Below are 57,671 nucleotides of genomic sequence, written 5' to 3'. Positions count from 1 at the left end.
GCCCGTCCGCCCGCGCGGACGGGCCGCTCGGCGTGCCCGCCCCGGGCCCGGCGGTCTTCCCCACCGCCGCACAACGAACCGATGTCGGACCGTTGACATCTGCGCCTCGCGATTGGAAACTTTCCTAACAGTTGGCCGCAACGGTGTGAGCAGAGGAGGATCGGGCCGTGACCACCCGAAAGACGCCCCGTTCCCCGCTGGCCGGTACGCCGAGCCTGCTGCGGGCCATAAACGACCGCGCCGCGCTGGAGCTGCTGCTCGCGAACGGCCCGCTGTCCCGTACCCAGATCGGCAGCCTGACCGGGCTCTCCAAGCCGACCGCCTCGCAGCTGCTGGCCCGGCTGGAGGCGGTCGGGCTGGTGGTGCCGGTCGGGACGACCGCCGGCGGCCCCGGGCCCAACGCCCAGCTGTACCAGGTGAACCCGGCGGCGGCCCATGTCGCGGGCGTGGACGTGACGAGCACCTCGGTGCGGGTCGCGGTCGCGGACATCACCGGCACGACGCTGGCCGAGCACCGGGTGTCGACCAAGGGCTGGTCGGCCGCGGAGACCGTGGAGCGGGTCGCCGAGGCGGTCGCGGAGACGGTGCGCCGGGCGCAGCTCGCCCCGGGGGCGCTGCGCGAGGTGGTGATCGGGATCGGCGGCGCGCCGGACCCGGTGACCGGGAAGCTGCGCTACGCCTCGCACCTGCCGGGCTGGCACTCGCCGCGGCTGGTGGAGGAGCTCGAACTCGCCCTGGGCGCACCGGTGTCGATCGAGAACGACGTGAACCTGGCCGCGGTGGCCGAGCAGGCCGGCGGCGCGGCGGCGGGGTGCGAGGACTTCGTGCTGCTGTGGGCCGAGGAGGGCATCGGCGCGGCGATCGTCCTCGCGGGTCGGCTGCACCGGGGTTTCACCGGGGGCGCGGGCGAGGTCGGCTACATGCCGGTGCCGGACGCCCCGGTGTCGTTGAACTCCCGCCGGAAGGTGACCGGCGGGTTCCAGGACTTGGCCGGCGAGCCGGCCGTGCTGGCGCTGGCCCGCCGGCACGGGCTGCGCGGCGCCGACGCCGCGCAGGCGGTGGCCGGGGCCCTGGGCACCGCCGAGGGCGAGGCCTTCCTGACCGAGCTGGCCGAACGGCTGGCGGTCGGGCTGGCCGTGATCGCCTCGGTGGTGGACCCGGAGCTGGTGGTGCTCTCCGGGGGGACGCCGACCGCGGGCGGGGAGCGCCTGCGGGAGCTGGTCCAGGAGGCCCTGGGCCGGATGTCCATCCCGCGGCCGGAGGTGCGGCTGTCGGCCGTGCCCGGGCCGCCCGTCCTGACCGGCGCGCTGCAGCGCGCGCTGGCGAGCACCCGGGACGTCCTGTTCAGCACCCACTGACCCCGCCGGCTCCGCCGACGCACTGACGCACGTTCGCTTCCACCCCCGCCCCATGGGCCGCGGGGCCATGCCGCCCTGCCGCCGTACCCCTCAGGAGTGCAATCCCCGTGGACACGACCCGCAGATCCCCGCTCGTCCGCCGCCCGCTGGCCGCGCTCACCGCCGCGTTCTGCACGGCGCTGCTGGCCTCCGCCTGCACCGGCACCAACTCCGGTGGCGGGCAGGACGGTTCGGCTTCCGGCCAGGACGTGACGATCACCTTCTGGCACGGCTGGAGCCAGGACAACGAGGTGAAGGCGATCAACGACAACGTCGCCGCCTTCGAGAAGCTGCACCCCAACATCCACGTCAAGGTGATCGGCAACATCGCCGACGACAAGGCCGAGCAGGCGCTGCGCGCGGGCGGCCCGGACGCCCCGGACGTGGTGTCCTCGTTCTCCACCGACAACGTGGGCAAGTTCTGCTCCTCGCACGTGTGGGCCGACCTCGGGCCGATGCTGCGCAAGGACGGCATCGACCCGGCGAAGACCTTCCCCGCGGCGATGCTCCAGTACAGCCGGTACCAGGACAACCAGTGCGCGCTGCCGCTGCTGGGCGACGCGTACGGGCTGTACTACAACAAGACCGCGTTCGCGGCGGCGGGCATCACCGCGCCGCCGAAGACCTTCGGCGAGTTCGCCGAGGACGCCGCCAAGCTGACGGTCGCCGACGGCGACTCGTTCAAGCAGTTGGGCTTCATGCCGAACTACCACGGCTACGAGACGGCGATCGCGCACTACCTCGGCCAGTACGGCAGCACGTACTTCGGCCCGGACGGCACGTCGAACGTGGCCACCGACCCGACCGTGGCCGCGGCGCTGACCTGGCAGAAGCAACTGGTCGACCGGCTCGGCGGGTTCGAGAAGCTGGAGAAGTACCGGACCACCTTCGGCGACGAGTTCAGCGCCAAGAACCCGTTCCAGACCGGGCAGGTGGCGATGAGCCTGGACGGCGAGTGGCGGACCGCCTCGCTGGCCGAGGAGAAGCCGGACTTCGAGTGGGCGACCGCGCCGTTCCCGGTGCCGGACGACCAGGCCGCGACGTACGGGCGCGGCTACCAGACCGGCACCATCGTCGGCGTCGCCAACGGCTCGAAGAAGCAGACCGCGGCCTGGACCTTCGTCAAGTACCTGACCACCGACACCGACGCGGTGGTGTCCTTCGCCAACGCGATCCACAACGTGCCGAGCACCCTGGCCGCGCTGGACTCGCCGAAGCTGGACGCGGACCCGAACTTCCGCACCTTCGTCGACGTCGCGAAGAACCCGCACTCCTCGACCACCCCGGCGAGCGTCAACGGCGGCGCCTACCAGGTGTCGCTGCAGAACCTCAGCTACGCGGTGGAGTCCGGCCAGCAGACCGACCTCCGGGCGGGCCTGACGGCCACCGCCAAGGAGATCGACGACGCCGTGGCCCAGGCGAAGTGACATGGCGTCCGTGACCTCCACCGTCCCGCCGGCGCTGCGGGCCAAGCGCCGGCGGGAGCGGGCCAGGACCCTGGCCTTCCTCTCCCCGTGGCTGATCGGGTTCGGCGTCTTCTTCCTGTACCCGCTCGTCTCGACGGTCTACTTCTCGTTCATGCACTACGACGGGTTCGCCCCGCCGACCTTCGCCGGCCTGCAGAACTGGGACTACGTCTTCACCAAGTACCCGTTCTTCTGGCAGGGCCTGGGCAACACGCTGTGGCTGGTCGTGGTGATGGTCTCGCTGCGGGTGGTGTTCGGCCTGGGCATCGGGATGCTGGTCACCAAGGTGAAGTCCGGCTCCGGGTTCTTCCGCACCGCCTTCTACCTGCCGTACCTGGCGCCGCCGGTGGCCGCGACGATGGCGTTCGCGTTCCTGCTGAACCCGGGCACCGGGCCGGTCAACCACCTGCTGGGCGAGCTGGGCCTGCCGCAGCCGGGCTGGTTCACCGACCCGTCCTGGTCGAAGCCCGCGCTGACGCTGCTGGCGATGTGGGGCATCGGCGACCTGATGGTGATCTTCATGGCGGCGCTGCTGGACGTGCCCACCGAGCAGTACGAGGCCGCCGAACTCGACGGCGCCGGGGGCTTCCAGCGCTTCCGGTACGTCACCCTGCCGAACATCTCGCCGATCGTGGTGTTCGCGCTGGTCACCGGCGTGATCCAGGCCATGCAGTACTACACCCAGGCGATCGTGGCCGGGAAGGTCGCCTCCGGCGTGATCGGCGGCTCCGGGCAGCAGTTCGAGCCCGGCTACCCGCACGGCTCCACCTGGACGCTGCCGCAGATGGTCTACAGCCTCGGCTTCCAGCGCTTCGACACCGGCTCGGCCTGCGTCGTCGCCCTCATCCTGTTCACCCTTTCGATGGCGTTCACCGGCGTCCTGCTGCGCCGCAAGTCCGGTTTCCTGGCGGAGGACTGACCCATGGCACTCGCTTCCACCCTCCCCCGCCGCCGCCCGCTGCCCACCCCGGCCGCCGCGGCCCGGGCCGCCCGCCGCCGCGCCGCCCTGCACTGGGTCGCGGTGCACTCCACCGCGGTCGCCGCCGCGCTGTTCTTCCTGCTGCCGTTCGTCTTCGTCTTCCTCACCTCGGTGATGACGGACCACCAGGCCCTCACCACCGACCTGTGGCCGCAGCACTGGCAGTGGTCGAACTACGCGAAGGTGTGGCACACCCCCGGCTTCCTCACCTGGTGGCGCAACACCCTGCTGTACGCGGGCCTGGGCACCGTGCTGACGGTGGTCTCCAGCCTGCCGGTGGCGTACGCGCTGGCCCGGTTCCGCTTCCGCGGCCGCAACCTGGCGCTGATGGCGGTGGTGGCGATGATGATGCTGCCGCCGCAGGTCACCGTCATCCCGATGTACCTGTTCTGGGCCAAGCAGCTGCACCTGACCGGCTCGCTGTGGCCGCTGATCATCCCGATGGCGTTCGGCGACGCGTTCACCATCTTCCTGCTGCGCCAGTTCCTGCTGACCATCCCCAAGGAGTACGTGGAGGCCGCCCGGATCGACGGCTGCGGCGAACTGCGCACCCTGCTGCGGGTGGTGCTGCCGATGGCGAAGCCCGCGATCGCCGCCGTCGCGCTGTTCCAGTTCTTCTGCTGCTGGAACGACTACTTCGGACCGCAGATCTACGCCTCCGAGAACCCGGGCGCCTGGACCCTCAGCTACGGGCTGGAGTCCTTCAAGGGCGCCCACCACACCAACTGGAACCTCACCATGGCGGCCACGCTGCTGGTGCTGGCGCCGGTGCTCGTACTGTTCTTCTTCGCACAACGCGCCTTCGTCGAAGGCGTCACACTGACAGGGGTCAAGGGCTGATGTCCGCACTGAAGTTGGCAATCGTCGGCGGCGGTTCCACCTACACGCCGGAACTGATCGACGGGTTCGCGCGGCTGCGCGACACCCTGCCGATCGGCGAACTGGTGCTGATCGACCCGGCGGCCGACCGGCTGGAGCTGATCGCCGGCCTGGCCCGCCGGATCTTCGCCAAGCAGGGCCACGGCGCCACCGTCACCACCGCCACCGACGTCGCCGCGGGCGTGCAGGGCGCCGACGCGGTGCTGCTCCAGCTGCGGGTCGGCGGACAGGCCGCCCGCGACAAGGACGAGACCTGGCCGCTGGAGTGCGGCTGCGTCGGCCAGGAGACCACCGGCGCGGGCGGCCTCGCCAAGGCGCTGCGCACCGTCCCGGTGGTGCTGGACATCGCCGAGCAGGTCCGCCGCACCAACCCGGACGCCTGGATCGTCGACTTCACCAACCCGGTCGGCATCGTCACCCGCGCCCTGCAGACCGCCGGGCACAAGGCCGTCGGGCTGTGCAACGTCGCGATCGGCTTCCAGCGCAAGTTCGCCGCCCACCTGGGCGTCGACCCGGAGCTGGTGCGCCTGGACCACGTCGGCCTGAACCACCTGACCTGGGAGCGCGGCGTCACCCTGCTCGACTCCGCCGGCGCGGCCGGCGGCCGCGAGGTGCTGCCGCAGCTGCTCGCCGAGCACGGCGAGGCGATCGCCGCCGACCTGCACCTGCCGCTGCCGGTGATCAGCCGGCTCGGCGTCGTCCCCTCGTACTACCTGCGGTACTTCTACCAGCACGACCTGGTGGTGGAGGAGCTGAAGGTCAAGGGCTCCCGGGCCGCCGAGGTCGCCGCGATCGAGCAGCAGCTGCTGGAGATGTACGCCGACCCGGCCCTGGACACCAAGCCCGAGCTGCTCGGCAAGCGCGGCGGCGCGTTCTACTCCGAGGCCGCGGTGCAGCTGATCGCCTCGCTGCTGGGCACCGACGGCCGCACCACCGTCCAGGTGGTCAACACCCGCAACGACGGCGTGCTGCCGTTCCTGCCCGACGACGCGGTGATCGAGGTGCCGGCCGAGGTCGACGCCGCCGGCGTCCGCCCGCTGCCGCAGCGCCCGGTCGAGCCGCTCTACGCGGGCCTGATCGCGGGCGTCACCGCGTACGAGCACCTGGCGCTGGACGCCGCGCTCAAGGGCGGCCGGGACCGGGTGTTCGACGCGCTGCTCGCCCACCCGCTGGTCGGGCAGATCGAGACGGCCGACCAGCTCACCGACCGGCTGCTGGCGCACAACCGCGCGCACCTGAGCTGGGCGTGACCGGCACAATGACCGTGCACCACCCCACCAGCTCCGAGCACCACCACGGGGGGACCGGCCGATGAGCCACTCCGCACTCCTGCCCGGCGTCCTCGCCATCGACGCCGGCAACAGCAAGACCGACCTGGCCCTGGTCGGCGCCGACGGCACCGTCCTGGCCGGGGCCCGCGGCGGCGGCTTCCAGCCGCAGCACACCGGCGCGGCGGCGGCCGTCGCCGCGCTCGCCCCGCTGGTCGAGGACCTGGCCCGGCAGGCCGGCGCCGACTGGCGGCCCGGCGGGCGGCCGCTGACCGACCACGTCAGCGCCTGCCTGGCCAACGCCGACCTGCCGGTCGAGGAGGAACGGCTGCACGAGGCGATATCCGGCTACGGCTGGGCGCCGTCGGTGCACGTCGCCAACGACACCTTCGGCCTGCTGCGGGCCGGCACCGACGGGCCGCTGGGCGTCGCGGTGGTCTGCGGCGCGGGCATCAACTGCGTCGGCCTGCGGCCGGACGGGCGCACCGCCCGCTGGCCCGCGCTCGGCCGGGTCACCGGCGACTGGGGCGGCGGCGGCGGGCTCGCCGAGGAGGCGATGTGGCACGCGGCCCGCGCCGAGGACGGCCGCGGCGGCCCCACCCTGCTCTCCCCGATGATCGGCGCCCACTTCGGGCTGGAGGGCGCCAACGCGGTCGCCGAGGCGATGCACCTGGGCCTCATCGACCGGGCCCGGCTGCACGAGGTCTGCCGGGTGCTGTTCGCGGCCGGCACCGCGGGCGACCCGGTGGCGCTCGGCCTGATCGACCGGCAGGCCGACGAGGTGGCCCGGCTCGCCGTGGTCGCGCTGACCCGGCTGGACCTGCTGGGGCAGCCGGTGCCGGTGGTGCTCGGCGGCGGCGTGCTGGCCTCCCGGCAGCCGCTGCTGCTGGACAACCTGACCGCCCGGCTGGCGGCCGACGCGCCGCTCGCCGAACCGCGGGTGGTCGTCGCCCCGCCGGTGCTGGGCGCGGCCCTGCTGGGCCTGGACCACCTGGGCGCCGCCCCCGAGGTGCACCGCCGGCTGCGCGAGGCGTACCCGACGGCCCGGCCGATCGCGGCCTGACCGGCCCGCACCCCTGCACCCCCGCACGACCGCACCCCCGCACGACCGCCGCCGGCGGGAGCGGGCGAGGCACCGCACATGCCTCGCCCGCTCCCGCCGGCGGTTTCCGTCGCCCCGCGGGTCACTGCCCGCGGGTCACTGCCCGGGCGTCAGCTCCGTCGGCCGCGGGCGCGCCGGGCCGCGACCAGCACGCCGCCGCCGATCAGCAGCAGCACCGCGACGGCGCCCGCGCCCGCGTAGGCGGCCGGCACGCCGGTGCCGGGCAGCTCCGGGCCGTGGTGGTGCGGGTGCCCGGTGGGCTCGGGCCTCGGCGACGGGCTCGGGCTCGGGCTGGGCGACGGCGACGGCGACGGCGACGGGCTGGGCGAGGGGCTGGGAGCGTCGACGGTCACGGTGGCGCTCGCGCTGTTGTTGGACGGGTCGGTGTCCCGCTGGTCGAGGGCGGTCAGGTCGGCGGTGTTGGTGCGGGCGCCGGGCTCGGCGGCGCGGACGGTCAGCAGCAGCCGGGCCCGGCCGCCGACGGCGAGGTCGCCGATCGTCCACACGCCGGTGGCGGCCGCGTAGCTCCCGGTGTCCGGCTCGGCCCGGACCAGCTCCAGGCCGGCCGGGACCGGGTCGGTGACGGCCAGTCCGGTGGCGGGCGCCGGGCCGTTGTTGGTGGCGGTGACGGTGAACACCGTCTGCCCGCCGACGGTCTGCCGCGCCGGGTCGGCGCTCTTGCCGATCGCGATGTCGGTCTCGTTGAGCGGCCGGACGGTGGCGTTCGCCGTGTTGTTCCCCTTCACCGGGTCGTACTGGTCGGCGGAGGTGATCGTGGCGGTGTCGGTGGCGGGCGCGGCGGCGTCCAGCCGGACCAGCAGAGTGAGCTGCACGGTCCCGTCCGGGGCCAGCGCGGGCACCGTCCAGGTGCCGGTCGCCGGGTCGTACGCGGTGCCCGCGGCGGGCGTCGCGGTGAGCAGGGTCGTCCCGGCGGGCACCGGGTTGGCGACGACCGCGTTGGTGGCCCCGTGCGGCCCGTAGTTGTGCAGGGTGACGGTGAAGGTGGTGGTGGAGCCGACCGGCAGCACCGTCGGGTCGGCGGTGACGGTCACGCCGAGGTCGGCGAAGTCGTCGGCGGAGACCACCGGGATGGTCGCGGTGGACGGGTCGGCCGTGACGCTCTGCCCGATCGGGGAGACGGCTTCGGCGGTGGCGGTGTTGGTGAACGAGCCGGCCGCCAGGTCGTCCGCGGTGACGGTGTGGCTGCCGGTGCACACCAGCGAGCCGCCGGGCTCCACCACCGAGGCGGGGCAGGCCAGGTCGGTGATCAGCGGGTCGCGGACGACGACGGTGGAGAGCGTCGAGCCGCCGGTGTTGGTGACGGTGAAGGTGTAGTCGACCACCTGGCCGACGGTGTGCGGGGCGGGGGTGACCGCCTCCTTGTCGAGCGTCATCGAGGAGACCAGCGGCACCGTGACGGTGGACGGTCCGGCGTGCAGCTGGTCGCCGATGTCCGGGGTCGCGGTGGCGTTCGCGGTGTTGACGACCTTCCCGGCGGCGACGTCGGCGTCGGTGACGGTGTAGCTGCCGGTGCACACCACGGTCGAGCCGGGCGCGGGCGCGGGCGGCAGGGTGGTGGACGGGCAGCTCACCGGCGCCAGTCTGTCGTCGGTGACGGCCAGCGAACTGACCGGCACCACACCGGCGTTGGTGACCACGTACTGGTACGGGACGACCGTCCCGGCGGTGATCACGGCGGGCAGCGGGGGGCCGGTCCGGTCGACCTGCTTGACCAGGTCGAGCGCGCCCAGCGGCAGGATCGAGGAGGCGTTGACGTTCCGGATCAGGTGGACGTCGGTGGAGCCGCCGGTGGAGGCGCTGAACCCGAACTTGTAGGTGGACGGCAGCCCGGCCGGGGCCGGCTCGTCCAGCACCTGGTGCCAGCCGGTGCCGTCCTGGAAGTCCACCTGGACGATCACCCGGGGCGAGGGCGCCGGGGTGATCTGCACGTTGACGGTGCGCTTGGCCTCGGCCGGGTCGGTGGTGCCGAACGGCGTGCCGAGGCTGCCGGGCAGCGTGGTCGCGGCCCGCGGCGGGTCACCGGCCGGCGGCCGGGTGGTGGAGGCCAGGTAGCAGTAGCCGGAGATGCCGGCGCCCGGGCCGCGCAGGGTGATCACGTTGGGCGCGACCGGGCCGTCCACCTTGACCGGCGACTGCTGGCCGGTGGGGCAGTCCGCGCCGCGGTTCTCGCCGTCGTTGTAGAAGTTGCCGTACATGTCGAGGCCGACGCCGAGGTAGCCGCCGACCACGCCGGGGCTGAGGTTGCGCTGCGCGTAGCCGAGGCTGCCGCCGTCCGCGCCCTTCGAGTCCAACGGGGTCGAGCCGTCCACCAGGTAGAACCCGATGCCGTCGCCGGGCTGCTGGTTGCCGCCGTACTGGTACTGCTCGAAGGTCACCGACAGGCCCGCCGAGGCGGGCACCGGGCGGCGGTACAGCACCGAGCCGCCGACGAACCCGGCCGAGTCGTTCAGCTGCAGGTAGCCGGGCACCACGCCGGGCACCGGCGCGGCCGGGGTGCCGCCGGTCGGGCAGGACGGGATCGGCGCGTCACCGGGCGCGGGCGTGCTGCCCGCCGGGGCTCCGGTCAGGCAGGTGTCGCCCAGCGGCTCCCAGGACGGGTCCGGCACCGAGGAGCCCTGGAAGGTCTCGTCCACGATCACCGTCCCGCCGGTCGCCGGGTCCGCCACCGCCTGCGGCACGGCCACCACCGGGCCCGCCGCCAGCAGCAGTGCCACCAGCCCGCGCACCGCCGTGCGCATCCGTCCAGTCATCCGCTCTCCCGTTGCACGCGTCACCGCCCCGGTCCGGGCCGGGCGAGCGTAAGCACGGCGGACGCGCCCGGCCGGGCAGTGCGCCGTCGGTGGGCGCGGCGGGCGGGGTGGATGCCCTGGCGGGTGGTCAGGTGACGGTGGCTTCCCACCGGCCGCGGGACAGCTGGACGGTACCGTCCGGGCGCACGGTGGCGTCGCACCCGTACAGGGGCAGACCGCCCTCGACCAGGAGACGGGTGCGGATGCTCTCCGGTTCGGACCAGAGCCGCCGGGGGCCGCCCTGGTGGACGGTCGGGGGTTCGAACCGGGCGGCTTCGGCGCGGGCCCACGAGCCGTCGGCTTCCCGGGCTGTCTCGAACGCCTCGACCGGTCCGGGCGGGTAGTCGGCGTCGTGACGGGTGCCCATGAACCCGGCCCAGTCCCGCTCGATGACCCCCCGGGCCCCGCCGTCGGACGTCTTCCACGCCGTCAGGACCAGCGCGGTGTCCCGGATCGTGGTGACCAGCCGCCCGCCCGGGCGCAGCGCGGCGAGCCAGGAGGCCGGTACGGGGCGGACGCCGACGGTCGACACGATGCGGTCGTACGTACCCGGGAGCGGCCCGGTCGCATCCACCGCCCGAGGACGCAGGGCGAGATCGAGCCGTCCGGCATGACCGCGAGCCGACCCCTTCCGCAGTTCCCGCACAGTTCACCGACGGTCGGCGTCGACTTCGCAGCCCGTCCGACACCGCGCGCGGTCGAGCGTCACCTGTCGCACGTCGAGCGCACGCAACTCCTCGACCGCGAGCCGTTCGAGCTGCCCGTCGTGGACGCCCACGATCCCCGCCCGGCCCTTTGCCGTGACGTGGAACAGGTTGGTGAACACCTCCGTCATCGCGCCGTACTCCGACGCCCCCGTACCGTTCGAGACGCTCCGAGCCAGTACGCCGTGCGGCACCGTGCGCGTATCACGGACGGGTGGTTCCAGGGTTGCGGTCATGCGTGTCCTCCCTCGTGAGACCGGTTGAGCAAGGAGTCGGCCAGGGCGGTCACCGCTCGTTTCCCCGCTTCGCGAATGTCACGTTCCGTGCTCCAATAGTCGCCGACCGGAGCTACCCTGAACAGGAGAGACGCGTTCCATCCGGTGGCTGGAACGCCTAGGTTCCTGGGGCCCGTTGCACGCAAGGCACGCAACGTGGCGGGGAGGAGAAGGCAGCGATGGCCTTTCAGAAGCGACGACCCGATCCGACGCTGAGTGCACGTCACTTCTACGGCTCCGAGGTCCTGCGGCTCCGCGAAGAACGCGGCTGGCCACTGTCCCGCCTGGCTACCGAGGCGCTCTCCTCCATCGCCACGCTGTCCCGGGTGGAGAGCGGGGACTACCGCGTGCCCGAGGGCCTGTCCGAGCAGTTGGACCGGGTCTTCGAGACGGGCGGCCACTTCATGCGGCTGCTGCCGCTGGCCCGACGGGAGAACCATCCCGCGAAGTACCAGGGGATCTTGTCCCTTGCCGACCGGGCCTTGATCGACGAGTCCTACAGCCCCAACGTGCACGGCCTGCTTCAGACCGAGTCGTTCGCCCGGTGCGCCCTGCAAGCCGGGCTGCCCTTCACCTCGGGAGAGGAAGTGGAGGAGCGGGTCCGCGCCAGGCTGGGCAGGCAGGTCCGCATGCGCAACAGCCAGGAATGCCAGTACTGGTTCATCCTGGACGAAGGCGCGTTCGCCAGGGCCTACGGCGGCCCCGAAGTGATGGCCGGGCAGTTGCGGGCCATCCTCGACGTGGCGGAATTGCCGAACGTCACGGTCCAGTTGCTGCCCTACGCCGCAGGCGGGCACTCGGAGACGGCATCACTCGGGCTGCTGACACTGGCGGACGGCAAGCGAGTGGCCTACGAGGAGAGCAGCCGCACGGGGACGGTCTTCGAAGGAGCCCGAGACGTCAAAGAGCGCGAAGCCCTCTACAATCTGCTGCGGGCTCAAGCATTGGCTCCCCGGGACACTGGGCTCGTGGTCAGATCCATGCTGGAAGGAATCACCGCAGATGCGCCCTGCCCCTCAGTCTCCCGTAGCGCCTCGCCAGTGGCGTAAGAGCAGCTACAGCAACAACGACGGCGGCGTGTGCATCGAGGTGGACGACGCGAACCCGGGCCACGTCCGCGACTCCAAGGACCCCGGCGGCCCGCACCTGGAGTTCGCCCCGGGCGCCTGGGCGGCCTTCGTCTCCGCCACCGTGTCCGGCGAGTTCGGCACGGTCTGACCTCGGCCTTGTCCGTCGGCGACGACGGCGGCCCGACGCTCACCCCGCACAGCACCGCGACGACGGGCGGGGTCAACCCACTTGGGCGAAGAGTTCCTTGAGTCGGGCGGCCCAGGCCCGGGGGTGGCTGGTGTTGCCGTTGTGGCCGCCGGGCAGCACCTCGACCGGTGCGTCCAGCAGGGTGCCGAGGGCCTGGGCGCAGCGGCGGTCGAACACGGCGGGCGGGGTGGTGCGGCCGACGGCGGGCACGATCCGGGTGGTGGAGGCGCGGACGGCGGCGAGGTCGAGGACGTCCTCGACCACGGCGGTGAAGTCGTGCCGGACGAAGCGGTCGAAGCCGGCCGCCCGCCGGGCGTCGAGCGGCTGCGGGGTGAGGCCGGGTTCGGCGTCGGCCGCGGCCGGGTCGATGCCGAGCACTCGGGCGATCTCGGGGAGGACGGCGGCCAGGCCCGCGCGCCCGTACAGCTCCTGGAGCTCGACGAGTTCGCGCCGGTGCCGGGCGGCCTCGGCGGGGGCCAGCAGGCCGGGGGCGACGGGCTCGTGGGCGACCAGGGTGCGCAGCAGCCCGGGCTGCCGGGCGGCGACGTGCAGGCCGATCACCGCGCCGAAGCTGCAGCCGAGCATCAGCGCGGGCCCGTCGGCGACCGCCTCCAGCAGCCGCCGGACGTCGTCGGCGTGCTCGGCCAGGCTGGTGCCCCGCTCGGGGTGGTCGAGGCGGCTGCGGGACAGGCCGCGCCGGTCGTAGGTGAGCACGGTGTGGGTGTCGGCCAGGTGCGCGACGAGGTCGACGGTGCGGTCGGCGTCGCCCTCGCCGCTCTGCGAGATCAGCAGCAGCGGGCCGGTGCCCTCGGTGCGGTGGTGCAGGACGGCGCCGGGTACGGCGAGCGTGCCGGTGACGGACATCGGGATCCCCCTCCGCGGCGGTCGGTCCGCCGCTCCGCCCACCACGCTAATCCATCGAACTCGATGCATCAAGTTAGATGTATTTACTTCGATGCATCTGGTTCGATGTACCATCGGCCCGTGGACGGAGTCGAACTGTTCCTGCTGGGCCGCGCCCTGATGAAGATCGGCGAGGACGCCCTGCCCGAGCCCCCCGGCGGCAGCGGCCGCCACCCCGGCGGCACCCGCAACACCCTGGTCGCGGCCAGCGACATCAGCGCCCACCCCGGCACCACCGTCGGCGAGACCGCCGCCCGCACCGGGCTCCCGCAGAGCCAGATCTCCGCGGCGGTGGCCCGGCTCAAGGAGGCGGGCGCGGTGCGCACCGAACCGGACCCGGCCGACCGGCGGCGCACCCTGGTCCACCCCGCCGAACGCCCCTCCGCCCGGGTCGCTGCCGTCCGCGCCGCCGGCGTCGACGAGGCGCTCGCCGCCGCGCTCGGCCCGGACCCGGACCCGGCGCGGCTCGCCGAGGTCACCGCCGCGCTGGACGTCCTGGCCCGGCACCTGTCGCCGCGGCACACCCGCCCCTGAGGTGACGGTGCGTCACATCGCCGCCGAGTTCCCGGGCCCGGTATCGGTTGGGTGAAAATCCGGTCATGGCGTCCGGGATGCCTGATCTGTCCGTTGAAGACGTCCGACCCGGTTGTTAGAGTCGCGCGCTCACAGCGCGTCCGACGGGGGCGTGCGCCTGGAAGCGCCGGGAGCAACGCCAGATGGCGATCGTCAAGTCCACGATTCAGCAACAGGTCACCGAGTCAATCGCCGCGATCGAACCCAACGACCGCCCGATCGCCATCATCCAGACCATCACGGGCCCGAGCCCCTGGCTGACCAACGGCATCCTCGGCCTCATCGGCCAGCTGATGGTCAAGTACTACTTCGTCACGCTGACCCACCGGGTGGTCGTCATCCACCGCACCTCCCGGATCAGCAACCGCCCGCAGGAAGTCCTGTACGTGATCCCGCTGGACCAGGCCCGCGCCTCGATCAGCGACGTGCGGCGCAACACCCTGTGGAGCTCGCTGCGCTTCCAGCTCCCGAACGAGCCGAAGCCGACCCGGCTGAACGTCCACCGCATGTGGCGGGCCGAGATGGACACCTTCGTCGGTACCCTGCTCGGCGGCGGCCCGGCCGCCCCCGGCCAGTACCCGGCAGCACCCGCCCCCGGCCAGTACCCGGCCGCGCCCGTCCCCGGCCAGTACCCGCAGGCCCCGGCCGCCGCCCCGTACCCGCCCCAGCAGCCGGCCGGGCAGTACCCGCCGGCCCCCGGCCAGTACCCGGCGCCGGGCACCAACCCGTACCAGGGCTGACCTTCCGCGCACCGGGCGCCCGTCCGACCGCCGAGCGGTCCGGACGGGCGCTCCGTCGTTCCCGGGGGGCGCGTCCCGGGCCCGCCGGGGCTCAGCCGAGGCGGGTGCGGGCCCAGTCGGCCAGCAGCCGGGCGCAGTCGTCGACGGACTCCTGCCAGCTGCGGACCGCGCCGTCGCCGGCCTCGTCGCTGACGTGCTTGACCAGCCGGACCGGGAGCCCGGCGCGGCGGGCGACGGTGGCCACCGCGTAGCCCTCCATGTCGACCAGGTCCGCGCTGCGGGCCAGCAGGTCGCGCTCGGCGTCGGCGGAGACGAAGCGGTCGCCGGTGGCCAGCACCGGACCGGCCGGAGCGAGGTCGATCGGGCCGTCCATCGGGTGGCCGGTGAGCCGCTCCAGCATCGGGGCGTCCAGGTCGTGCTGGAGCACCCGGCCGATCTCGTGGGTGCCGCCGAGACCCGGCCTGAGCGCGCCCGCCGTCCCCAGGTTGACGACCGCGGCGGGCCGCTCGCCCCCGGCCAGCAGGGCGGCCAGCGCAGCCGCCGCGTTGAGCTTGCCCATCCCGGTGAGCAGCACCGGCAGCCCCCCGTCGAGGTACGCGGCCTCCTCGGGCAGGGCGACGACGAGCAGCGGGCGGTCGGGGGTGACTGTTCCGGTCAGACGCATGGCGCCCAGCTTACGAGGGGGCCGGACGGCGACGGGCGGCCGCAGGCCGGGCGCGGAACCGGCGGGACGGGTCCGCCACGGGAGCGGCGGCGGCGGGGGCTCCGGCAGGGGCTGCGGCGGGGACGATGGCGGGGGCGCGGAGCGGTGTCCGGCGCGGGAATCCGGGGACCGCCGTCCGCGCGGTACCGGGCGTCGGGGAGACTGGCGGCCGACGGGCCGTCGCACCGACCGCCCCAGGACCGACGCCCCGTCACCACGACCGTGGCCGAGAGGAGGAACCGCGTTGGCCGGAACGACCCGCCCGGTGATGAACCGTGAGGAGGTCGACCGCGCGCTGGCCCGGCTGGGGGCCGAGCGCGACGCGGTCGAGGCGGCGCTGCTGGCGCTCCAGGACCACCCGGGGCTGCGGCTGCTGACCGGCGCCGAGCTGTCCGGACGGACCGAGGAGCGCTGGACGGTCGCCGAGGGCGGCGTCGCCCTGCTGTGGGCGCTGTTCGACCGGTACGCGGAGGCGCTGGCCTCGGCCCGCGCGGTCCGCTCCCGGCGCAACCGGCCCACCGCGGCCGAACTCGCCGAGCTCGGCGAGCTGTTGGCCGGCCGCTCGGTGACCGTCTCCGGCGGCCGGCTCCCCCACCCGTCGGGCCGGTTCGCCTCCCCGGACCGGCTGGTGGAGCAGGTCACGCTGGGCGAGCTGCTGGAGCGGATGAACGGCTGGTACGCGGTGGTGATCGAGGTGGTGAGCGCCGTCGACGCGGTCTGGTCGGCGCTGCCCGCCCGGATCGACCTGCTGCTCGCCGAGCTCGGCCGGGTGCAGATGCTGGCCGTCTCGGTCGGGGTGCGCCCCGGCGGGCACCCACTGGCCGACGACCTGGCCGAACTGGCCGAGGAGTTGACCGCGCTGCGGGCCCTGGCGGTGGCCGACCCGCTGGCGCTGTGGCGGCCCGGCCGGGTGCCCGCGCAGCGCGGCCGGGCCGCCGAAACTGCTGACTGTCAACGAGCCACCTGGGCCTCCCCCACCGGCGCCGTGGACACCACCGGGTTCGACCGGATGGGACGCCGACTGGACGACGTGCGGGTCGAGTTGGAGGGCCTGCTGCGGCTGCGCGACGAGTCCCACGAGCGGCTCCAGCAGGTCGCCGACCTGCTCCAGCGCGCCGACCTGACGCTCGCCGAGGCCCGCCGGGCGCGCGGCGAGGTGCTGGCGAAGATCGCCGCGACCGAGGTGCCCGCCGTGCCCGGCCCGCACTCCGCGCTGCGCGAGGCGATCGGCCAGGCCGTCGGCTTCCAGCAGACCGGCCAGTGGCACCGGCTCGGCCCGCTGCTGGACGCGCTGGAGGACGCCGCCGCCAAGGAGTTGGGCCGGGCCCGGCAGGCGCTCACCGAGGTCGCCCAGCCGCTCGCCGTCCGGGCCGAACTGCGCGGCCGGCTGGAGGCGTACAAGGCGATGGCCGCCCGGTTCGGCCTGGCCGAGGACCCGGAGGTGGTCGAGCGCTTCGAGAAGGCCCGCTGGCTGCTCTGGAGCGCCCCGTGCGACCTGCGGGCCGCCGCCGAGGCCGTCGGCCGCTTCCAGCAGGCCCTGCGCCCGCCCGAACGGCAGCCGCAGCAGCCGCCGTCGCCGCCGCCGGCCGAGGACACCGGGCGGGGAGAGGACGGCGATGGCTGAGGCCCGCGGACGGGCGGGCTGCGCCGGGGAGACGGCCGGGCGGCCGACCGGCGTGCTGCGCGAGGTGCCGAGCCGGCCGGACGCCCGGGCCGGGCGGCGCGCGGAACCGGCCGTCGAGGTGCCCGGCCCGGCGCCGGACCGGTTGCCGGTGGGAGCGACCGGAGGACCCGCCACGCGGACCGTGCTGGGACATCCCGCCGCGGAACGGGAACTGCGGCTCGCCCTGGAACACTCCTACCGGATGTTGGCCCGGTTGTCCGACCGGGCCGAGACGAGGATCGAGTGGGTGGAACGGGCCGACCGGGCCCGCCCCAGGACATGGGTGTGAACATGCCGCAGCAGACCGAGTGCCCGAACTGTGCCGAACCGCTGGGCTCGCAGGACGCGTTCTGCGGGGCCTGCGGCACCTCCCTGACCGGACCGCCGACCCTGCGCGACCTGCCCGTCGTGCCCAGTTGTCCGCACTGCGGCGCCACCGAGCTCACCGACGGCCGGTGCCGGCGCTGCGGGCAGGCCCAGCCGCGCGAACGCGACCACCAGGAACGGGAGCTGACCGGCGTCGCCGCCGTCTCCGACCGCGGCCTGCGGCACCACCGCAACGAGGACGCGTTCACCGTCGCCACCGCCGAGGGCCCGGCCGGCACGCCCGCGGTGCTCGCCGTGGTCTGCGACGGCGTCTCCTCCTCCTCCCGCCCCGACGAGGCCTCCGCCACCGCCGTCACCGCCGCCGCCGACTCGCTGGTCGCCGCGCTGGCGGCCGGCCGCGAGCCCGGCCAGGCGATGCGCGAGGCGATCGGCGCCGCCAACCGGGCCGTCACCGCGCTCGCCCACGACGGCACCGCCCCCGACGGGCGGCACAGCAACGCGCCCGCCTGCACCTACGTCAGCGCGGTCAGCTCCGGCGGCCTGGTCACCATCGGCTGGGTCGGCGACACCCGCGCCTACTGGATCCCGGACGACCGCGAGTCCGCCGAGCCGTACCGGCTCACCGAGGACGACTCCTGGGCGGCCCGGATGGTCGCCGCCAACCTGATGGCCGAGGCCGAGGCGTACGCCGACCCGCGCGCCCACGCCATCACCGGCTGGCTCGGCGCCGACGCCGAGGACCTCGACCCGCACACCGTCAGCTTCACCCCGCACGTCCCCGGCGTGCTGCTGATCTGCACCGACGGCCTGTGGAACTACGCCGAGGCCGCCACCGACCTGGCGTTCTTCGTCCGCGCCGACGCCCGGGCCGAACCGCTGGCCACCGCGCAGGAGCTGGTGCGGTTCGCGGTCGAGCGCGGCGGGCACGACAACATCACCGTCGCCGTCCTGCCGATCGACCCACCCACCGCGCCGGCCGCGCACGACGCCACCCTGCTCGACGTGCCGCTGCCGCGGGCCGCCGAGCCGGACGCCACCGTGCCGCTGCGCCCGGCCGCGCCGCCCGTCGCGCCGCCCGCCCTGCTCCCGCCGCACCGCCCGCTCCCGTCGCGCCGCCGGCCCGGCCGCGCCGCCCGTCCCGGCGCCCGCCGCCGTGCCCGCCGCGGACTGACCCGACCGCCACCGCCGCCGCCCCGCCGCCGCCCCGCCGACAGGAGTTCTCCGCATGGCCGCGTTGTCCAAGCCCGGCGCGCCCCGGTTCGACGTCACCGACGGCCGTGCCGTGCACGGGGGACCGGCTCCTCGGGGCGACCAGTCCCGGAGCCACCGCGTGCGCGCGCAGGCCCCGGCGGTCCACCGGGCCGGTGACGCGGCACGGGCGAGCGCCCGACCGGGCGCCGCCGTCGGACTGGCGTACGGCAGCGGCAACGGGGGCACCCTCAAGCTGCGGCGGAAGGTGGTGGACGTGGTCGACGAGCGGGAGGGTACCGTTCGGTTCCGTAAGGACGTGAGCGAGGCCGACTCGATGAGACTCGAGACCCGGTCGACCAAGACCGTGCGCGTGAAGAAGTGAGCCGGACACCCGCCGGACCCGAACCTGCTGGAGTGGGGACCTGATGCCGATCTGCCCTAGGGGACACGAGTCACAGGCCGAGGACTGGTGCGACTACTGCGGCTTCCCGATGACGCCGCCGCCCGGCCTGGCGATCCCCGGCTTCCCGAACGGCCCGGCCCAGCCCGGCGCCCAGGGACACCCCGGTGCCCAGGGACACCCCGGTGCCCAGGGGCACCCGGGCGGGCCCGCCGCGCCGCCCCCGGGCCCGCCCGGCCCGCCCCCGTACACCTCGTCCGGCTACCCGCCGGACGGCGGTGGCGGCTACTTCGAGCCGCGCCGCACCCCGACCCCGCCCAGCGGCACCCCACCGGGCCGCCGCGGGCGCGCCCGGTGCGCCCGGCCCGTACGGCGCCCCGCCGCCGCCCGCGCCCACCACCGGCCTGGTGACCTGCCCGATCTGCCGCAGCCCGCAGAGCGGCCGGTACTGCGAGGAGTGCGGCTACGACTACAACCTGGCCACCTNCGCCCGCCCGCCGGGCGCCGCGTCCGGCCCGCTCGGCCACCAGCCGCCGCCCGCGCCGCCGCAGGGCCAGCGGCCCCCGCAGCAGGGCTACGGCTTCCCGCCGGCCGCCGCCGCGCCCGGCCGCCCCGCCCGCGTTCGAGCCCCCGGCCCCGCCGCCGTACGAGCGCCCGCAGGCCCCGCAGCAGCAGTCGCCGTACGAGCAGCCCCAGCAGCGGGCCCCGTACGAGCAGCCGCAGCAGCGCCAGCCGCACGCGCCGCAGTCGCCGTACGAGCACCCGCAGCAGTCCCCGTACGAGCGCCCCCAGCCGCCGCAGCCGCAGCAGCAGTCGCCGTACGAGCAGCCGGGCTACCCGGCCGCGCAGGCCGCCCCGTCCGCGCCGTCCTTCGAGAAGCCCCCGGCGTCCGGCTTCCCGGACGTCGACTACGAGCGCACCGGCCCGGTGTACGCCGAGCCGTCCGCCGGCGGGCCGGGCCGAGCGCCGCAGTCCGGCCCGGATTCGGGGACGTCGTTCCGGCTCACCCCGCCGGGGCAGCAGCAGGGCGGCGCGCCGCAGCAGCGGGCCACCTGGTTCGCCGTGGTGGCGCCCGACCACGACTACTTCACCGACATGATGACCCGCAGCGGCCCGGAGGCGGCGGGGCTGTACTTCCCGCAGTACACCGCCGAGCGGCGGATCCAGCTGACCGGCCGCGGCCAGCTGCGGATCGGCCGGCGCAGCCAGCAGCGCGGCACCGTGCCGGAGATCGACCTGTCGGCCTCCCCGGAGGACCCGGGCGCCTCGCACCACCACGCGCTGCTGGCCGAACAGCCGGACGGCAGCTGGGTGGTGGTCGACCAGGACTCCACCAACGGCACCACCATGAACGGCAGCCCGGACACCCTGCCGCCGCACACCGCGATCCCGCTGAACGACGGCGACCGGATCCACGTCGGCGCCTGGACCACCATCACGGTGCACCTGGCCTGACGACGCGGCGACTGACCCTGCGTCACCACCGGCCCGCGGCCGGGGAGCCCGGCTCCCCGCCGCGGGCCAATCCCGTTCACGGCCTGACGCGGAACGCTCAGAATTCGCACAAAAGCGCCCGTGGGAAGGGCCGGAGACCCTACGCTTCGCCCCATGAGTGAAGCAATAACCGCGGACGGGATCCGGAAGCGGTACGGGGATGTCCAGGCCGTCGACGGGGTGTCACTCTCCGTCGCGACTGGCGAGTTCTACGGTCTGCTCGGGCCGAACGGGGCCGGCAAGACCACCACCTTGGAGATCCTGGAGGGCATCCGGGAGGCCGACGAGGGGCGGGTCGAGATCCTCGGCCTGTCGCCGTGGCCGCGCAACCCGAAACTGCTGCCGAGGATGGGCGTGCAGTTCCAGGCCTCCGCCTTCTTCGCCAAGCTGACCGCGCGCGAGACCATCCGCACCTTCGCCTCCTTCTACGGCATCGGTGCCCGGGCGGCCGACGCGATGCTGGAGCGGGTCGGCCTGACCGAGTCCGCGGGCGTGCTGACCACCAAGATGTCCGGCGGCCAGGCCCAGCGGCTGTCCATCGCCTGCGCGCTGGTGCACGACCCGGAGCTGGTGTTCCTGGACGAGCCGACCACCGGCCTCGACCCGCAGGCCCGCCGCAACCTGTGGGACCTGCTGCGCGACATCAACGGCGAGGGCCGCACCGTGGTCCTCACCACGCACTACCTGGACGAGGCCGAGGTGCTCTGCGACCGCGTCTCGGTGATGGACCACGGCAAGGTGCTGAGGACCGGCGCCCCCGCCGCGCTGGTCCGCGAGATCGACGACACCGTCCGAGTCCGGATCGAGTCCGGGCAGCTGACCGTCGACCGGGCCCGCGAACTGCTGACCGCCGCGGGCGCGGTGCACGCCAACCTGGAGGACGACGGCGTCACGCTGGCGCTGTCCACCGCCGAGCCCGGGCCGGTCCTGGCCGTGCTGGCCGAGCAGAACGCGCTGCGCGGCCTGGAGGTCCGCGGCGCCACCCTGGAGGACGTCTTCCTCCAGCTGACCGGACGGGAGTACCGGGCATGACCGCCACCGAACCGACCCGGGCCCCGGGTGCCGGACCGGCCGCGGGCCCCGCCCGCGACGGGGAGAAGGGCAACGCCTTCGTCGGCCTGTCCCGGGTGATGCTGCTGGGCTTCGTCCGCGACAAGGGCACGCTGTTCTTCACCCTGGCGCTGCCGCTGATGTTCCTGCTGCTGTTCGGCGTCCTCTACAAGGGCGGCGGCAGCACCCACGTCAAGGTCGCCGAGGTCGGCCAGGTCAAGGTGCTGGACGACGCCCGCACCCGGGCCGGGGGCGCGCTGGACGCGCTGGAGATCACCACCGGCCTGAGCGAGGACGACGCCCTCGCCAAGGTCCGGAAGGGCGACCTGGACGGCCTGGTGACGCAGCGGCCGGACGGCACCCTGGTGCTCCGCTTCAGCCAGGCCGACCAGGTCAAGGCCGGCACCGTGCAGGGCATCGTCGACTCCGTGGTGCAGAGCGCCAACCAGGCGGCCTCGAACACCCCCCCGAAGTACACCTTGGACGCGGCCAAGGTCGAGGACGACTCCACCAAGCCGATCCAGTACCTGACCCCGGGCCTGCTCGCCTACGCCGTCGCCATGGGCGCGGTCTACGGCGCCTCCTTCACCCTGGTGACCTGGCGCAAGAGCCGGGTGCTGCGCCGACTGCGGCTGGCGCCCATCTCGGCGGGCACCATCGTCGGCGCCCGGGTGCTGGTCAGCGTGCTGGTCGCGCTCGCCCAGACCGCGCTGTTCCTGCTGGTCGCGCAGATCGACTACTTCGGGCTCAAGCTGACCGGCAACTGGTGGCTGGTGCTGCCGCTGGTGGTCTGCGCCACCCTGGCGTTCATGTCGATCGGCCTGGTCACCGGTTCGCTGGCGAAGACCGAGGAGTCGGCCAACGGCATGAACCAGCTGATCATCCTGCCGATGTCCTTCCTCGGCGGCGCGTTCATCCCGCTGGACTTCGCCCCGAGCTGGCTGCAGGACGTCTCCCGGGCGCTGCCGCTGCGCTACCTGATCGTCCCGGCGAAGTCGGTGCTCAGCCAGGGCGGCGGCCTCGCCGAGGCGCTGCCCGCGATGGGCATCCTGCTGGGCTTCACCGCGGTGCTGTGCGCCGTCGCGTGGCGCTTCTTCAACTGGGACGACGCGTAGCCGCGACCGCCCCGGGACGGGGGTCGTACGCCGGAAGTCCCGGTGTACGGCCCTCGTCGGCGTCTGCGACCATGGACGGGTGACTGACACCGGGCGAGAGACCACCACCGCACCCGAGGAGACCTTCTACGACCAGGTCGGCGGCGAGGCGACCTTCCGCAGGCTGGTCCACCTCTTCTACCGGGGTGTCGCCCAGGACGAGCTGCTGCGCCCGATGTACCCGGAGGAGGACCTCGGCCCGGCCGAGGAGCGCTTCGCGCTGTTCCTGATGCAGTACTGGGGCGGCCCGCGCACCTACAGCGAGCGCCGCGGCCACCCGCGGCTGCGGATGCGGCACGCCCCGTTCAAGGTCGACCGGGCCGCGCACGACGCCTGGCTGAAGCACATGCGCGCCGCCCTGGACGAGCTGGCGCTGCCCGCCGAGGCCGACCGCGAGCTGTGGAACTACATGACGTACGCCGCCGCCTCGATGGTCAACACCGCGGGCTGAGACCGGGCGGGCCGGCCCCGGGGCGGACGGCCGGGCCGGCCGGGCCGCACTGCCGACCCGACGCGGGCCGCTCAGCGCAGCGGGCTGAGGCCCAGGCCGACGCCGGGCGCGGCGGCGGTGCGCAGCGCGACGGACCCGGCGGGCGCGTCCAGCCGCAGCCAGGCACCGGCCCGGTACGCGGCCAGCGGGCGCCGGGCCGTAGGAACCCGATCGCGTGGGCGGCGTGCGCGGCCCGCAGCGGCAGGCCCTCGGCGGCGCCCAGCGGCCGGGACCAGATCTCGTCGGCGATCGCGTCGACCGCCTGCCGGGTGCGGTGGTGGTCCGGCACCTCGGCGGTGCGGCGCTTGAACTCCTCGACGGCGGCGAGCACTTCGCCCACCACCCGGTCGACGGGGGGCTGCCCGAGCGGCTGCCAGCCGGAGCGCGGCGGGAGCAGCCCGGCCCAGGACGGGCCGGTGACCGGGGCGGGCAGGGCGAGCGCGGCGCCCTCCTCGTCCACCGACTCCAGCAGCTGGCCGGCCGAGACGGTCAGGTCGGCGGCCGCGTCGAGTCCGGCCAGCCGCACGGTGCGCACCGCGAGCACCGCGGCCCCGCCGAGCGGCAGCCGTCCGAACACCGCGAGCACGCCGCCGCCGGCGCCCGGCACGGCCTGCAGCCGGACGGCCGCGGCGCGGTCGAAGCGCAGCAGCCGGCCGAGGAAGGCGGCCAGGTCGGCGCCCTCCCGCGGGTCGGCGAGGTCGAGTCGGGTGGTCCGCACGGTCACCGGGGTTCAGCTCGTTTCTTCAGCGGTGCGAGGAGAGTCCGGTCAGGCGGCGCAGCCGGCCGGCTGCTCCTCGGTGAACCGGCTCAGGAACTCCCGTTCGACCGGGCTGATCCGGCGCGGCCGGGCCTCGGCGAGGTCGTAGGGGACGACCACGGTGGAGGCGGTGACGTACACCGTCTCGGTGCCGTCCTCGGCGACGTCCTTGATCTCGTAGGAGACGGTCAGCGAGGCGCCGCCGATCCTGGTCACCCAGGTCTCGATGGTGACCGGCTCGGGGCGGTGCACCAGCGGGCGCTTGTAGTCGATCTCGTGCCGCGCCACCACCGAGCCGCCCGCGAACTCCCCGGCCCCGGCCTCGGCGGCCTGGGTGAACATGAAGTCGATCCGGGCCTCCTCCAGGTAGCGCAGGAAGACCACGTTGTTGACGTGTCCGAAGGCGTCCATGTCGGACCACCGCAGGGGGCAGGCGTAGATGTGGCGAGCCACGGTGTTCTCCTCGAATTTCTCCGTACCCGTAGGTACCCGTAGGCAGCCTACGGGCCGCGGTCCGGCGGCCCGCCCGCGGGGGGCGGGCCGCCGGACCGGTGTGGCGCCCGGGGGTCGGCCCGGGTGTCAGTCGCGGGTCAGCTTCTTGTAGCTGGCGCGGTGCGGGCGGGCCGCGTCGGCGCCGAGGCGCTCGATCTTGTTCTTCTCGTAGGACTCGAAGTTGCCCTCGAACCAGAACCACTTGCTCTCGCCCTCGTAGGCGAGGATGTGGGTGGCCACCCGGTCCAGGAACCAGCGGTCGTGGGAGATGACCACGGCGCAGCCGGGGAACTCCAGCAGCGCGTTCTCCAGCGAGGACAGGGTCTCGACGTCGAGGTCGTTGGTCGGCTCGTCGAGGAGCAGCAGGTTGCCGCCCTGCTTGAGGGTCAGCGCCAGGTTGAGGCGGTTGCGCTCACCGCCGGAGAGCACCCCGGCCGGCTTCTGCTGGTCCGGGCCCTTGAAGCCGAACGCGGACACGTAGGCCCGGGACGGCATCTCGACCTGGCCGACGTTGATCCAGTCGAGGCCGTCGGAGACGACCTCCCACAGGGTCTTCTTCGGGTCGATGTTGGAGCGGGTCTGGTCGACGTAGCTGATCTTGACGGTCTCGCCGACCTTGACCTTGCCGCTGTCCGGGGTCTCCAGGTCCTGGAGCATCTTGAACAGGGTGGTCTTGCCGGCGCCGTTGGGGCCGATCACGCCGACGATGCCGTTGCGCGGCAGGGTGAAGCTGAGGCCGTCGATCAGGACCTTCTCGCCGAAGGCCTTGTGCAGGTCCTCGACCTCGATGACGACGCTGCCCAGGCGCGGGCCCGGCGGGATCTGGATCTCCTCGAAGTCCAGCTTCCGCATCTTGTCGGCCTCGGCCGCCATCTCCTCGTACCGGGCGAGGCGGGCCTTGGACTTGGCCTGGCGGCCCTTGGCGTTGGAGCGGACCCACTCCAGCTCTTCCTTGAGCCGCTTGGCGCGCTTGGCGTCCTTCTGGCCCTCGACCTTGAGACGGGTCTGCTTGGTCTCCAGGTAGGTGGAGTAGTTGCCCTCGTACGGGTAGGCGCGGCCGCGGTCGAGTTCGAGGATCCACTCGGCGACGTTGTCCAGGAAGTACCGGTCGTGGGTGACGGCGACGACGGTGCCGGGGTACTTCTCCAGGTGCTGCTCCAGCCAGTTCACCGACTCGGCGTCCAGGTGGTTGGTGGGCTCGTCGAGCAGCAGCAGGTCGGGCTGCTCCAGCAGCAGCTTGCAGAGCGCGACGCGGCGCTTCTCGCCGCCGGAGAGCTTGGTGACCGGCCAGTCGCCGGGCGGGCAGCCCAGCGCGTCCATGGCCTGCTCCAGCTGGACGTCGAGGTCCCAGGCGTTGGCGTGGTCCAGGTCCTCCTGGAGGGTGCCCATCTCGGCGAGCAGCTCGTCGGAGTAGTCGGTCGCCATCAGCTCGGCGATCTCGTTGAACCGGTCGAGCTTGGCCTTGATCTCCTTGACGCCGTCCTGGACGTTCTCCAGGACCGTCTTGGACTCGTCGAGCGGGGGCTCCTGCTGGAGCATGCCGACGGTGAAGCCCGGCGAGAGGAAGGCGTCGCCGTTGGAGGGCTGGTCGAGGCCCGCCATCATCCGCAGCACGGTCGACTTGCCGGCGCCGTTGGGGCCGACGACGCCGATCTTCGCCCCGGGGAGGAAGCTGAGCGTCACGTCGTCAAGGATGACCTTGTCGCCGTGTGCCTTGCGCACCTTGCGCATGGTGTAGATGTATTCCGCCACGTTGAGATCGCTCCGGCGTCGTCGTGAGTAATCGGCTTGCAGCCTTCCATTGTGCCGTAAGGCCAAGGCGGCCCCGAACGCCCTGGTGGGCGCCCGGTCGGCCCCGGGCGGCCGGCTGCGGGCTCCCGGTACGCGAACGGCCCCGCCCCCCTGTCCCGGGAGGCGGGGCCGTTCCCCCGCGCCCGGCGCGGGGGCCGGGCGCGGGGGTTCAGCTCGTGGTTCAGGAGGCGCGGCTGTGGCGGCCGCGGCGGCGCAGGCCGTAGACCGCGGCGCCGCCCGCGACGACCAGCACGCCGGCCATGGCGGCGGTCAGGCCGGCGCCCATGCCGCCACCGGTGGAGGCGAGCTCGGGGCCGGTCGGACTGGCCGACGGGGCCGGGGTGGTCGGGGCCGGGGTCGGGGTGCCGGTGGACGGCGCCGGGGACTGGGTGGCGCTGTCGGTCTTGCAGTTCAGCAGACCGGTGAACTGCTTGGAGAAGCCTTCGGGGCCGGTGACGGTGAAGTCGTACTTCTCGTCCTCCTTGACCGGCAGGGTCACGGTCTGGGTGCCGCCCGGCTTGACCGTGTAGTCCTTGCCCGCCACCTTGAAGGCCGCGTCCTTGTCGCCCTTGTTGCCGAGGGTGACCACCAGGGCGCCCTTGGCGCAGTCGACCACGGCGTCGGCGGTCGGCACCGCGCCGAGGCCCCAGCTGATGGCGGCCTTGGCGGAGACCGGGACGGTGCCGTGGCCGGCCAGGATCAGCGTCTGGCTGGGCTTGCCGTCGATCCGGCCGACGAAGGCGCGGCCGACGGACGAGGTGGCGGTGCCCGAGGCCGTGATGGAGGCGCTGCCGGCGGGGGCTCCGGCCGGGACCTTGGCGTAGACCTTGTCGCCGGACTTCACGTTCTTGACGGCGTCGCCCTTGTCGTCGACCAGGGTCACCTTGGCGGCGGTGCCCTTGTCGTCCAGGGCCACGGAGACCGCGGCGGTGCCGCCCCCGGCCGCGACGGTGATCGGGCCCAGGGTGGTGCCGGACTTGCCGCCGACCGAGGTCGGGTCCAGGGTGAGGGTCGGCTTGGGCTCCTCGCCCTTGCCGTTCTGGTTGGCCTGGGCGATCAGCCACTCGGTGAACGCCTTGGCCTCCTTGTCCTCCTGCTTGACCTGGACGTTCGGGTCCGAGAAGGACCAGATGGCGACCTGGGTGCCGGCCGCGGCGTCGGCCTTGCTGAGCCCCTTGACGCCCGAGGCGGCGCTCAGCGCGTCGGCGCCCACGGCGGGGAAGGAGTGCTGGAGTATCCAGAGGATCTTGGGCCCGGCGCCGGGGTTGTCCTGGAGCGAGCTGGAGTTCCAGTCGGTCTCGTGGTAGGTGGCGTCCCAACTGGCGGGCTGGAGCAGGTCGATGCAGTAGACCGGCAGTGCGGGGTCGGCGCCGCCGATCTTGATGAAGAAGGGGCCGGCATTGCCCTTGATCCAGATGTGCTTCTCGGGGTCGAGGTAGCTGATGGGCTCCTGCTCGTCCTCTTTCGATCCCTGCGTGATCTTCGCCGTCACGTCCGAGGTGCCGCCGGCCGCGGACGCCGCACCGGCCGCGAACAGGCCAGAGCCGACCGTCAGACCGGACGCGAGCATGACAGCAACGACGCGGGAAACGGCCCGCCCCTGCTTGTGGAACATGTGGGATCCCTTCGGGCGGCGACGTGCCATCGGCAACCCGCCCCTGGCAAAGCGGCACCCCCTGTGGCACCGCTGCACGTGTGTGGACCCGACGCATCCTATGAGGGCGGCCCCGCCGCTCCAGGGCCGTAGCGAATCAGGACGATATCGTGGCTGTTCTGTTACCAAAGAGCTGATCATCCAGACCAGTTGATGTATCGACATAAAGCCACGGGGCGCCACCGCGGCAATCATGATTGCACCCACCGGTCCAAGAAGTGCCCCGATTCGGTCAGTTCAGAACTTCCTGCGCCACATCAGCACCTCCCTCCCCGGCCGCCCCACCGACCGGCCCGGCCTCCTCCGCCCGGCGCCGGGCCGCGACCGCCGCCACGATCCAGTCCGGAACGGCCTCCTCCACCAGCCGCACCGCCCGCGGCCCGACCTCCGCCCGCGGACGGTCGTCCACCGGCGAACCGTCCGCCGCCGGGGCGGACTTGCCCTCCAGGCCGCGCCGGAAGGCGGACGTCCCCCGGGACAGGTCGTGGCCGACCGCACGGGCGTCGATCTCCACCTCCACCCGCCGGCCGCCCTCCTGCTCCCACTCGCGCACCCGCAGCCGCCCGCTCACCAGCAGCGGGTCGCCCTTGTTCACCGAGCTGACCACGTTGACCGCGAGCCGCCGCCAGGCCACCACCGTCACCCAGGTCGTCCCGCCGTCCGTCCAGTCGCCGCGCTCGCGGTCGTAGCGGCGCTCCCGCGCGGCGAACCGGAAGTTCGCCACCGACACCCCGCCCGCCGTCTCCCGGTACGTCACGCCCGACGCGGCGTTCCCGACCATCGTCACCAGGGCCTCGTCCATTCCGGCTCCTCCGTTCCCGGCCGCGGCGACCGGTGATCTTTCCCGGCGGAATCTCCGCCGGGAAAGATCCTCCGCCTTCCGGGAAATGCGCACCAGCTCCTTCTCCGCGCCTGGGGAAAACCCCGGCCTGTGGAAAACCGGGCTCACTCACCCGAGTGAATTCACGGCCTTTTCCGTCAGAAATCGACCATTTCAATGCCGTGCGCACGACAAGGATCCGCCCGCCCCCTCCGGTCGCCGCCCGCACACCCCGCGGCCACCCGCGGGCCACCGGCGAAACCACGAACGGGTGGCCGACCGCTCGCCCCGTCCATGTCATCCGACCGATGGAACCCCTAAACCCGCCCCCACCCGCGGGCCCGTCCGGGCGATTGCCCCCCGCCGAATCCATAACGGGTGAGGTTGCAGGCCCGTAACGACTGCACAACGTCCCGCACCGAGAGCCGGTAGACCGCTGCACTCCCCGGCACTACCTGCGATTATCGGACCGCCCCGCGGAGGCCGACACACCCCGGTCCGGTCTTCGAAGTCCAGGGGGCGGAACTGAACACCCGTATCCTGTCCCGGAACATCCCGTCCCGGCCCAGGCCCGGCAAGCGGGCCGACGTCAGCACCCCGGCCCCCATAGCTCAGCGGATAGAGCACCCGCCTTCTAAGCGGTAGGTCGCAGGTTCGAATCCTGCTGGGGGCGCCCCTCGCCACTGACCAGGCAAAATACCGGCCAAGCCCACCCCTTCCGCACGCACGGCGGATATCGTCCGACCGCCCCGGCCGACGACGGGCGCAGCCGTTGCCCGCGGCCCGCGGTCCCGGGCGTCCGGACTCAGGGCGCCGGGCAGAGGTGGGTGCGCACCGCGTCCAGGATCCGCACGGCCGCCCCGGGGCCGAACCCCTGCGGGTGGGTCGGGCTGGTGAACCTCTGGAGCGCCAGCTTGACCAGTTCGTCGTCCGCCTTGCCCTGACCGATGGACGAGCACTCGTCCCGGCCCCGGGACACCGCGGTGTCCTCCTTGCCGTGGACGATGTCCGGGTCGATGGCGTTCAGCGCCGCGATGTACCGCGCGGCGGTCGCCGCGTCGGGCTCCGGCGGCAGACCACCGGCCGCCGCCGGGGCGCCCGTCGACTGCTGCGGGTCCCCGGCCGGCGCGGACGCCGCCGCCGGGGAGGTGCTGGACGAACCGCTGGACGAACCGCTGCACGCGGTCGCGGCGGCGAGCAGCAGGACGGTGGCGGCGGCGGTGCGGATCCGCATGGCGAAACTCTCCCGGGAGCGGGTGGAGGGACGTCGGGACCGTACCGGTGCACGGCGGCGGCGCGTCCGGGGAGTTGCAGAGCCGTGACGTCCCCGGCGCGGGGGTTCCCGCCCCGCCCGCCCCGCCCGCCCAGCCGGGGGGCCGACGACCCCGCCCCGCGCGCTACCGCCGCCCTGTCGCCAGGTCCGCCAGGAACCCGTCCAGCAGCGCGCGTTGGCGCTCCGGCGGGAACTCCTCCGGGGCGAACAGCGCTTGCACCACCAGCCCGAGGGCGAAGGACTGCGCCTGCGCGGCCTGGTCGCCGGGCGGGCGGCCGGCCGGGAGTTCGCCGAGTTCCTGGGCCTCCGCGCAGAGTTCGGCCATCCTGCGGCGGGCCCGGCGGTAGCGCTCGGCGTGCCCGGCGGTGAGCCCGGCGTCGCCGAGGGCGGCGTCCCAGGAGCCGATCCAGACCCGGTTGTCGGCGGCGGCGGCCGCGTCCAGCGGCAGGACGTCGAGCAGGGCGGCGCGCAGCGCGACCAGGCCGCGGGCGGCGCCGACCGCCTCGGTGGCGGGCCGGCGGCGGTCCTGGGCCTGCCGGTCGAGGACCTCCAGCGCGTGCGCGACCAGGGCCCGCTTGCTGGGGAAGTAGTGGGTGAGCAGGCCGGTGGAGGCACCGAGTTCGGCGGCCACGGCGCGCAGGGTCAGTCCGCCGAAGCCGCGTTCGGCGAGGACCCGCCGGACGGCTTCCGAGACGTCCCGGCGGCGGGCTTCGTGGTCGCCCCTGGCGGGTGGAGTCATGCGCGCTAGGGTACATACCCAACGTTTGTTATGTACCTCGCGTGGTACGCACCTCGTGGCCCGAAGGGATGCCGAATGTACGCCGTAGCGCTCGCCGAGGACGCCGAGCTCCGCCCGCTGGAACCGTGGCGGTCCGGGGAGTTCCTGGAGCACATGGACCGGGCCCGGGCCGGGATCGACCCGTGGATCCCGTGGGCCACCCGCAGCACCGATCCGGAGTCCGCCCGGGCCACGCTGCGGAAGTTCGCCGACAAGCAGGCCGAGGACACCGGCCGGATATACGGGATCTGGCTGGCCGGCACGCTGGTGGGCGGCGTGATGTTCGTGAACTTCGACGCCCCGGGCGGGGTGTGCGAGATCGGCGTGTGGAGCGAGCCGGCCGCCCGGGGGCGCGGCCTGGTCACCACGGCCGTCCGCCACCTGCTGGACTACGCGCTGCTGGAGCGCGGCCTGTACCGCGCCGAGTGGTGGAACAGCACGGTCAACCTGCGCAGCCGGGCGGTCGCCGAGCGCCTGGGCATGACGCTGGACGGCACCCTCCGCGCCCACACCGAACACCTGGGCGTCCGGCTGGACTTGGAGGTCTGGTCGATGCTGGCCCCGGAGTGGCGGGCGGCCCGCGCGGCGTAGCCGGGGTTGACGCGGATCACGTCGTCCGGCGGGCGCCCGCGTGAAAGCCTGGGGCGGCACCCGCCGTCCCCCCGAGAGGCCACGCCATGCCCGTGCGCACCGACCGTCCGCTCGACCGCCCGGGCCCCGGGGACGCCGAACTGCCCGCCGGCGCCCCGGGGCTGCGCTGCTGGGTGGGCCCGGACCGGGTGGCGGTGCTGCTGCTGGACCGCCCGGAGCGGCGCAACGCGGTGACCGCCGCGATGTGGCGGGCGCTGCCCGGGGTGCTGGCGGAGCTGGCCGCCCGCCCGGACGTGCGGGTGCTGGTGCTGACGGGCGCGGCGGGCGCGTTCTCGGCGGGCGCGGACATCTCCGAACTGGCCGGGGTGTACGCCGATCCGGCCGCCGCCGACGCGTACCACGCGCTGAACGTGGCGGCGGAGGAGGCGCTGGCGGCGTTCCCGCGCCCGACGCTGGCGGTGGTCCGGGGCGCCTGCGTGGGCGGCGGCTGCCAGTTGGCGCTCGCCTGCGACCTGCGGCTGGGCGCCGAGGACGCCCGGCTCGGCATCACCCCGGCGAAACTGGGCGTGGTGTACCCGGCGGTGCCGACGCTGCGGCTGGCCGCGCTGGTCGGCCCGGCCCGGGCCAAGTACCTGCTGTTCTCGGGCGAGTTGCTGCCCGCCGACCGGGCGGAGCGGTTCGGCCTGCTGGACGAGGTGGTGCCGGCGGCCGGGCTGGACGCCCGGGCGCGGGAGTTCGCCGCCCTGCTGGCCCGGCGCTCGCCGCAGACGATCGGCGCGGTGAAGGCGGCGCTGTCCGTCGCCCCGGCGGACGCCGCGGCCGCGCTGGCGCCCTGGGAGCGGGCCTCCCGGACGGCGCCGGACGTCCGGGAGGGCCTGGCCGCGTTCCTGGAGCGCCGCGAGCCGGAGTTCTGAGCCGGGCCGGCCGGGTCAGCGGATCGGCGCGCCCGAGACGGCCCGGGCGATGACCAGCCGCTGGATCTCGCTGGTGCCCTCGAAGACGGTGTAGATGGCGCTGTCGCGGTGCATCCGCTCGACCGGGTACTCGCGGGTGAAGCCGTTGCCGCCGAGGATCTGCATGGCCTGCGAGGTGACGAACTTGGCGGTCTCCCCGGCGTACAGCTTGGACATCGAGCCCTCGGCGCTGGTGAACGGCTTGTTGTTGACGGCCATCCAGGAGGCCCGCCAGACCAGCAGCCGGGCGGCGTCGATCCGGGTCTTCATGTCGGCGAGCTGGAAGGCGACGCCCTGGTTCTCGATGATCGGCTTCCCGAACTGGACGCGGGTCTTCGCGTAGTCGAGGGCGACCTCGTACGCGGCCCGGGCGATGCCGATGGCCTGGGCGCCGACGGCGGGGCGGGAGGCTTCGAAGGTGGCCATGGCCGCGTTCTTGCCGCCGCCCCTGGTGCCCTCGCGGGCCCGGGCGAGGCGGGCGTCGAGCTTCTCCTTGCCGCCGAGCAGGCAGTGGCCGGGGACGCGGACGCCGTCGAGGACGACCTCGGCGGTGTGCGAGGCGCGGATGCCGTGCTTCTTGAACTTCTGGCCCTGGCTGAGGCCTTCGGTGCCGGGCGGGATCACGAACGAGGCCTGGCCGCGGGAGCCGAGTTCGGGGTCGACGGTGGCGACCACCACGTGGACGTGCGCGATGCCGCCGTTGGTGGCCCAGGTCTTGGTGCCGTTGATCACCCACTCGTCCTTGGCCTGGTCGTAGACGGCGCGGGTGCGCAGCGCGGAGACGTCGGAGCCGGCGTCGGGCTCGGAGGAGCAGAACGCGGCGACCTTGACGTCCTCGGGGGTGCCGAACATCTGCGGGGCCCAGGTGCCGATCTGCTCGTCGGTGCCGTTGGCGAGGACGGCGACGGCGGCCAGCGTGGTGCCGGTGATGGCCAGGCCGATGCCGGCGTCGCCCCAGAACAGCTCCTCCATGGCGATCGGGATGCCGACGCCGGACGGGTCGAAGAACTGCTGGGCGTAGAAGTCGAGCGAGTAGATGCCCAGCTTGGCGGCCTCCTGGATGATCGGCCAGGGGGTCTCCTCGCGCTCGTCCCACTCCGCGGCGGCGGGGCGGATCACGTCGGCGGCGAAGCCGTGCAGCCAGTCCCGGACGGCGATCTGGTCCGGCCCGGGGTCGAGCGAGAAGGTGGTCATGTCGGCCTCCAGGAGACGGTCGTACGGGCCGGAGGGTCCGCGCCACTGCGCTGTTACCTCCGGTAACATGGCGGCGAGTCTGCTACCGATAGGTAACCGGTGTCAACGCCCGCCGAGCCGCCTACCCGCCCGCACGAGGAGCAGCGCATGACCACCGAACCCCGCCGCGAACAACTGCTCAACGCCGCCGACCGGGTCGTCCAGCGCGAGGGCCCGAACGCCAGCATGAACGCGATCGCCGCCGAGGCGGGCATCACCAAGCCCATCCTGTACCGGCACTTCGGCGACCGGAACGGGCTGATCGGCGCGTTGACGCAGCGCCACACCGCCGGGCTGCTGGCCGCCGTCCGCTCGGCCCTCAACGAACCGCTGGAGCGCCGCGACCGGGTCGAGCACGTGCTGGACGTCTACCTGGCCGCGATCGAGTCCCGCCCGCAGGTGTACCGGCTGCTCACCCACCCCGAGCCCGGCGACCCCACCGGCGCGGGCAACGCGCTGGCGCCCGCGCTGCGGCAGATCGCCGAGGAGATCACCCGGGCCATCCAGCAGCAGATCGACCTCGGCCGGGACGGCCCGCTGCTCTCCGAGACCTGGGGGCGCTCGATCACCGGCATGGTGCTGGCCGCCGGCGACTGGTGGCTGGAGACCCGCCCCTGCCCGCGCGCCCGGATGGTGCAGGCCCTGGCCGACCTGCTGTGGGGCCGGCTCTCCGCGGCCGCCGACCTGCCGCCGATGCTGGCCGCCCCGGAGGTCTGAGCCCGTCCGCGCGGCGCGGAAAACATGAGCATGTCTCACCTCTTGTGCGGCGGGGGCGGCTCCGGCAGGATCGGCGCACTCCTCCCCCACCCCGCCGCGAGGTGCCCCCGTGCGCGTCCTCCGCTCCGCCGCCGCCCTGCTGCTCACCGCCGCCGCCGTCCTCGGCACCGTCTCGGCCGGCCCGCCCGCCGACCGCGGCCCGTCCGGCGGCGGTGCCCCGTTCGACGCCCGCCGGGTCTCCGCCACCACCCTCCCCGACGGCCGCACCGCCTTCACCGACGCCCGCGGCCGCGTCCTGGACCTGCGCGGCTTCAACCTCGACAAGTACGACGAGACCACCGAGGCCGACCTGCGCGCGCTCGCCGCGAACGGCTTCGGCCTGGTCCGGATCGCGGTCTCCTGGTCCCGGCTGGAACCCGTCCGCGGCCACTACGACCGGCGGCAGCTCGCCCGGCTCGGCCGACTCCTCGACTGGGCCGGGAAGTACCGCCTGTACGCCGTCGTCGACTTCCACCAGGACGTCTACGGCCAGTACTTCCTCGGCGGCGACGGCGGCGCCCCCGCCTGGGCCACCCGCGACGACGGCCTGCCCTTCACCCCCGACCCGGACGACTGGTTCGCCGGCTACTTCCAGCCCTCCGTCCAGGCCGCCTTCCGCCACCTGTACGACGACCCCGACCTGCGGCGCGCCCAGTCCGAGCTGTACACCGCCGTCGCCCGCGAACTGCGCGGCAAGCCCGCCCTGCTCGGCTACGACCTGTTCAACGAGCCCTTCGGCCCGGTCGACGGCGACCCGGCCGACCCGGCCGTCCTGGCCGCCGCCTCCGCCGCCCTCGAACGGGGCCGGCTGGCCGGCATGTACCGCCGGCTGATCGACGCCGTGCGCCGGGTCGACCGCGACGCCTGGCTGTTCGTCGAACCCACCGTCCTGGTCGGCCAGGGCGTCCCCACGAGCCTGCCCGGCTTCGCCGACCCCCGCCCCGGGGCCGACCGGATCGGCTACGCCCCGCACTTCTACGACACCGCCGTCGAGGCCGGCCGGGACTGGGACCCGTCCGGCGGCTTCGTCGAGGCCTACACCGCCGCCGTCACCGCCTACCCCCGCGCCCACCGCCTCCCGGTCCTGGTCGGCGAGTGGGGCCCGCCCTCCGCCGCCACCCCCGGCAACGCCGAACTGGTCCGCCGCCAGGTCGCCGCCATGCGCACCTTCGCCGCCGGCTGGACCATGTGGTACTGGTGCCGCGGCACCGGCGGCTACTGCGCCCTCACCCCCGACGGCCGCCCCGCCCCCGGCTACGGCCCGGTCTTCACCCGGTGACCGCCCCGCCCGCGCCCGGGAGGGGGGCGCGGGCGGGCGCACGGCACTACTCCAGGCCCCGCCGGGCGAGCAGCGGCCCGATCTCCGGCTCCCGCCCCAGCACCTCCCGCACGCACTCCAGCGCGTCCCGGCTGCCGCCCCGCGACAGCAGCCGCTCCCGGAACAGCTGCCCGCTCTCCCGCACCCCGCGCCCGTCCGCGCCGAACCACTCGACCGTCTCCGCGTCCAGCACCTCGGACCAGATGTACGCGTAGTACCCGGCGCTGTACCCGTTCGAGAACACGTGGTTGAAGTACCCGGTGCGGTAGCGCGGCGGCACCGCCGCGACCGCGACGCCCGCCTCGGCGAGCGCCCGCGCCTCGAACTCCTCCGCGTCCGCGACGACCGGGTCGTCCGCGCCGCGGGTGTGCCAGGCCCAGTCGAGCAGCGCCGCCGACAGGTACTCGACGGTCCGGAAGCCCTGCCCGTAGTTCTCGGCGGCGAGCATCCGCTCCACCACGGCGGCGTCCAGCGGCTCCCCGGTGACGTGGTGGCGGGCGTAGTTGGCCAGCACCTCGGGCCTGGTCATCCACATCTCGTTGACCTGGGACGGGAACTCGACGAAGTCGCGCGGCACCTCCGTCCCGGCGAAGGACGGGTAGCGGACGTCCGAGAACAGCCCGTGCAGGGCGTGCCCGAACTCGTGGAACAGGGTGCGCACCTCGTCCCAGCTGAGCAGCGCGGCCTCGCCGGGCGCCGGGTGCGCGATGTTGAGGTTGTTGACGACCACCGGGCGGGTGCCCAGCAGCCGCGACTGGGGCACCAGTTCGTTCATCCAGGCGCCGCCGCGCTTGGACTCCCGGGCGTGGAAGTCCCCGATGAACAGGCCGAGCGCGGAGCCGTCCGCGTCGAACACCTCGAAGACCCGGGCGTCGGGGTGGTACGCCCGCAGGTCGGGCCGCTCGGTGAAGGCCAGCCCGTAGGCGAGGTTCGCCGCGTGGAAGACGCCGTCGCGCAGCACCCGCTCCAGCTCGAAGTAGGGCCGCAGCGCCGCGGTGTCCACCTCGTAGCGCTCGGCGCGCACCTTCTCGGCGTAGAACGCCCAGTCGTGGGCGGCCAGTTCGGCGATCCCGTCGGCGGCCGCGGCGGCCGCCAGGTCGGCGGCCTCGCGCTCGGCGTTGGCGACGGCGGGAGCGACCAAGCGGCCGAGCATCGCGCCCACCGCCTCGACGGTGCCGGCGGTCTCGTCGGCGACCACGTACGAGGCGTGGGTGGGGTGGCCGAGCAGCGCGGCGCGTTCGGCGCGCAGCGCGGCCATCCGGGCGGCGAGCGGGCCGTTGGTGTCGAGGCCGCGGCGCAGCGAGGAGGTCAGCAGGCGCTCGCGCAGCGCGCGGTCGGTGAGCCGGGCGAGTTCGCTCTGGTTGGAGAAGTTCTTCAGGCTGAGCACCCAGCGGCCGTCCTGGCCGAGCGCGCGGGCGTTCTCGGCGGCGGCGGCGACCTCGGTGTCGGAGAGGCCGTCGAGGGCGGCGGCGCTGTCCACCGCGACGGCACCGGCCAGCGAGGCGTCGTGGGTGTTCTTGCGGAACGCGGCCGCGTCGGCGGCGAGGCGGGCGTTGATCTCGCGCAGCCGCCGCTGGCCGTCGGCGTCCAGGCGGGCCCCGGCCCGGACGAAGGCGGTGTGCCGGCGCTCCAGCAGCCGCAGCGACTCGGCGTCCAGGCCGAGTCCGTGCCGCGCTCCGTGCAGGGCGTCCAGGCGGGCGAACAGCGCGGCGTCGAGGTGGATCGCGTCGGCGTGCGCGGCCAGCCGGGGGCTGATCTCGGCGTCGAGCTCCTGGATGCCGGGGGTGGTGTCGGCGGAGTCCTGGTTGAAGAAGGCCGCCGTCACCCGGCGCAGCACCGCTCCCGAACGCTCCAGCGCCACCACGGTGTTGTCGAAGGTCGGCGGCTCGGGGTCCGCGGCGATCGCGGCGGTCTCGGCGAGCTGGTCGGCCATGCCCCGCTCGAAGGCGGGGCGGTAGTGCTCTTCCCGGATCTCGGCGAAGGGCGGGAGCTCGTACACCAGGGTGCTGGGCGAGAAGAAGGGATTGTCGCTCATGCCGGCGACACTACGGGCCGCCGGGCGCTGGCGGAACACTGTCAGGACAAGCTGCCACCCGGCCCCGGCCGGCACCCGCGCGATCCCGCCACCGCAGGTGTGACGCACCGTCACCTCCGGGCCTCCCCCGCGTCGCGGCGCGTGCTGTCACCGCCACCGGCTACCGTCGACAGGTCCTGCCCGCCGGCCCGGGGCACGTCCCGGAGCACGCGTTCGAGAGGAGTCGCCGCCCGTGCGCTACGCCCTGGTGCCCGACCCGCACGGCCCCGGCGGCCGCCTGCAGCCGCTCGGCGAGGACGGCGCGCCGCTGGGCCCGCCCGAGCCCGCGCCGCGGCTGGCCGAGGCGGTGGCCGCGGTGGAGGCCGCGCACGCCCGCGCTGGGTGTGGCCGACGGCCGACACCGCGTACGGCCCGCTGCTGGCCGCGCTGCCCGAGCGGCTGGCGCGCTGCCACGACCTGCGGCTGACGGAGGCGCTGCTGCTGGGCCTGGAGGGCCGGTTCGGGGCGCCGCGCTCGCTGGGCGCGGCCTGGTCGCGGCTGCGCGGGCTGCCGGTGCCGGCGGACCTGCCGGAGGGCGCGCTGCCCGACGAGGACGGCCTGTTCGCCCCGGACCGGCTCCAGCTGCCGCCGGGGACGGACCAGCTGGCGGCCACCGTGGCGGTGCACGCCGAGCAGCTGCGGCGGCTCGCGGCGATCGCCGACCCGGCGGCCCGCTCCCGGCTGCGGCTGCTGGTGGCGGCCGAGTCGGCGGGCGCGCTGCTGGCCTGCGAGATGGCGCACGACGGGCTGCCCTGGCGCTCCGACGTGCACGACGCGCTGCTGACCGAGCTGCTGGGCCCGCGCCCGGCGGTCCCGGGCACGCCGCCGGCGAAGCTGGCCGAACTGGCCCTGGAGGTGCAGCGGGAGCTGGGCGCCCGCCCGTTCAACCTGGACTCGCACACCCAGGTGATCAAGGCGTTCGCGGACCGCGGCGTCCAGCTGTCCTCGACCCGCTCCTGGGAGCTGAAGTCGGTGGACCACCCGGCGGCGGCCCTGATGGTCCGCTACAAGGAGCTGTCCCGGCTGCACGCGGCGCACGGCTGGGCCTGGCAGGCGGCCTGGGCGCGCGGCGGCCGGTTCCGCCCGGAGTACGTGGTGGGCGGCGTGGTGACGGGCCGCTGGGCCTCGCGCGGCGGCGGCGCGCTGCAGATCCCGCGCACCATGCGCCGCGCGGTGCTGGCCGACCCGGGCTGGCTGCTGGTGGTCGCGGACGCGGCGCAGCTGGAGCCGCGGGTGCTGGCCGCCCTCTCGGGCGACGCGGGCCTGGCCCGGACGGCGGCCGGCGGCGACCTGTACGCGGCGCTCGCCGCGAGCGCCTTCCAGGGCGACCGGGAGAAGGCGAAGCTGGGCCTGCTGGGCGCGATGTACGGCCAGACCGGCGGCGGCATCGGCCCGCTGCTGAACACGCTGCACCGGCGCTACCCGGCGGCGATGGGGTACGTGGAGGCGGCGGCCCGCACCGGGGAGGACGGCGGGGTGGTCTCCTCCCGGCTGGGCCGGGTCTGCCCGCCGCCCTCGGCGGACTGGCTGGACCTGACGGAGGCCCCGGAGTCCGGCGAGGCGGGCGGCCGCTCGGCCCGCGCCCGGGGCCGCTTCACCCGCAACTTCGTGATCCAGGGCAGCGGCGCGGACTGGGCGCTGGCCCTGCTCGCCGCGCTGCGCCGCCGGCTGACCGCGCTGCGCTCCGGCGAGGACCGGCCGCACCTGGTGTTCTTCCAGCACGACGAGGTGGTGGTGCACACCCCGGCCGACCTGGCGGACGCGGTGGCCGCCGCCGTCGCCGGGGCCGCCGAGGAGGCCACCGCCCTGGTCTTCGGCGACACCCCGGTCCGCTTCCCGCTGACCACCGCCGTGGTCGACTGCTACGGCGACGCCAAGTGAGGGCCCGGTGAGGGCCCGGTGCGGCCCTGGCTCTGCGCGTCCGGCCCGGGCCGGGTGACGAGGAGCAGCAGCGCGTCGTCGCCGAGTTCGCCGCCGGTGTGCGCCCGCAGGTCCGCGTACAGGCGGGCGACGGCGGCGTCGAGGTCGGCCAGCGAGCGCCAGCCGTCGCGCACCAGCGGCCCGGCGCGCTCGGCCAGCGGGTAGAACTCGCCGCCGCGGGCGCCCCTGGCCTCGACCACGCCGTCGGTGCACAGCACCAGGACGTCCCGCGGGCCGAACGGCACGGCGGTGGGGCTGGGCCGGCCGGCGACCAGGTGGCCGAGGCCGAGCGGCACCCAGGGGTCGGCGAACTCGACCGCCTCGACCGTCCCGTCGGCGTGCACCCGCAGCGGCGGGACGTGGCCCAGGTGCAGCAGGTCGACGCTGCCGGGTTCGCGGAAGGCGGCGAACACCGCGGTGGTGAACTCCCCGTCGGGCACGTGCCGGTGCATGCTGGCCTCGATCCGCCCGGCCACCGCGGGCAGCTGCTCCTCGTCGTACGCGGCCTCCCGGAACGCGCCGAGCACCACGGCGGCGGTCTGCACCGCCCCGAGCCCCTTGCCGCGGACGTCGCCGACCAGCACCCGGGTGCCGTACGGGGTGTCGAGGACGGAGTACAGGTCGCCGCCGATCCGGGCGGCGTCCGCGGCGGAGACGTACCGCACGGCCAGCCGCAGCGGTCCGACCACCGGTTCGGGCTGGCGCAGCAGGGCGCGCTGGGCGGCCTCCGCGACCGAGCTGACGGCCGCGAAGGCCGAGGCTCGTCGCATCCGCAGCTCGGCGATGCCCGCGCTGAGCGCGGTGACCGCGACGTAGCTGACCATCGCGCCGTACAGGAAGCGGTTGTCGGCGAGGTTGTCGACCTGGTCGTAGCGGCTGAGGCCGAGCAGCGCCAGCAGGCCGAGGAAGCAGACCGCGAGCAGTTCGCGCGGCCGCAGGGTGAGCGCGGCGACCGAGGGGACGACGACCATCAGCGGGGCGAGGTAGCGGTCCTGCCCGGAGAGGTAGTCGGCGACCGAGACGATCGCGATGGCGACCAGGGCGGGCGCGGCGCGCCGCAGCAGGGAGAGGTCCTGCAGGTCGGCCGCCCGCAGGGCGTTGCGCTGCCGGCTGGGCGGCAGCGCGTCGGTCCGGTCGACCGACCCGCCGTCCGCGCGTCGAAGGTGCACCTTCCGAACATATCGGACCCGGGGGCACCCTGCTCCGTCCGGGCGAAACCGGGACAATCCGGGCCGATGATCCCAAATCGTCATACCGTACGTTCACCACTGCTCGCGGCGACGAAAGGCTCCCGGATGTCCGGTTACGGCACGACACCCCCGAGTTACGGCAACCCGAGCGGCCGCCCGAACGTGCCCCCGCCCCGCCGGGGCACCGCCGAGCCGACCCGCTACTGGCTGCGGATCCTGCTGATCGGCCTGGCCCTGTGGGTGGCCGGCGTGGCGGTCACCTTCACCACCGCCAACAGCAACCTGGTGCCGACCGTCGTCCTGCTCGGCAGCTTCCTGGTCCCGGCCGTCTTCACCGTCTGGGCGTACGAGCGGTTCGCCTCCGACGTCGGCCCGGGCCGGATCATGGCCTGCTTCGGCATCGGCGGGATCATCGGCGTGCTGGGCGCCTCGGTGCTGGAGACGTACCTGATCTCGCCCTCGGTGTGGATGTACCTCGGGGTCGGCCTGATCGAGGAGGCGGTCAAGCTCTTCGCGCTGGTGCTGGTGGCCCGCGGCATCCCGGTGCGCGGCCTGCGGCACGGCCTGGTGCTGGGCGCCGCGGTCGGCGCGGGCTTCGCCGCCTTCGAGAGCGCCGGCTACGCGTTCAACGCGGTGCTGACCGTCCACGGCCTGTCGCTGGAGAACCTGGTGGAGACCGAGGTGCTGCGCGGCCTGCTCGCCCCGGTCGGCCACATCCTGTGGACCGGCGTCCTCGGCGGCGTGCTGTTCCGCGAGCGGCGCGGCCCGCACTTCCGCTTCACCGCCCCGGTCCTGCTCACCTACCTGGGCGTCTCGCTGCTGCACGCGCTGTGGGACGGCATGAACGGCATCGCGGTCTGGCTGGTGGTCCGCACCACCACCACCGACCTGCAGCGGGAGCTGTTCGCCAACGGCTACCTGCCGCACCCCACTCAGCGGCAGGTGCACCTGTACACGCTGTACGACGTCCTCGGGCTGGTCGTCGTCGCGCTGCTCGGCCTGCTGTGGCTGCGCCTGCTGGTGCGCCGCGAGGAGCGGGCGCCCGCCGGGGCCTGACCGTTCGGATGACGCACGGCGGGCGGCCCGGCGCGGTGCCGCCCGCCGTCGCCGCGCCCGGCCCGGCGCGGACTACCCTCGGGGGCGGGCCGCGGGCCGCGCGCACCGGAACGTGCCACCCCCTGGACGGAATACCCCCAGGGGGTACTGTGGTCATCGTCAGCACCGCACGCGGCACAGCGGCACGAACGCGCTCCCGGAGGTCCCCATGCCCAGCACCGTCACCTACACCGTCAGCGGAATGAGCTGCGGCCACTGCGAGAAGGCGATCAACGGCGAGGTCTCCGCGCTGCCCGGCGTCACCGCGGTCGCCGCCGACGCCTCGACCGGCACCGTCACCGTCACCGCCGAACCCGCCCCCAGCGACGAGCAGGTCGCCGCCGCCGTGGACGAGGCCGGCTACGAACTGGTCGGCCGGGCCTCCTGACCCGCCCGCGGGGGCGGCCCGCGCCGCCCCCGCGCCCGCGCCCCCACTCCTGCACCGAGCGAACCCAGCGAAGCGAAGCGGACCAGCTGATGAGCACCACCACCGACCCCGCGGCCGCCCCGCGCGACCGCGTCGAGCTGTCCATCGGCGGCATGACCTGCGCGTCCTGCGCTGCCCGGATCGAGAAGAAGCTCAACCGGATCGACGGCGTCGAGGCCAGCGTCAACTACGCGACCGAGAAGGCCCGGGTGGACTTCGGCCCCGGCACCAGCGTCGCCGACCTGATCGCCACCGTCGAGGCCACCGGCTACACCGCCGCGCTCCCGCCGCCGCCCGCCGCGCCCGAGCCCCCGGCCGAACCCGCCCGGGAGCCGGACCCCCTGCGCGAACGGCTGCTGGTCAGCGCCGTGCTCAGCCTCCCCGTCGTGCTGCTCTCGATGGTCCCGGCCCTGCAGTTCGACGACTGGCAGTGGCTGGCGTTCGCCCTCACCGGCCCGGTCGTGGTGTACGGCGGCCTGCCGTTCCACCGGGCCGCCTGGACCAACGCCCGGCACGGCGCGGCCACCATGGACACCCTGGTCTCGCTCGGCACCCTGGCCGCGTTCGGCTGGTCGGTGTGGGCGCTGTTCCTCGGCGACGCCGGGATGCCCGGGATGCGGCACTCCTTCACGCTCACCGTCGGCGGCGCCGACGCCTCCTCCGCGCTCTACCTGGAGACCGCGGCCGCCGTCACCACCCTGATCCTGCTCGGCCGCTGGCTGGAGGCCCGTTCCAAGCGCCGGGCCGGCGCCGCGCTGAAGGCCCTGCTGGAGCTCGGTGCCAAGGACGTCGCCGTGCTGCGCGACGGCCGGGAGGTCCGCGTGCCGGTGGCGCAGCTCGCCGTCGGGGACCGGTTCGTGGTGCGCCCGGGTGAGAAGGTGGCCACCGACGGGAGGGTGGTGGAGGGCAGTTCGGCGGTGGACGCCTCGATGCTGACCGGCGAGTCGGTGCCGGTCGAGGTGGCCGTCGGGGACGCCGTCACCGGCGCGACCGTCAACGCGGGCGGCCGGCTGGTCGTCGAGGCCACCCGGATCGGCTCCGACACCCAACTCGCCCGGATGGCCAAGCTGGTGGAGGACGCCCAGAACGGCAAGGCCGCCGCCCAACGCCTCGCCGACCGGATCTCCGCCGTCTTCGTGCCAATCGTGATCCTGATCGCCCTCGGCACCCTGGTCGGCTGGCTGCTGGCCACCGACAACCCCGCCGAGGCGTTCACCGCGGCGGTCGCGGTGCTGATCATCGCCTGCCCGTGCGCCCTCGGCCTGGCCACCCCCACCGCCCTGCTCGTCGGCACCGGACGCGGCGCCCAACTCGGCATCCTCATCAAAGGCCCCGAAGTCCTGGAGAACACCCGCCGGATCGACACCGTCCTCCTCGACAAAACCGGCACCGTCACCACCGGCCGCATGACCCTCCTCGCCATCCACACCACCGACAACACCACCGAGGACCAAGCCCTACGCCTGGCCGGCGCCCTCGAACACGCCTCCGAACACCCCATCGCCCAAGCCATCGCCACCGCCGCCCGAGAACGCCTCGGCACCCTCCCCCCCGTCCAGAACTTCACCAACACCCCCGGCCACGGCGTCCACGGCACCATCGACGGCCACACCGTGGTCGCCGGACGCGAAACACTCCTCACCACCCCCCTGCCCGCAGACCTCGCCACCGCGAAAACCGCCGCCGAACACGCCGGACACACCGCCATCACCATCGGCTGGGACAACACCGCCCACGCCGTCCTGGAAATCGCCGACGCCGTCAAACCCACCAGCGCCCAAGCCGTCACCGACCTGCGCGCCCTCGGCCTGCACCCCCTCCTGCTCACCGGCGACAACCACACCACCGCCCAATCCGTCGCCGCCCAGATCGGCATCCCCGCCCACGACGTCATCGCCGACGTCCTCCCCCAGGACAAACTCACCACCGTCCGACGCCTCCAAACCGAAGGCCACACCGTCGCCATGATCGGCGACGGCATCAACGACGCCGCCGCCCTCGCCCAGGCCGACCTCGGCCTCGCCCTCGGCACCGGCACCGACGCCGCCATCCAAGCCGCCGACCTCACCCTCGTACGCGGCGACCTGCGCACCGCCGCCGACGCCATCCGCCTCTCCCGCCGCACCCTCACCACCATCAAAGGCAACCTCTTCTGGGCCTTCGCCTACAACCTCGCCGCCCTCCCCCTCGCCGCCACCGGACTCCTCAACCCCATGATCGCCGGCGCCGCCATGGCCTTCTCCTCCGTCTTCGTCGTCACCAACAGCCTGCGACTGCGCACCTTCCGACCGGCCGGGTAGGACGCGCCAGCGTCAGCGTCCGAGCAGTTCCCCGCCGTTGCAGTGCAGGATCTCCCCGGTGATGAACCCCGCCTCCGCCGAGGCGAGGAAGTACACGGCGGCCGCGACCTCGCCCGACTCGCCGATCCGCCCGAGCAGCGTCCGCGCCGAGCGCCGCGCCACCTCGGCGTCGTCCAGCCGCGGCCCGAAGAACTCGGTGCCCGCGACCGTCCCCGGGGCGACGATGTTGGCGGTGATCCCGGACGGGCCGAGCTGGGCGGCCAGGAAGTGGTTCCAGGCGTGCAGGGAGGCCTTCGCGGCCCCGTAGGAGCCCGCGCCGCGCAGCGCGGCGATGGAGGAGACGGTGACCACCCGGCCGGAGCCGGGGGTGAAGCGGTCGCGGACGGACTCGGTGAGCAGCACCGCGGTCAGCACGTTGCGCTCGAAGTCGCCGCGCCAGCGGGCCAGCACCGCGTGCGGTCCGGCGCCGAGCACGGTCTCCCGGCTGCCGGCGTTGTTGACCAGGACGTCGATCCGGGCGGGCAGCGCGTCCAGCGCGGCCTCCACCGCGTCCGGGTCGGCGAGGTCGCACACCAGCGGGGTGACGTTCGGGCCGAGTTCCTGCGCGGCCTGGTCGAGGACGCCGGGGCGGCGGCCGACGATCACCACGCGCTCGCCGGCCGCGGCGAAGCGCCGGGCCACCTCCAGGCCGATGCCGGTGCCCCCACCGGTGACTACGACGTTCCTGGCCATTGCGCACTCCTCCCTGACCGTTCGCCGCGCCGCGCATCGCAGGCGGTCCGTACCGGATTGCCACGATTCCTATCACGCTGGGTTGCGACGGCTGCGGGGTGGGTGACGCCGCGCCCCGGCCGTGCGGTGTGATATGTGTTCGGCCGTACGGGTGCGCGGACGCACACGGAGAGTGGAGAGAGGCAACTCACACCCCCCTGGCGTAACTCTGCGCCCCCTGGTACGTCTTACCTTTTGTAGAGCGGGGCTCCGGCGGGCCCCGGACGGGCTGTCGATTCGTCGACCGCCCTCGCGCACGGCACCGGGCCGGCCCCGGGCCCCCAGGGGACGCTTTGAGCGGCCGTTCCCGACCGGGGCCGTCCCCGGCGCCGTGCGCCCCAATGCGGCACGCACGAAGGGGCCCGGCCCCGCCCCCTGTACGGGAGGGCGGGGCCGGGCCCCTTCGGCGTTCGCGGCCGACGGCTCAGCGGGCGTCGAGCGGCACGTAGTCGCGGATCTCCACGCCGGTGTAGATCTGCCGCGGGCGGCCGATCCGGCTGGTCGGGTCCTTGATCATCTCGTGCCAGTGGGCGATCCAGCCGGGGAGCCGGCCGAGCGCGAACAGCACGGTGAACATGCTGGTCGGGAAGCCCATCGCGCGGTAGATCAGACCCGTGTAGAAGTCCACGTTCGGGTAGAGCTTGCGCGAGACGAAGAAGTCGTCCTTGAGCGCGTGCTCCTCCAGCTTGAGGGCGATGTCCAGCAGCGCGTCGGACTTGCCGAGCTGGGCCAGCACCTCGTGGGCGAGCACCTTGACCTGCGCGGCGCGCGGGTCGAACGCCTTGTAGACGCGGTGGCCGAAGCCCATCAGCTTGACGCCGTCCTCGCGGTTCTTCACCTTGCGGATGAACGCGTCGACGTCGCCGCCGTCCTTCTGGATCTGCTCCAGCATCTCCAGCACGGCCTGGTTGGCGCCGCCGTGCAGCGGGCCCCACAGCGCCGAGATGCCCGCCGAGATCGAGGCGAACAGGTTGGCGTGCGAGGAGCCGACCAGGCGCACCGTCGAGGTGGAGCAGTTCTGCTCGTGGTCCGCGTGCAGGATGAGCAGCTTGTCCAGGGCGTTGACCACGACCGGGTTGAGCTCGTAGTCCTCGGCCGGGACGGCGAAGGTCATCCGCAGGAAGTTCTCGACGTAGCCGAGGTCGTTGCGCGGGTAGACGAAGGGCTGGCCCATCGCCTTCTTGTACGCGTACGCCGCGATGGTCGGCAGCTTCGCCAGCAGCCGGACGGTCGACAGGTTGCGCTGCGCCTCGTCGAACGGGTTGTGGCTCTCCGGGTAGAACGTGGAGAGCGCGCCGACCACCGAGGAGAGCATCGCCATCGGGTGCGCGTCCCGGGGGAAGCCCTGGTAGAAGCGCTTGACGTCCTCGTGCAGCAGGGTGTGCTGGGTGATCTCGTTGCTGAACGCGGAGAGCTGGCCCTCGTTCGGCAGCTCACCGTTGATCAGCAGGTAAGCGGTCTCGATGAAGTTGGCCTCCGAGGCCAACTGCTCGATCGGGTAGCCGCGGTAGCGCAGGATTCCGGCGTCACCGTCAATGAAGGTGATCGCGGACTTGTTGGCGGCGGTGTTGCCGAAACCGTTGTCCAGGGTGACCAGGCCGGTCTGCGGGAGCAGCTTCGAGATGTCGAAGCCGGCGTTGCCCGCAGTGCTCTCGACGACGGGGTACTCGTACTCGCCGTCCTGGTACCGCAGTACTACCGATTTGTCGCTCACGTCTTCCTCACCGACGAAATTGATCCTCATCCGACTGCCCTGACTGTCTCAACGATCCCCCACCCGAAGGACGGCCGCGCACCCGGGGGTGACCCCGGGAAGGACCGGGGCCTACAAACTCCGCTGCCGCCACCGGTGTGAACCGGACAAGATCGGCGGCGGCACCGGACCAGGTTCCGCCCTAAATCTCTTCACGTCAAGACAACCTCTGAACGTACCGTACCGCCTCGAACTCAGCCCGCAGCCAATCTGTGGTCCAGCGCGGAGTGCCGCCGCTCGGTGCTCACCGTCCGCACCGCCTGCCCGATGGCCTTGCGCGACCCGACCAGTACCACCAGCTTCCGGGCCCGTGTCACGGCGGTGTACAACAGGTTCCGCTGGAGCATGTTCCACGCCGACGTGGTGACGGGAATCACCACCGCCGGGTACTCGCTGCCCTGCGAGCGGTGGATCGTCACCGCGTACGCGTGGGCCAGCTCGTCCAGCTCGTCGAAGTCGTACGGCACCTCCTCGTCCTCGTCGGTCTTCACCGTCAGTCGCTGGTCGTCCACGCTCAGTGCCGTCACGACGCCCACTGTGCCGTTGAAGACGCCGCTGCGCCCCTTGTCGTAGTTGTTGCGGATCTGGGTGACCTTGTCGCCGACCCGGAACGTCCGCCCGCCGAACCGGCGTTCGGGCAGGCCCTCGCGGGCCGGGGTGACGGCCGACTGGAGCAGCGTGTTCAGCGCGCCCGCCCCCGCCGGGCCGCGGTGCGTCGGCGTCAGCACCTGGACGTCCCGGCGCGGGTCGAGGCCGAAGCGCTGCGGGATGCGCCGGGCCACCACGTCCACCGTCAGGCCGGCCGCGCGCTCGGTGTCCTCCTCGACGAACAGGAAGAAGTCCGGCAGGCCCTCGGTCCGCAGCGGCAGGCCCTCGTTGATCCGGTGCGCGTTGACCACCACGCCGGACTGCTGGGCCTGCCGGAAGATCCTGGTCAACCGCACCGAGGGGACGGGGCTGCCGGGCGCCAGCATGTCCCGCAGCACCTTGCCCGCGCCCACCGAGGGCAGCTGGTCGACGTCCCCCACGAACAGCAGGTGGGCACCCGGCGCGACCGCCTTGACCAGCTTGTTCGCCAGGATCAGGTCCAGCATCGAGGCCTCGTCGACCACCACCAGGTCCGCGTCCAGCGGCCGGTCCCGGTCGTACGCGGCGTCCCCGCCCGGCTTCAGCTCCAGCAGCCGGTGCACCGTGGAGGCCTCCGCACCGGTCAGCTCCGCCAGCCGCTTGGCCGCCCGCCCGGTCGGCGCCGCCAGCACCACCTTCGCCCGCTTCGCCAGCGCCAGCTGCACGATCGACTTCACCGTGAACGACTTGCCGCAGCCCGGGCCGCCGGTCAGCACCGCGACCTTCTCGGTCAGCGCCAGGCGCACCGACTGCTCCTGCTCCGGCGCCAGCTCGGCCCCCGTCCGCTGCGCCAGCCAGCCCAGCGCGGCCGGCCAGTCCACGTCCCGGAACCACGGCATCCGGTCCTCCGGGGTGCGCAGCAGCCGCAGCAGCTGGCCCGCCACCGAGACCTCCGCCCGGTGGAACGGCACCAGGTACACCGCGCGGACCTCCTCCCCCTCCGGGCCCGGCAGCCGTTCGCGCACCACGCCCTCCGCCGCGACCAGCTCCGCCAGGCAGTCGATCACCAGGCCGACGTCCACCTGCAGCAGCTTCACGCCGTCCGCGATCAGCCGCTCCTCGGGCAGGTAGCAGTTCCCGTTGTCGGTGGACTGCGACAGCGCGTACTGCAGGCCCGCCTTCACCCGCTCCGGCGAGTCGTGCGGGATGCCCACCGCCTGCGCGATCCGGTCCGCCGTCAGGAAGCCGATGCCCCACACGTCCGACGCCAGGCGGTACGGCTGGTTCTTCACCACCCCGATCGAGCCGTCGCCGTACTGCTTGTAGATCCGCACCGCCAGCGAGGTCGACACCTGCACGCCCTGGAGGAAGACCATCACCTCCTTGATGGACTTCTGCTCCTCCCACGCCTTCGCGATCATCTTCGTCCGCTTCGGGCCCAGGCCCGGCACCTCGACCAGCCGCCCCGGCTCGTTCTCGATCACCTCCAGGGTCTCCACCCCGAAGCGCTCCACGATCCGCTCGGCGAACCGCGGCCCGATGCCCTTGATCAGCCCCGAGCCCAGGTACCGCTGGATGCCCTGCACGGTGGCCGGCAGCACCGTCGTGTAGTTCTCCACCGTGAACTGCCGCCCGTACTGCGGGTGCGAACCCCACCGCCCGAACAGCCGCAGGCTCTCCCCCACCTGCGCGCCCAGCAGCGCCCCCACCACCGTCAGCAGGTCGTTCGCCCCGCGCCCGGTGTCCACCCGGGCGACCGTGTAACCCGTCTCCTCGTTGGCGTACGTGATCCGCTCCAGGACCCCCTCCACCTGAGCCAGTTGCACCGGAACACCTCACCCGCGATCAGGGACACGCCACCGCGAAAGGTACTCCGCCCGACCGACACACCCGCCACCGCCGCGGGTGCGCGCGACGGGGCCGCGCGCCGAAGCGCACGACCCCGTCGCACCGTCGCACCCGTCGCACCCCGGGGAGCGCCCGCTACTGCGCGCCCTCCCCCAGCCGGAGGACGCGCGGGACGCGCCCGCGCCCCGCCACCCCCTCCAGCGCGGCCGCGCACGGGATCAGCACCAGCAGGCCGAGCGCCGCCACCGCGATGCCCGCCCAGTCCGGCGCGAACGCCGGCGCACCGGGCCCCCGGGTGAAGACCCGCAGCTCCAGCGCCGGGCCCAGCAGCCAGGGCAGCGCCAGCCCGAGCAGCGTGCCGCCGACCACCGCCGCGACCACCACCGGCAGCAGCTGGACGAGTCGGACACCCGCCGCGGCCCGCCCGCCGAGCCCCAGCGTCCGCAGGTACGCCAGCATCCGGCCGCGCTCCACCGAGCCGAGCAGCAGCTCCAGCACCACCGCGACCAGCCCGAGCAGCAGGCCCAGCGCCGCCGACGCCCGGAACGCCGTCTCCAGCGCGGCCACCAGCCCGTCCCCCTCGGCGTCCCGCAACTGCCCGTCCAGGTAACGGATCTCCACCGGCGCGCCGCGGCTGATCGCCCCGCCGGCCGCACCGCCGCCGCCCGCGCCCGCGGTCGCGTCCGAAGCCGCGACCACCGACTTCAGCCGGTCCGCGTCGATCCGGGCCGCACCCGCCGCCGATCCGGGCCGGCCCGGATCGGCGAACAGCACGGCCGCGCTGCGCTGCCCGCTCTGCTTGGGCAGCCGCTCCGCCCCCGGACCGCCGAACACCAGCAGCCCGCCGGCCGTGCCGACGTCGCCCACCACCGGCCCGATCGCCCGGTCCGCGGCCGAACCGTCCGGGAGCACCCCGACGATCCGGGCCCGGAACTTCGCCGTCCCGGCGTCCACGTCGAACGAGCCGTCCGGGAACCGCTCCGCCGTCGCCCGGTCGGCCAGCGCCGGGAGCTCCGCCCCCTGCCCCAGCGGCTCGGCCAGCTCCGGGGCGGCCAGCGCCGCGGCCAGCGGCGAACCCGGCTCGTAGCGGGCCAGCCCCGCCGGGTCGACCCCGACCAGGCCGACACCCCGCACCCGCGTGCCGTCCTCGTCGGAGGTCAGCACGGCCTGCCCGCCGCGCACCGGGAGCACCCCGGCCACCCCCGGCACCCCCGCCAACTCCTCGACCGGCAGCGCGCGTTGCGCCGGGCCCAGGACCACCGCGTCGCCGCCGGTCCGCCAGTGCGCGGCCTCCACCCGGCCCTCCCGGACGGTGCCCGACACCAGCGCGCCGAACACCGCGCAGGCCAGCGCGGGCACCAGCACCAGCAGCGCCGTCGCCGCCGCGCCCGAACGCCGCCCGGCCTGCGCCAGCCCGACCAGCGCCACGGTGCCGCGCCCGCGCCGCGCCCACCGCGTCACCAGCCGCAGCGGCACCGGGTACACCCGCAGCACCACGACCACCGCCGCCAGGCCCAACACCACCGGCACCAACGCCAGTTGGGGGTCCGTCTCGGACCCCGCCGGGGCCGCGCCGCGCAGCCGCAGCTGCAGCACGCCGACCACCGCCAGCACCAGCACCGCCCCCTCCGCGACCAGCCGCGCGGACAGGCCCAGCGCCCGCTTCAGGCCCCGCCGGCGCACCGGCGCCCGACCCGCCCGGCGCACCGCCCGGCCCTCCCACCACACCGCCACCGCCGGCGCGCACGCCACCAGCGCCGCCGCCAGCAGGGCCGGCCACCACGGGCCCAGCGGACGCCCGTCGGCCCACCGGACGGACACCGCCCAGCCCGCCGACAGGCCCGCCACGGCCGCCGGGACGGCCTCCAGCAGCCGAACGGCGGCCAGTGCGGGCTCACCCGCACCGCGGGCCCGCTGCAGCGCCAGCGCCGCCTCCCTGCGCCGCGCGCCCAGCCGGGCCGCGGCCACCGCCGTGGACACCCCGACCGCCAGCAGACCCGCCAGCGCGAACGACTGGAGCGCCACCGTCCGGGCCCGCTGCACCGCGAACCCGTCCATCAGCACCGACAGCTGCTGGTTCAGGTGCGGCGGCCGCATGGTCCGCGCCCCGGCGTGGCAGGGGAACACGTCCGAGACCACCCCGCCGCACGCCGCCGTGGCCATCACTTCCCCGAACCCCCTTGCGCCGCGCGACAGTTCCGCCGCTCCGGCGGCCGTGCCCGCGGTGCCCCAGGGCTGCTCCGCGGTCCAGAACGCCCAGGTCGCGTCCAGCGACTGCGACCCGCGCGCCTCCATCGCCTCCAGCCCCGCCGCCGACACCATCGCCTGCCCGTACCTGATGTAGACGCTCGGCTGGTCCTGCGAGTCCATCGGCGAGTTCAGCAGCGGCAGTTCGCGCCACAGGTCGTCCGACCCGTCCAGCGGCTCGAACTCGCCGACCACCACCGCGTCGGTGCCGCCGGTCCGCCCGGCGAAGTGCACCCGCTGGCCGACCTTCAGCCCGAACTTCTCCAACGACGCCGCGGACAGGCCCAGTTCGACCGGCGCCGCCGCCGGGTCCGCCGGCAGCCCCGGCGCCCGGCCCGCCACCCAGCGCACCCGGTCCGCCGCGTCCTGCGCGTACACCAGCGACACCATCCCCGGGTTGCCGTGCGGCCGGGGCACGCCGTCGCCCGACAGCTCCATGCCCGCGGACTGCGCCCAGCCCGACACCCGGACCAGGGACCGCGCCAGCTCCCCCGAGGAACTCTGCCGCATCTCCTCGCCGACCACCGTCAGGTCCTTGTCCAGGGTGCCGAACTGCGGCACCGCCAGCCCGCCCTTCTCGTTCACCGGCGGGTTCACCGACGAACTCGCCCGCAGCAGCGGCCCCGCCGCCTGCGCCGCGGCCAGCCGGCGCGCCACCTCCCGCGTCGCCAGCCGGTCGAACACCGGCGGCCACAGCAGCGTCGCGACCGTCAGCACCGCCGACAGCACCGCCAGCACCGCCAGCACCGGCCGGCCCGTCCGAACCTCCCGCACCGCCGGCCGCCAGCCGCCGAACCCGCCCGGCCGCAGCCGGCCGGACCGCCTTCCGTCCCGCCCGATCATCCGTTCTCCCCCGCCCGCAGCTCACGCGCCAGATCGACCCGCGCCAACATCCTCGACAGCACCAGCACCACCGAACCGACCCCCAGGCCGGTCGCCAGCACCACCCCGGCCGTCCAACCCCAGCCCACCGTCAGCTCCAGGGACGGGAACACCGCCCGGCCGCCGTTGTCGACCACGATCAACGGCAGCACCACGGCCGCCAGCACCACCCCCAGCACACCGCCCAGCAGCACCGCGAACCCGACCACCACCGACTGCTCCAGCCGCAGCACCCCGGCCAACTGCCGGCGCCGCACGCCCAGCGCCCGCAGCACCGCGAACTCCCGCCGCCTGGAACGCGCCGACCCCACCGCGTGCACGGTGAAACCGGCCACCGCGAACACCGGCGACAGCGCCAGCGACAGCACCAGCGCACTGCGCCGCCCGGCCCGGAACGGGTCCTCGGCCAACGCCGCCGCCCGCGCCCGCGCACTGTCCGCCCGGCCCAGCCGGGGATCGGCCGCGATCGCCCGCTCCGCCGCCACCACGCCGCCACCCGACGCCGCCGCCAGCAGCCACGCCTCGTCCGCCGCCGGCTCCAGCCCGAGCGCCGACCGGGCCGAGGACAGCGCCCGCAGGTCCACCAACGCCTGTGGCACGTCCCGGCCCTGACCACCCGGCAGGTCCTCCAGCACCCCGACGACCAGCAGCCCGAACCGGTCCGCCTCCCCGGACACCAACCGGGTCTCCCGGCCCACCTGGCACCCGGTCGCCCGCAGGAACGCCGCGTTCACCAGCGCCGGCACCACGTCCCGATGCTGCGCCCCGGACACCGGCAGCAGCGCGAACGACACCGTGTCGTCGCCCGTGCTCAGCGCGAACGACTCCGCCTGCTCCGGCGGCACCCCGATGCTCGGATCGGCACCGCGCACCGACGCCGTCAGCAGCCCGCCGTCCGGCCGGGACGACCCGCACACCCCCGCCCGCAGCACCCGCTCCGCCGGCCCCTCGTCCGAACGCCCCGGACACCCCAGGCCCGTCGCCGCGCCGCCCGTCCCCCGGGTGACGTCCTTCCACCGCGTCCCCTCCGGCAGCGAAGCGCCCCGGACACCCGACACCGTGAACGTCAGCAGCGCCCGGGCGAACCCCTTCACCGGCGTGCTCCGCAGCGACAACCGGGTCACCTGCACCGGATAGTGCACCCCCGGGGCCAGCGGCAGCGCCACCGCCCGGGACACCCCGTCCGGCGTCAACCGCTGCCGGACGGTCGTCACCAGCCCGCTCGCGTCCTCCACCTCGGCCACCAGCCACACCGGGCCGGTCCGCTCCACCGGGTCCTGCGACGCCACCGAGACCTGCACCTCCACCGACGCCGGCCGCCCCGCGACCGCCATCCCGTGCACCGGGACGTCCGCCCCCAGCCGGTCCAACTGCCCGGCCAGCGAACCCCGTTCCAGATCCGACCGGAGCGCGGGCACCGCGTGCACCGACGCCCCCGGCGCCATCCGCTCCGGCGTCACCACCCCCCGCACCGCCGCCGTGTCCAACCCGAACACCGTCACCGGCGCCCCGCGCACCTCACCCGACGCCGACACCAGCGGCGTCACCGCCGCCACCCCCGGCAGCCCCGCCAGCGCCCCGTACCGCTGCTCCGGCGGGAGCTCCCCGCCCGTCACCCGCAGGTCCGCACCCACCTCGAACGCGGCCCGGTCCCGGTCGTTCGGCGCCTCCCCCGCGATCACCGTGGTGGTCAACGCCCCCACCGCCAGCGCCAGCGCCATCAACAGCACCGGAGCGCCCTGGCCCGCACGCCCCCGGCTCACCTGCCAACCGCTCAACGGAGCCACCAGACCCCGCCCGCGCCGGGCCAGCGACTCCAACGCCCGCCCCAGCGGCGGCAGCAGCCGCAACAGCAGCAGCGCCGCCGCCACCGTCATCACCACCGGAGCCGCCACCAGCACCGGATCGAACCCTACCGAGGTCGACGCCGGACTCAACAGCCCCTGGTACTGCCGCAGTTGCAGGTACGCCAGCACCGCCACCGCAGCCAGCACCAGGTCCGCCCCGGCCCGCTGCGCCACCACCCGACGCGCGCTGCGCGATGGCGTCTCCCGTTCGCCACCATCAGCCGTCCACGCCACCGGCAGCAGCGCCGCACACCCGTGCAGCACCAGCGCCGTACCCGCCACGGCCCACGCCGCCGGACCGACCGCCTCCGCGGCCGCACCCTCCACCGGCAGCCCCAGCCGCTCCAGCACCCGCAGCAGCGGCCCCGCCACCCACACGCCCAGCAGCGCCGCCGGCACCGTGCACAGCGCCCACTCCGCCGCCGCGGCCCGCAGCAACCGGGCCCGGCCCGCGCCGCGCGCCAACTGCAGCAGCAGCTCCGCCCGCCGGAAATCCGCCAGTTGACGGGCCGTCAGCACCATCGTCACCGCCGACAGCACACCCAGCATCGTCACCGGCACCAGCATCCCGGACCGCGCCACCATCATCGGCGACCGCAACCCGTCCAGGGCCGCCGGAATGTCGCTGTTCGCCCGCAGCGCCGCCAGCGCCGGCTCCGACCCGCGGAACACCGACCTGCTCGCGTCCCCCTGCGTCAGCCGCTCCACCCGGCTCCGCAGCGTCGCCAGCGCGTCGATCCGCAACCGGTCGGCGTCCGGCACCGCCGTCCACTGCGCGTCCGTCTCATCCCGCAGCACCGGCGACGTCCGCAGCAGGTCCCGCGAGACCAGCGCCAGCCCCGCGGACGACTTCAGCGCGGACGAGGCCGTCCAGGCCTGCCAGAACGCCTGCGCGTCGGCCGCCTCCCGGTACACCCCGCTCACCGTCACCGACAGCCCCCCGACACCCTTCGCCAGCGGCACCGTCGCCCCGACCGACACCCCCATCCGGCGCGCCGCCTGCTCCGACAGCACCACCTGCGACGCGTCCTGCGCCCAGGCGCCCTGCACCAGCTCCGCGAAGCGCTGCGGCTCCGCCACCGCCAGCGGCGTCAGCGCCAACCCGCCGTCCGCCGCACCCGCCGGCGACACCACCGTCATCGGGACCGACGCGTGCAGCACCTCCTCGATCCGCGCCGACGCCCCCGGCAACGCCCGGTGCAACGCCGCCCGCACCTGGGCGTCCGCCCTGTCGTCCGCCCCCTCCTCGTACCGCCCCATCACCGAGACCGACAGCCTCGGATCCCCCTCCAGTCGGTGCCGCATCCCCTGCGTCACCGCACTCCCGGTCAATGCCGTCAACGCGGTCAACACCGCCACGGCCAACAACACCGTCACCGCCGCGGCCCCCAGCACGACCCCGTGCTGCCCGGCCCTGCGAACACCGACGGGTGATCCCCGCCCGTTGACTCCCATGTCCCCCGAAGTCCTTCCGTCATCATCCGATGGTCTGGACCAATCTTGATGACCGGCAGTCTGCCGCCAAGACCCCGCCCAAACAACCGCCTGACGATCACGGACCGGACTCGTTCACCCACCACACCTCGGGCCTCGGTTTTCCTCCCCGGAAACGCCCCCGGAAACGCGAGAAAGCCCCCCGACGCGAAGTCGGGGGGCTTTCTCCCAATGATTGTTCGGCGGCGTCCTACTCTCCCACAGGGTCCCCCCTGCAGTACCATCGGCGCTGTGAGGCTTAGCTTCCGGGTTCGGAATGTAACCGGGCGTTTCCCTCACGCTATGACCACCGAAACACGGTGAAACTTTTCGCCGCCCACCCGCCCGCCGGAGCGGGGGTGGGGGTCGTTGTTTCAGAACAACACAGTGGACGCGAGCAACTGAGGACAAGCCCTCGGCCTATTAGTACCGGTCAACTCCACCCCTCACAGGGCTTCCATATCCGGCCTATCAACCCAGTCGTCTACTGGGAGCCTTACCCTCTCAAGGAGGTGGGAGTGCTCATCTCGAAGCAGGCTTCCCGCTTAGATGCTTTCAGCGGTTATCCCTCCCGAACGTAGCCAACCAGCCATGCCCTTGGCAGGACAACTGGCACACCAGAGGTTCGTCCGTCCCGGTCCTCTCGTACTAGGGACAGCCCTTCTCAACACTCCTACGCGCACAGCGGATAGGGACCGAACTGTCTCACGACGTTCTAAACCCAGCTCGCGTACCGCTTTAATGGGCGAACAGCCCAACCCTTGGGACCTACTCCAGCCCCAGGATGCGACGAGCCGACATCGAGGTGCCAAACCATCCCGTCGATATGGACTCTTGGGGAAGATCAGCCTGTTATCCCCGGGGTACCTTTTATCCGTTGAGCGACGGCGCTTCCACAAGCCACCGCCGGATCACTAGTCCCTACTTTCGTACCTGCTCGACCCGTCAGTCTCACAGTCAAGCTCCCTTGTGCACTTACACTCAACACCTGATTGCCAACCAGGCTGAGGGAACCTTTGGGCGCCTCCGTTACCCTTTAGGAGGCAACCGCCCCAGTTAAACTACCCACCAGACACTGTCCCTGATCCGGATCACGGACCCAGGTTAGACATCCAGCACGACCAGAGTGGTATTTCAACGTCGACTCCACCCGAACTGGCGTCCGGGTCTCACAGTCTCCCACCTATCCTACACAAGCCGAACCGAACACCAATATCAAGCTATAGTAAAGGTCCCGGGGTCTTTCCGTCCTGCTGCGCGAAACGAGCATCTTTACTCGTAATGCAATTTCACCGGGCCTGTGGTTGAGACAGTCGAGAAGTCGTTACGCCATTCGTGCAGGTCGGAACTTACCCGACAAGGAATTTCGCTACCTTAGGATGGTTATAGTTACCACCGCCGTTTACTGGCGCTTAAGTTCTCAGCTTCGCCCGACCGAAGTCGGACTAACCGGTCCCCTTAACGTTCCAGCACCGGGCAGGCGTCAGTCCGTATACATCGCCTTACGGCTTCGCACGGACCTGTGTTTTTAGTAAACAGTCGCTTCTCGCTGGTCTCTGCGGCCACCACCAGCTCGGGGAGAAAATCCCGTCACCAGCAATGGCCCCCCTTCTCCCGAAGTTACGGGGGCATTTTGCCGAGTTCCTTAACCACAGTTCACCCGAACGCCTCGGTATTCTCTACCTGACCACCTGAGTCGGTTTGGGGTACGGGCCGCCATGAAACTCGCTAGAGGCTTTTCTCGACAGCATAGGATCATCCACTTCACCACAATCGGCTCGGCATCAGGTCTCAGACTATGTGCTGCGCGGATTTGCCTACGCAACGTCCTACACCCTTACCCCGGGACTACCACCGCCCGGGCTGGACTACCTTCCTGCGTCACCCCATCGCTCACCTACTACAGGCTCGGACCGGCGGCTCCACCACGTCCCATCGTCCGAAGACTCCGGGCCGGCTTCACGGCCTTAGCATCACCTGGTTCGACGTTGGCGCTTCAAAGCGGGTACGGGAATATCAACCCGTTGTCCATCGAC

43 protein-coding genes, 1 tRNA gene, 2 rRNA genes and 3 pseudogenes (1 of these 49 cut by a window edge) are annotated in these 57,671 nt (G+C 73.8%); 27 read left to right on the top strand and 22 right to left on the bottom strand.

Features of this window, described 5'->3' with window-relative positions:
- Positions 1–167 precede the first annotated feature (167 nt).
- From HUT16_RS25540 to HUT16_RS25515, 6 genes are all read left to right on the top strand, one after another.
- Positions 168–1,358 (top strand): ROK family transcriptional regulator, encoded by a 1,191-nt coding sequence (locus tag HUT16_RS25540; RefSeq protein WP_176190387.1) that lies wholly within the window; start codon positions 168–170, stop codon positions 1,356–1,358.
- Positions 1,359–1,465: 107 nt separating this feature from the next.
- The gene (locus tag HUT16_RS25535) at positions 1,466–2,824 is read left to right on the top strand and encodes an ABC transporter substrate-binding protein (RefSeq protein ID WP_176190386.1); all 1,359 of its coding nucleotides are present in this window, start codon (positions 1,466–1,468) and stop codon (positions 2,822–2,824) included.
- A 1-nt stretch (position 2,825) separates the two neighbouring features.
- Complete coding sequence (locus tag HUT16_RS25530; protein ID WP_176190385.1) at positions 2,826–3,782, top strand: carbohydrate ABC transporter permease; 957 nt, start codon at positions 2,826–2,828, stop codon at positions 3,780–3,782.
- Positions 3,783–3,785: 3 nt separating this feature from the next.
- A complete protein-coding gene (locus HUT16_RS25525) occupies positions 3,786–4,682 on the top strand; it encodes a carbohydrate ABC transporter permease (RefSeq protein WP_176190384.1) in 897 nt (298 codons plus the stop codon).
- Positions 4,683–4,690: 8 nt separating this feature from the next.
- Positions 4,691–5,971, top strand: a complete 1,281-nt coding sequence (locus tag HUT16_RS25520) for a 6-phospho-beta-glucosidase (RefSeq protein WP_176192869.1) — start codon at positions 4,691–4,693, stop codon at positions 5,969–5,971.
- A gap of 61 nt (positions 5,972–6,032) precedes the next feature.
- Positions 6,033–7,052, top strand: coding sequence for an N-acetylglucosamine kinase (locus tag HUT16_RS25515; RefSeq protein WP_176190383.1), 1,020 nt, complete (start codon positions 6,033–6,035; stop codon positions 7,050–7,052).
- A 149-nt stretch (positions 7,053–7,201) separates the two neighbouring features.
- On the opposite strand, the gene HUT16_RS25510 is transcribed toward HUT16_RS25515, so the two are convergent.
- From HUT16_RS25510 to HUT16_RS25500, 3 genes are all read right to left on the bottom strand, one after another.
- A complete protein-coding gene (locus tag HUT16_RS25510) occupies positions 7,202–9,862 on the bottom strand; it encodes a DUF11 domain-containing protein (RefSeq protein WP_176190382.1) in 2,661 nt (886 codons plus the stop codon).
- Positions 9,863–9,989: 127 nt separating this feature from the next.
- On the bottom strand, positions 9,990–10,433 hold the full coding sequence (locus tag HUT16_RS25505) for a hypothetical protein (protein WP_176190381.1): 444 nt from the start codon (positions 10,431–10,433) through the stop codon (positions 9,990–9,992).
- A 117-nt stretch (positions 10,434–10,550) separates the two neighbouring features.
- Positions 10,551–10,841: a hypothetical protein gene (locus tag HUT16_RS25500; RefSeq protein ID WP_176190380.1), complete on the bottom strand. Its 291-nt coding sequence runs from the start codon at positions 10,839–10,841 to the stop codon at positions 10,551–10,553.
- 218 nt (positions 10,842–11,059) lie between these two features.
- On the opposite strand from HUT16_RS25500, the gene HUT16_RS25495 reads away from it, so the two are divergent.
- Positions 11,060–11,929, top strand: coding sequence for a helix-turn-helix transcriptional regulator (locus HUT16_RS25495; protein WP_176190379.1), 870 nt, complete (start codon positions 11,060–11,062; stop codon positions 11,927–11,929).
- Positions 11,930–11,957: 28 nt separating this feature from the next.
- Positions 11,958–12,098, top strand: coding sequence for a DUF397 domain-containing protein (locus HUT16_RS25490; RefSeq protein ID WP_368662712.1), 141 nt, complete (start codon positions 11,958–11,960; stop codon positions 12,096–12,098).
- Positions 12,099–12,170: 72 nt separating this feature from the next.
- Here HUT16_RS25490 and HUT16_RS25485 read toward each other — a convergent pair whose 3' ends face one another.
- Positions 12,171–13,001 carry an alpha/beta fold hydrolase gene (locus tag HUT16_RS25485; protein WP_176190377.1) on the bottom strand — a complete coding sequence of 277 codons (831 nt, stop codon included), beginning with the start codon at positions 12,999–13,001 and terminating at the stop codon, positions 12,171–12,173.
- A gap of 120 nt (positions 13,002–13,121) precedes the next feature.
- Between HUT16_RS25485 and HUT16_RS25480 the strand changes: the two genes are divergently transcribed.
- Positions 13,122–13,574: a helix-turn-helix domain-containing protein gene (locus HUT16_RS25480; protein ID WP_254897987.1), complete on the top strand. Its 453-nt coding sequence runs from the start codon at positions 13,122–13,124 to the stop codon at positions 13,572–13,574.
- Positions 13,575–13,756: 182 nt separating this feature from the next.
- On the top strand, positions 13,757–14,353 hold the full coding sequence (locus HUT16_RS25475; protein ID WP_176190375.1) for a hypothetical protein: 597 nt from the start codon (positions 13,757–13,759) through the stop codon (positions 14,351–14,353).
- A 91-nt stretch (positions 14,354–14,444) separates the two neighbouring features.
- Here HUT16_RS25475 and HUT16_RS25470 read toward each other — a convergent pair whose 3' ends face one another.
- A complete protein-coding gene (locus HUT16_RS25470; RefSeq protein ID WP_176190374.1) occupies positions 14,445–15,017 on the bottom strand; it encodes a nucleosidase in 573 nt (190 codons plus the stop codon).
- Between the two features lie 307 nt (positions 15,018–15,324).
- Here HUT16_RS25470 and HUT16_RS25465 point away from each other — a divergent pair, with 307 nt between their 5' ends.
- The 8 genes and pseudogenes from HUT16_RS25465 to HUT16_RS25430 all read left to right on the top strand — a co-directional run bounded on the left by HUT16_RS25465 (position 15,325) and on the right by HUT16_RS25430 (position 22,786).
- Positions 15,325–16,680: a hypothetical protein gene (locus tag HUT16_RS25465; protein WP_254897986.1), complete on the top strand. Its 1,356-nt coding sequence runs from the start codon at positions 15,325–15,327 to the stop codon at positions 16,678–16,680.
- Positions 16,673–17,008 carry a tetratricopeptide repeat protein gene (locus HUT16_RS25460; protein WP_254897985.1) on the top strand — a complete coding sequence of 112 codons (336 nt, stop codon included), beginning with the start codon at positions 16,673–16,675 and terminating at the stop codon, positions 17,006–17,008. The genes HUT16_RS25465 and HUT16_RS25460 overlap by 8 nt, the downstream gene beginning before the upstream one ends.
- A pseudogene (locus tag HUT16_RS38525) lies at positions 16,999–18,000 on the top strand (PP2C family serine/threonine-protein phosphatase); the annotation flags it as partial. The gene HUT16_RS25460 and the pseudogene HUT16_RS38525, both read left to right, overlap by 10 nt.
- A 397-nt stretch (positions 18,001–18,397) precedes the next feature.
- A pseudogene (locus HUT16_RS25450) lies at positions 18,398–18,619 on the top strand (hypothetical protein); the annotation flags it as partial.
- A gap of 945 nt (positions 18,620–19,564) precedes the next feature.
- A complete protein-coding gene (locus tag HUT16_RS25445; protein WP_254897984.1) occupies positions 19,565–20,092 on the top strand; it encodes an FHA domain-containing protein in 528 nt (175 codons plus the stop codon).
- A gap of 153 nt (positions 20,093–20,245) precedes the next feature.
- Complete coding sequence (locus HUT16_RS25440) at positions 20,246–21,163, top strand: ABC transporter ATP-binding protein (RefSeq protein ID WP_176190373.1); 918 nt, start codon at positions 20,246–20,248, stop codon at positions 21,161–21,163.
- The gene (locus HUT16_RS25435; RefSeq protein ID WP_176190372.1) at positions 21,160–22,296 is read left to right on the top strand and encodes an ABC transporter permease; all 1,137 of its coding nucleotides are present in this window, start codon (positions 21,160–21,162) and stop codon (positions 22,294–22,296) included. The genes HUT16_RS25440 and HUT16_RS25435 overlap by 4 nt, the downstream gene beginning before the upstream one ends.
- A 79-nt stretch (positions 22,297–22,375) precedes the next feature.
- Positions 22,376–22,786 (top strand): globin, encoded by a 411-nt coding sequence (locus HUT16_RS25430; protein WP_176190371.1) that lies wholly within the window; start codon positions 22,376–22,378, stop codon positions 22,784–22,786.
- Positions 22,787–22,857: 71 nt separating this feature from the next.
- On the opposite strand, the pseudogene HUT16_RS25425 reads toward HUT16_RS25430, so the two are convergent.
- The 5 genes and pseudogenes from HUT16_RS25425 to HUT16_RS25405 form a co-directional block, all read right to left on the bottom strand.
- A pseudogene (locus HUT16_RS25425) lies at positions 22,858–23,549 on the bottom strand (hypothetical protein).
- A 42-nt stretch (positions 23,550–23,591) separates the two neighbouring features.
- A complete protein-coding gene (locus HUT16_RS25420) occupies positions 23,592–24,035 on the bottom strand; it encodes a thioesterase family protein (RefSeq protein ID WP_176190370.1) in 444 nt (147 codons plus the stop codon).
- Between the two features lie 126 nt (positions 24,036–24,161).
- Positions 24,162–25,826, bottom strand: a complete 1,665-nt coding sequence (gene ettA, locus HUT16_RS25415; protein ID WP_176190369.1) for an energy-dependent translational throttle protein EttA — start codon at positions 25,824–25,826, stop codon at positions 24,162–24,164.
- Positions 25,827–26,046: 220 nt separating this feature from the next.
- The gene (locus tag HUT16_RS25410; protein WP_176190368.1) at positions 26,047–27,435 is read right to left on the bottom strand and encodes a Cys-Gln thioester bond-forming surface protein; all 1,389 of its coding nucleotides are present in this window, start codon (positions 27,433–27,435) and stop codon (positions 26,047–26,049) included.
- A 316-nt stretch (positions 27,436–27,751) separates the two neighbouring features.
- Complete coding sequence (locus HUT16_RS25405; protein ID WP_176190367.1) at positions 27,752–28,321, bottom strand: single-stranded DNA-binding protein; 570 nt, start codon at positions 28,319–28,321, stop codon at positions 27,752–27,754.
- Positions 28,322–28,939: 618 nt separating this feature from the next.
- Here HUT16_RS25405 and HUT16_RS25400 point away from each other — a divergent pair.
- A tRNA-Arg gene (locus HUT16_RS25400) sits at positions 28,940–29,012 on the top strand.
- A 132-nt stretch (positions 29,013–29,144) separates the two neighbouring features.
- On the opposite strand, the gene HUT16_RS25395 is transcribed toward HUT16_RS25400, so the two are convergent.
- On the bottom strand, positions 29,145–29,573 hold the full coding sequence (locus tag HUT16_RS25395; protein WP_254897983.1) for a DUF732 domain-containing protein: 429 nt from the start codon (positions 29,571–29,573) through the stop codon (positions 29,145–29,147).
- A gap of 163 nt (positions 29,574–29,736) precedes the next feature.
- The gene (locus tag HUT16_RS25390; protein ID WP_176190366.1) at positions 29,737–30,351 is read right to left on the bottom strand and encodes a TetR/AcrR family transcriptional regulator; all 615 of its coding nucleotides are present in this window, start codon (positions 30,349–30,351) and stop codon (positions 29,737–29,739) included.
- 75 nt (positions 30,352–30,426) lie between these two features.
- Between HUT16_RS25390 and HUT16_RS25385 the strand changes: the two genes are divergently transcribed.
- Positions 30,427–30,981: a GNAT family N-acetyltransferase gene (locus HUT16_RS25385; RefSeq protein ID WP_176190365.1), complete on the top strand. Its 555-nt coding sequence runs from the start codon at positions 30,427–30,429 to the stop codon at positions 30,979–30,981.
- An 86-nt stretch (positions 30,982–31,067) separates the two neighbouring features.
- Positions 31,068–31,895, top strand: coding sequence for an enoyl-CoA hydratase/isomerase family protein (locus HUT16_RS25380; protein WP_254897982.1), 828 nt, complete (start codon positions 31,068–31,070; stop codon positions 31,893–31,895).
- A gap of 15 nt (positions 31,896–31,910) precedes the next feature.
- On the opposite strand, the gene HUT16_RS25375 is transcribed toward HUT16_RS25380, so the two are convergent.
- Positions 31,911–33,128 (bottom strand): acyl-CoA dehydrogenase family protein, encoded by a 1,218-nt coding sequence (locus HUT16_RS25375; protein WP_176190364.1) that lies wholly within the window; start codon positions 33,126–33,128, stop codon positions 31,911–31,913.
- A 147-nt stretch (positions 33,129–33,275) separates the two neighbouring features.
- Here HUT16_RS25375 and HUT16_RS25370 point away from each other — a divergent pair, with 147 nt between their 5' ends.
- Both HUT16_RS25370 and HUT16_RS25365 read left to right on the top strand, forming a co-directional pair.
- Positions 33,276–33,884: a TetR family transcriptional regulator gene (locus HUT16_RS25370; RefSeq protein WP_176190363.1), complete on the top strand. Its 609-nt coding sequence runs from the start codon at positions 33,276–33,278 to the stop codon at positions 33,882–33,884.
- 109 nt (positions 33,885–33,993) lie between these two features.
- Positions 33,994–35,202, top strand: coding sequence for a glycoside hydrolase family 5 protein (locus HUT16_RS25365; RefSeq protein ID WP_176190362.1), 1,209 nt, complete (start codon positions 33,994–33,996; stop codon positions 35,200–35,202).
- A 46-nt stretch (positions 35,203–35,248) separates the two neighbouring features.
- On the opposite strand, the gene HUT16_RS25360 is transcribed toward HUT16_RS25365, so the two are convergent.
- Complete coding sequence (locus HUT16_RS25360; protein ID WP_176190361.1) at positions 35,249–37,276, bottom strand: M3 family metallopeptidase; 2,028 nt, start codon at positions 37,274–37,276, stop codon at positions 35,249–35,251.
- Between the two features lie 381 nt (positions 37,277–37,657).
- Between HUT16_RS25360 and HUT16_RS25355 the strand changes: the two genes are divergently transcribed.
- Positions 37,658–39,196, top strand: coding sequence for a bifunctional 3'-5' exonuclease/DNA polymerase (locus HUT16_RS25355; protein WP_254897981.1), 1,539 nt, complete (start codon positions 37,658–37,660; stop codon positions 39,194–39,196).
- On the opposite strand, the gene HUT16_RS25350 is transcribed toward HUT16_RS25355, so the two are convergent.
- On the bottom strand, positions 39,178–40,404 hold the full coding sequence (locus HUT16_RS25350; protein ID WP_176190360.1) for a PP2C family protein-serine/threonine phosphatase: 1,227 nt from the start codon (positions 40,402–40,404) through the stop codon (positions 39,178–39,180). The two genes, HUT16_RS25355 and HUT16_RS25350, sit on opposite strands and share 19 nt — an antisense overlap.
- Before the next feature lie 126 nt (positions 40,405–40,530).
- Here HUT16_RS25350 and HUT16_RS25345 point away from each other — a divergent pair, with 126 nt between their 5' ends.
- The 3 genes from HUT16_RS25345 to HUT16_RS25335 all read left to right on the top strand — a co-directional run bounded on the left by HUT16_RS25345 (position 40,531) and on the right by HUT16_RS25335 (position 44,247).
- Positions 40,531–41,481 (top strand): PrsW family glutamic-type intramembrane protease, encoded by a 951-nt coding sequence (locus HUT16_RS25345; RefSeq protein ID WP_176190359.1) that lies wholly within the window; start codon positions 40,531–40,533, stop codon positions 41,479–41,481.
- A 208-nt stretch (positions 41,482–41,689) separates the two neighbouring features.
- Positions 41,690–41,908 (top strand): heavy-metal-associated domain-containing protein, encoded by a 219-nt coding sequence (locus HUT16_RS25340; protein WP_176190358.1) that lies wholly within the window; start codon positions 41,690–41,692, stop codon positions 41,906–41,908.
- A gap of 89 nt (positions 41,909–41,997) precedes the next feature.
- Positions 41,998–44,247, top strand: coding sequence for a cation-translocating P-type ATPase (locus HUT16_RS25335; protein WP_176190357.1), 2,250 nt, complete (start codon positions 41,998–42,000; stop codon positions 44,245–44,247).
- A 12-nt stretch (positions 44,248–44,259) separates the two neighbouring features.
- Here the strand turns inward: HUT16_RS25335 and HUT16_RS25330 are convergent, their stop codons facing one another.
- The 7 genes from HUT16_RS25330 to HUT16_RS25300 all read right to left on the bottom strand — a co-directional run.
- Positions 44,260–44,979 carry an SDR family NAD(P)-dependent oxidoreductase gene (locus tag HUT16_RS25330; RefSeq protein WP_176190356.1) on the bottom strand — a complete coding sequence of 240 codons (720 nt, stop codon included), beginning with the start codon at positions 44,977–44,979 and terminating at the stop codon, positions 44,260–44,262.
- 463 nt (positions 44,980–45,442) lie between these two features.
- Positions 45,443–46,732, bottom strand: a complete 1,290-nt coding sequence (locus tag HUT16_RS25325) for a citrate synthase (RefSeq protein WP_176190355.1) — start codon at positions 46,730–46,732, stop codon at positions 45,443–45,445.
- A 233-nt stretch (positions 46,733–46,965) separates the two neighbouring features.
- On the bottom strand, positions 46,966–49,164 hold the full coding sequence (locus tag HUT16_RS25320; protein ID WP_176190354.1) for an ATP-dependent RecD-like DNA helicase: 2,199 nt from the start codon (positions 49,162–49,164) through the stop codon (positions 46,966–46,968).
- Positions 49,165–49,321: 157 nt separating this feature from the next.
- On the bottom strand, positions 49,322–52,276 hold the full coding sequence (locus HUT16_RS25315) for a hypothetical protein (protein WP_176190353.1): 2,955 nt from the start codon (positions 52,274–52,276) through the stop codon (positions 49,322–49,324).
- Entirely contained in the window at positions 52,273–55,467 is a 3,195-nt protein-coding gene (locus HUT16_RS25310) for an FtsX-like permease family protein (protein ID WP_176190352.1), read from the bottom strand. Before HUT16_RS25310 ends, HUT16_RS25315 begins: the two co-directional genes overlap by 4 nt.
- A gap of 366 nt (positions 55,468–55,833) precedes the next feature.
- Positions 55,834–55,950 (bottom strand): 5S ribosomal RNA (rrf, locus tag HUT16_RS25305).
- 88 nt (positions 55,951–56,038) lie between these two features.
- Positions 56,039–57,671: ribosomal RNA gene (locus tag HUT16_RS25300) — 23S ribosomal RNA — on the bottom strand; it runs 1,473 nt beyond the window's last position.

This window comes from Kitasatospora sp. NA04385, from assembly GCF_013364235.1.
In the GTDB taxonomy this organism is placed as follows: Bacteria; Actinomycetota; Actinomycetes; order Streptomycetales; family Streptomycetaceae; genus Kitasatospora.
Note: the sequence above shows the minus strand (reverse complement) of the source record. Positions and strands in the feature narration are given on the sequence as shown.

Bases quoted from the DNA above. Each gene is read 5' to 3' on its own strand.
- HUT16_RS25510 (WP_176190382.1), bottom strand. From the start codon at position 9,862: ATGACTGGACGGATGCGCACGGCGGTGCGCGGGCTGGTGGCACTGCTG.
- HUT16_RS25385 (WP_176190365.1), top strand. From the start codon at position 30,427: ATGTACGCCGTAGCGCTCGCCGAGGACGCCGAGCTCCGCCCGCTGGAA.
- HUT16_RS25375 (WP_176190364.1), bottom strand. From the start codon at position 33,128: ATGACCACCTTCTCGCTCGACCCCGGGCCGGACCAGATCGCCGTCCGG.
- HUT16_RS25470 (WP_176190374.1), bottom strand. From the start codon at position 15,017: ATGCGTCTGACCGGAACAGTCACCCCCGACCGCCCGCTGCTCGTCGTC.
- HUT16_RS25330 (WP_176190356.1), bottom strand. From the start codon at position 44,979: ATGGCCAGGAACGTCGTAGTCACCGGTGGGGGCACCGGCATCGGCCTG.
- HUT16_RS25315 (WP_176190353.1), bottom strand. From the start codon at position 52,276: ATGATCGGGCGGGACGGAAGGCGGTCCGGCCGGCTGCGGCCGGGCGGG.
- HUT16_RS25465 (WP_254897986.1), top strand. From the start codon at position 15,325: ATGAACCGTGAGGAGGTCGACCGCGCGCTGGCCCGGCTGGGGGCCGAG.
- HUT16_RS25500 (WP_176190380.1), bottom strand. From the start codon at position 10,841: ATGACCGCAACCCTGGAACCACCCGTCCGTGATACGCGCACGGTGCCG.
- HUT16_RS25530 (WP_176190385.1), top strand. From the start codon at position 2,826: ATGGCGTCCGTGACCTCCACCGTCCCGCCGGCGCTGCGGGCCAAGCGC.
- HUT16_RS25440 (WP_176190373.1), top strand. From the start codon at position 20,246: ATGAGTGAAGCAATAACCGCGGACGGGATCCGGAAGCGGTACGGGGAT.
- HUT16_RS25475 (WP_176190375.1), top strand. From the start codon at position 13,757: ATGGCGATCGTCAAGTCCACGATTCAGCAACAGGTCACCGAGTCAATC.
- HUT16_RS25395 (WP_254897983.1), bottom strand. From the start codon at position 29,573: ATGCGGATCCGCACCGCCGCCGCCACCGTCCTGCTGCTCGCCGCCGCG.
- HUT16_RS25310 (WP_176190352.1), bottom strand. From the start codon at position 55,467: ATGCGGCACCGACTGGAGGGGGATCCGAGGCTGTCGGTCTCGGTGATG.
- HUT16_RS25495 (WP_176190379.1), top strand. From the start codon at position 11,060: ATGGCCTTTCAGAAGCGACGACCCGATCCGACGCTGAGTGCACGTCAC.
- HUT16_RS25345 (WP_176190359.1), top strand. From the start codon at position 40,531: ATGTCCGGTTACGGCACGACACCCCCGAGTTACGGCAACCCGAGCGGC.
- HUT16_RS25360 (WP_176190361.1), bottom strand. From the start codon at position 37,276: ATGAGCGACAATCCCTTCTTCTCGCCCAGCACCCTGGTGTACGAGCTC.
- HUT16_RS25515 (WP_176190383.1), top strand. From the start codon at position 6,033: ATGAGCCACTCCGCACTCCTGCCCGGCGTCCTCGCCATCGACGCCGGC.
- HUT16_RS25525 (WP_176190384.1), top strand. From the start codon at position 3,786: ATGGCACTCGCTTCCACCCTCCCCCGCCGCCGCCCGCTGCCCACCCCG.
- HUT16_RS25410 (WP_176190368.1), bottom strand. From the start codon at position 27,435: ATGCTCGCGTCCGGTCTGACGGTCGGCTCTGGCCTGTTCGCGGCCGGT.
- HUT16_RS25405 (WP_176190367.1), bottom strand. From the start codon at position 28,321: ATGGACGAGGCCCTGGTGACGATGGTCGGGAACGCCGCGTCGGGCGTG.
- HUT16_RS25485 (WP_176190377.1), bottom strand. From the start codon at position 13,001: ATGTCCGTCACCGGCACGCTCGCCGTACCCGGCGCCGTCCTGCACCAC.
- HUT16_RS25335 (WP_176190357.1), top strand. From the start codon at position 41,998: ATGAGCACCACCACCGACCCCGCGGCCGCCCCGCGCGACCGCGTCGAG.
- HUT16_RS25340 (WP_176190358.1), top strand. From the start codon at position 41,690: ATGCCCAGCACCGTCACCTACACCGTCAGCGGAATGAGCTGCGGCCAC.
- HUT16_RS25460 (WP_254897985.1), top strand. From the start codon at position 16,673: ATGGCTGAGGCCCGCGGACGGGCGGGCTGCGCCGGGGAGACGGCCGGG.
- HUT16_RS25390 (WP_176190366.1), bottom strand. From the start codon at position 30,351: ATGACTCCACCCGCCAGGGGCGACCACGAAGCCCGCCGCCGGGACGTC.
- HUT16_RS25370 (WP_176190363.1), top strand. From the start codon at position 33,276: ATGACCACCGAACCCCGCCGCGAACAACTGCTCAACGCCGCCGACCGG.
- HUT16_RS25380 (WP_254897982.1), top strand. From the start codon at position 31,068: ATGCCCGTGCGCACCGACCGTCCGCTCGACCGCCCGGGCCCCGGGGAC.
- HUT16_RS25435 (WP_176190372.1), top strand. From the start codon at position 21,160: ATGACCGCCACCGAACCGACCCGGGCCCCGGGTGCCGGACCGGCCGCG.